The sequence below is a fragment of the Bacillus sp. SN32 genome (assembly GCF_002837495.1).
GTDB classification, from domain to species: domain Bacteria; phylum Bacillota; class Bacilli; order Bacillales; family Bacillaceae; genus Bacillus; species Bacillus subtilis.
The window spans coordinates 978,936-1,020,527 of sequence record NZ_PJCT01000002.1; the positions used below are offsets into that span (position 1 = coordinate 978,936).

A 41,592-nucleotide genomic window follows, 5' to 3' on the forward strand; every position below is an offset into this window, starting at 1 on the left:
TCAAAATTTTAATGCCTGAGAACCAGAATTCAGATTCCGCAAAGGCTTTTGTGGTGATCGCATTTAAAATAAACATCAGTGCCGCAAAGACCAGACACCAGATCCACACGTCTATATGCGGAAACCAGCGTTGCATCAGCTGCCCCGCTGATAAGAATTCAATGGCGCATGTAACCGCCCAGCCGAGCCAGTACAGCCAGCCGAACGCAAACCCGAAGGCCGGGCTGATAAATTTTGTCGCATAGGTCTGGAAGGACCCTGACACAGGAAAGGCGACTGCCAGCTCTCCTAAGCAGAGCATGGTCAAAAACATGATAAAGCCGCCCACTAAATAGGACAGAACCGCGCCGAGCGGTCCCGCTTGGTTAATGGTAAACCCGGTTCCAAGGAAGAAACCGGTTCCGATCACTCCGCCCAATGAAATCATGAACAAATGGCGTGATTTCATTGTCCGCTGGAGCTGATTTCCGTTATCTTGGTTTGTATTCACTTTCTGCACCCCTTCAGCAACTTGTATTGGATCTAAGCTGGAACATCTGCATGGTGCTATCCCAGTTTGCTGTCCAAAGAGTCTCTATCTATTTAATATAAAATTCACTTCTTCTCATAAAGATACATTATACTAAAATACTGTAGCTGAGCAAATAGGGAGTGCTGATTTTTCTGTTGTAAATTTATACAAACGAAGTGAATATCCCGCCATGGTGCGGATTTATGCGTTTTGCAGCACGTGCTTAATTTTCTCTATTGCCCAATCCAAATCCTCTTTGGAAATGATTAATGGCGGTGCAAAACGAATGACTGTATCATGCGTTTCCTTGCATAAAAGCCCTTCTTCCTTTAAACGCTCACAATACGGACGTGCCGCTTCTGTCAATTCCACACCGATAAACAGCCCTCTGCCGCGGACTTCTTTAATAACCGGGTTGTCAATGCTCTCAAGCTCGCTTTTAAAGTATTCTCCAAGCTCAAGAGAACGATCCGCCAGTTTTTCATCCTCCAGCACTTCTAATGAAGCGATAGACACTGCACATGCAAGCGGGTTTCCGCCAAATGTTGAGCCGTGTGAGCCCGGGTTAAACACGCCTAGGATCTCGCGGTCCGCCGCAATGCATGAGATCGGGAACACACCGCCGCCAAGCGCTTTGCCCAAAATATACATATCAGGGACAATGCCGTCCCAGTCACAGGCAAACGTCTTGCCTGTACGTCCGAGACCCGTTTGAATTTCATCCGCAATAAACAAGACATTCTCTTCCTTACAAATCGCCGCCGCTTCCTGTAAAAATCCTTCAGGCGGAATCACAATGCCCGCTTCGCCTTGAATCGGTTCAAACAAGAATGCCGCTGTATTCGGCGTAATGGCCTGTCGAAGCGCTTCCACATCGCCGTAAGGAATGAGTTTGATTCCCGGAAGCATCGGGCCGAATCCTCGTTTATATTCCTCTTCAGAAGAAAGAGATACCGCCAGCATCGTGCGGCCGTGGAAGTTCCCGACACATGCGATAATTTCCGCTTGATTGTCAGCTACTCCCTTCACTTCATACGCCCAGCGTCTCGCCGCTTTCACCGCGGATTCAACCGCTTCGGCTCCTGTATTCATCGGCAGAATCATCTCTTTGCCTGTCAGTTTAGCTGTTTTTTCGTAAAACGGCCCAAGCTGATCGTTATGAAACGCGCGTGACGTGAGGGTGATTTTATCAGCCTGATCCTTTAATGCCTGAATGATTTTCGGGTGTCTGTGCCCCTGGTTTACCGCAGAATAAGCACTCAGCATATCCATATATTCATTGCCTTCCGGGTCCTTTACCCAAGCACCCAGCGCTTCAGATATAACAATCGGGAGCGGATGATAATTGTTGGCTCCGTAATGAGACGTCTGATCAATAATTTCTTTGGATTTAGATAAAGCTGGCATATTTGAATTCCCCCTTGTTTTCTGTTTCAACATGTTATCCTGCTTTCCCTTTATATAAATGCAAGTTCTGTGCCAAATCAAGAATTCGTGTGTTTTCTACAATTTTCGAGGACAAGGTGCAAAAACATTCTGATATTTCGAGCAAAAATTTCAGCAAGTGCAAAATTCTTTTGCATATCCTCTCCATTTTTTTATAAAATAGAAGCAATATTAAGAAAACTGAGGGAGGTTCATACAGTGGTCAAAGACAGCGAATTCCTCACATTGGTTTTTCAGAGCATTTTAGATGAAATCGATGTTGGCCTGCACGTGGTAGACGAGCATGGAAACACAATCGTATATAACAATAAAATGATGCAGATTGAAGATATGGAGAAGCATGACGTCTTGAATAAAAACCTGATGGATGTGTTTATGTTTTCGAAACAGCAGGACAGCACACTGGTACAGGCTCTTCAGGAAGGCAAGACGATTAAAAACGTCAAACAGAGCTATTTCAATAATAAAGGCCAGGAAATCACGACGATCAATCATACATATCCCATCGTCCAAGACGGCAAAATCAGGGGCGCCGTTGAAATTGCCAAGGATGTGACAAAGCTTGAACGGCTGATCAGGGAGAATATGAACAAAAAAGGCAGCACAACCTATACGTTTGACAGTATTCTCGGCACCAGTCCGGCCATTCAAGACGTCATCGAAAACGCCAAGCGGGCAACCCGTACGTCATCATCTGTCCTTCTCGCAGGCGAAACCGGCACGGGAAAAGAACTGTTCGCGCAAAGTATCCATAATGGAAGCGATCGTTCTGGCGGCCCGTTTATTTCGCAAAACTGTGCGGCACTGCCAGACAGCCTTGTGGAAAGCATTTTGTTTGGGACGAAAAAAGGCGCGTTTACCGGCGCTGTCGACCAGCCCGGCCTGTTTGAACAAGCCCACGGCGGCACGCTGCTGTTAGATGAAATCAACTCGCTGAATCTCAGCCTTCAGGCGAAGCTGCTGCGCGCCCTTCAAGAACGGAAAATCAGGCGCATCGGTTCGACAAAGGATACACCGATTGACGTACGTATTATTGCCACGATGAATGAAGACCCAATTGATGCAATTGCAGGCGAACGAATGCGGAAGGACTTGTATTACAGGCTGAGTGTCGTCACACTGATCATCCCGCCGCTTCGGGAACGAAAAGAAGACATTTTGCTTCTCGCGTCGGAGTTCATCCAGAAAAACAACCATCTATTCCAAATGAATGTTGAACACATCAGCGATGACGTGAAGCAATTTTTCCTTTCTTATGACTGGCCGGGAAATATTCGCGAGCTTGAGCATATGATCGAAGGCGCAATGAATTTCATGACGGACGAGCAAACGATTACGGCTTCCCATCTGCCCTATCAATACCGAATGAAAATCAAGCCGGCTGACATCCCAGAGCCTGAAACACCAAGACACCAGCCGGCCGCAGACTTAAAAGAAAAAATGGAAAGCTTCGAAAAATATGTGATAGAGAACGTGTTAAGAAAACACGGCCATAACATCTCGAAAGCTGCTCAGGAGCTTGGCATCAGCAGACAAAGCCTCCAATATCGGCTGAAGAAATTTTCTCACTCGTCTAACGAATAATCCGGAGCAGGAAGCCTGATCAGAAAAACAGTGCCTCTGCCGATTTCACTTTTCACTTCAATCATCCCATTGTGATTGTCGATAATCGATTTCGTTATGGCAAGGCCTAATCCCGAACCTCCATATTTCCGGGAGCGGGATGGGTCTGCCCTGTAAAACCGGTCAAATAAATGCGGCAAATGTTCCGGCGCGATGCCTGTGCCATTGTCTGCTATCATCAGCATCACGCCGGAACTGCCTTTTTGCAGAGAAATGGTGATGGCACCGGTTCTCTCATTTGTATACTGCACCGCGTTATAAACCAAATTCAGAATGACCTGTTTCATCTTATCCCGGTCAAACACCGCTTTAGCGTCATCCTCAAGCAGCAGCTGCAGCCTTCTTTCTTTCGCAAGCAGACTGAGCTGCGGCTCCATCTCCCTTATGAGCGCATCGAGATTTCCTCTCTTCATTTCAAAGCTCGGCACCCGATCAATTTTTGCTAAAAACAACAGATCCTCAATCAGCCGAGTGGCTCTCTTCGACTCTTCATACATACTATTCAGCGCCCTATCTCTCTGCTCCGGCTGAAGCGCGGCGCCACGCAGCAGCACTTCGATAAAGCCGTGTATGGACGTTAAAGGCGTTCTCAATTCATGTGAAGCGTCTGATACAAATTGCCGGATGCGCTCCTTCGCTTCTTTTTCTGCTTTAAATGACGTTTCAATCCGCTCCAGCATGCGATTAAACGAAATAGCGAGCGTGTCGATTTCCATTTGTTTTCGATATACAGGAAGCCTTTTATTCAAATTTCCTGCATTGATTTCTCCCATCATATGTACCATTTGTGATAACGGTTTAAGCGTATGTCTGACCACAGGCAAGAACGTGAAAAGCCCGAGCAGGAGCGCAACCAGCGAGAGCGTGGAATAAATGCTGATTTGCCGGAGCAGTACGTCCTTCAGTGGTTCTGTTAAAGTACTCATTTGGATCACGCCTGCTTCTTTTCCATCAATAGTAATAGCCTGAAACACAATCAGCACTTCCTCGCCGGATTCATTTTTCGTGATTTTGTAATGCAAGGCCATCGTATCTTTTAATGCCTCATCATATACACTTTTTTTCACTTTTGGCGGTGCTCCCGCATATGGATCGGTCGACAATACCGTACTGTCTTTTGTTTTCTTATCGATAAAAACAATGGTCACGCCCGGATAGATAAAGGCGGGACGGACAGCACCATCTGACTTTTCCGAACTGTCGGGATGGCTTTTGTATGTTTTAATGTTATTCCAGATGGTTGGCTCCGTCGAGTTGATATAACTTTGAATGCTGACAGCTCGGTTTTCATATAAGAGGCGTTTACCAAACACATATTGCATAGCGCCGACAAACACCAATAGAAGAACGAGAATGCATAATGAGCGGAATAAAAGCTGAAAGCGCAGTGTTTTGAATCGTTTTTTCATTCAATATCCACCCGATAGCCCGCACCCCGAACCGTTCGGATCACTTCATGCTTTTTGTCATTCAATTTTTCCCGCAAGGAACGAATGTACACTTCAACAATATTCTCTTCTCCATAAAAATCATACCCCCATACTTTATCCAGAATCCTTGCTTTACTGAGCACAAGGCCGTGATTCAGCACCAAAAACTTTAAAAGCTCGTATTCTGTTGCTGAAAGCTTGAGCACCTCTTCCTGATAGCGGATTTCTCTGCGCCGATCATCAATTCGAAACGGACCGAGCGCGAATTCTTCAAACAGGTTGGGAAAGTGATCCCGAATTCTCGCATAGATTCGCGCCAGCAGCTCTTCAAAGCTGAAGGGTTTGATCATATAATCATCAGCGCCCTCTGTCAGCGCTTTTACCCGAACCCCCACCTCATCCTTGGCCGTAAGCATAATAACGGCGGTATGGCCGGTTTTTTTCATCATCCTCGATACTTCCAGTCCATCCATTCCGGGCATCATCACATCCAAGATGGCCACATGCGGCTGAAATGTCTTTACGGTGTTCATCGCTGTCATTCCGTCAGCTGCTGTCTTCACTTCAAAGCCTTCATTTTCAAGACCCATTGTCAAAAAATCTAATATCGCCGGTTCATCGTCCACGAGCAAAATCTTGATGCCTTTCATCCTATTCATGCTGTGCTCTCTCCTTAGTTGGCATAAACCTCTGATTAGTTTTTTCCCTTCCCCTCCTATTATTCGTTTTTAACTGAAAACAAACTGAATCTTCCCTAAAAATCAGCTGAATTCAGCAAGTTTTCAGCCAGCCCTCATTTGATTTTCAGCTTCGGCCTATACAATTGCCTTAGTTGGTACAGCCAACAATGAAATAAAGGAGGAATCTCACATGAATATCACTAAAGTTTTATCAGGAGCTGCACTGGGAACGATTATTTCAATCAGTTCTTTCACTTCTGCTCACGCCGCTGTCATTCAAAAGGATGATACATCAACGAAGGTTGAGACGAAGCAACAGGCTTCCATCACAATAGCAAAGGCAAAACAGGTTGCTTTGAACAAATGCAAAGGTACTGTTCAAACGGCCCAAATGAAGAAAGTGAATGGCACATACGTATATGTTGTGAAAGTTCTCGGTGAGGACGGCAAACAGCATACGATGAACGTCAACTGCAACAGCGGCAAAGTTGTGAAACATGATGTTCAAAAGAAACAAAGCTATATCAGCAAAACAAAAGCCCAATCGATCGCTTTGAAAAACTGCAAAGGTGCGGTTCAATCTTCTGAGCTGAAGCAAGAAAACGGTGTTTACGCTTACGTCGTGAAAGTAGTGGGTGAAGACGGAAGCCTTCACACGCTCCATATCAATGGAGAAAACGGCAAAGTCGCAAAACACGAGCAAAAGAAACAAGCACATCTTTCTAAAACAAAAGCGCATCAAATCGCACTCAACAAATGCAAAGGCGCAGTTCAATCTTCTGAACTGAAGAAAGAAAACGGCGCATACATCTACGTTGTCAAAGTGCTTGGCGAAGATGGAAAAACTCATAAAATTCATGTCAACTGTGACAGCGGTAAAATCGTAAAACAAGAAGTGCAAAAGAAAAACGCAGCCGTTACAAAAACAAAAGCACATCAAATTGCACTAAATAAATGTAAAGGCACAGTGAAATCTACTGATTTGAAGAAAGAGAACGGCACATTCGTTTACGTGTTTAAAATCACTGCCCAAAACCACACTGAACATACAGTGAAAGTGAACGCTGAAAACGGAAGCATTTGCAAATAAAATAACTGCTTGCCAGCAGTAAAATAACTGAAATTCAACGTATAACACCAGTCTTGTTTTAACACAAAGTTCTAAGTTCATGTCTACCTTTTTCTAAATACTCTTTTAAACTGAACGTGTGTGACCCGCGTTCAGTTCTTTTTCTAAGGAGGACCTACAAATGAATATGAAAATATGTTCTGCAGCTGCTTTAGGCGCGGTCATTTCAATCAGTTCTTTATCATCCGCACACGCGGCTGTTCTGCATAAAGAAGACACTGCTAAAGTTCAAACCCAACAGCAGGCTTCTATTACGCTCTCTAAAGCAAAAACTGTCGCTATAAAGAACTGCAAAGGCGCAGTTCAATCAGCACAAATGAAGAAAGCAGATGGCGTTTATGTCTATGTCATTAAAGTGCTTGGTGAGGATGGCAAAATTCACACCTTTAACATTAACTGCAGCAGCGGAAAAATCGTCAAGCATCACGTTGAACATAAACAAGCCGCGATCACAAAAGCAAAAGCACAAAGCATTGCGTTGAACAAATGCAAAGGCACCGTCACATCTTCTGCATTGAAGAAAGAAAATGGCACCTATGTGTACATCATCACCATCACAGCCAGCAATCACACGGTACAAACCATTAAAGTCCATGCAGAGAACGGAAGTATTTACAGCTAACTGCTATTTGCTGTTTCACGTGTAACATCCATCTTGTATTTTTCTTCATATTCGATATATCCTTTTCAACTGAACGGGCGTGACCCCCGTTCAGTTTTTTTGCATATCAAAACAGCCTGGCAAACGATGCCAGACTGTTTTGATTAACTTCCTAATTGGTCTGCGGACGACAGCTTGATGTCAACAGATTTTTCTTTTCCGCCGCGGTAAAACTTCACCTTCACCCGGTCACCGACTTTTTTCTGATAAAGCCGTTTTCGCAGGTCAACAATATCATTTACTTTGTATCCGTCAAATTCCGTGATGACATCGAGTTCCTTCAGTCCCGCTTTTCCGGCAGGTGAAAAGGCGTCTACACCCATCACAACCGCTCCATTGGTGACGTTCTTAGGAAGCTTTAATGTTTCATCCCAATGATAGCTTGCAATGTCGCTTAGGGATTTCATCTCAATGCCAAGGAACGGGCGTTTGACCTTTCCGTATCTCTCTAAATCCTCTATCACAGGGATCACGAGCTTAGACGGAATGGACAGGCCAATCCCTTCAACCGCTGACTCGGCAATTTTCATTGAATTGATGCCAATGACCTTCCCATCCATATTTAACAAAGCGCCGCCGCTGTTCCCAGGGTTAATGGCCGCATCTGTTTGCAGGACTTCTGCGTTCCAGTCAGGCTGTCCATCACCGTTTGAATCTACTGGGATCGCCCTCTCCGTACCCGAGATGACGCCTTGTGTGACAGAGCCAGCAAACTCAAGGCCTAACGGGTTCCCGATCGCAATAACCGGCTCCCCAGACTTCACTTTATCTGAATTTCCGAAATCGGCGACTGCTTTAATTTTATCGCTTTTCACCCGTAAAACGGCCAGATCCATCAGCTGGTCGCTGCCGACAAGATCAGCTGATACACGCGATCCGTCTTTCAAGCTGATTTCAATTTGGGAAGCGCCTTCGATGACATGATGGTTGGTCACGACATAAGCGGAATGGTCATTTTTCTTATAGATGACGCCAGAGCCGCTCCCAGCCTCGCCGCTCTCTCCCCGTATATCTGATTTTTGGATGTTCACAACACCGACAACGGCGGGCGACACATTGCTGACAATCTTGGTGACCGTATTGTTGACACTGACATTCACCGTCCTGATTGATTCCCGGCCGTTATTGTTCTGCTGCTGATCTAAAGCGCCCGTATCTAGCCCTTCATTTGAAAGGTACGGCATGATAAACGCCATTAATACGGCACCGACAATCACACCAATCAGGCTTGAAAGAAAATATCCTTTTTTGCTTCTCTTTGGCTGTTCAGGAGTAGTATGTTCTTCCTCACGTTCGTAATCCACCATATTCCATCCTTTCCAAGAACGTTAATATGGTTATATTGTGGGTTAGAAGCTCCTAGAATAGTCATGATTTACATAGAAAAATTATACAGCGCAAAGCGGAGTGGCCTTCTTCGGATCAGTGTCGTATAAGTCAAATGTCTCACCCGTCACAAATCCTTTAGAAGCCAATGTCTGCTGCACGGACATTCTTGCCAGCTCCTTCATGTTGTTGTCCTGGCTCAAATGCGCCAGGTAAATACGAGACGTCTCATCGCCAATGACATCCGTCATCGCCAAGGCAGCATCTTCATTTGAAACGTGCCCGACGTCACTTAAAATCCGCCGCTTAATGCTCCATGGGTATCTTCCCATTTGCAGCATACCGACATCGTGATTGCTTTCAAACACAAACACATTCGCTGAACGGATAATGCCTTTCATTCGGTCGCTGACATATCCCGTATCTGTCATTAACGCGAGCTTTCGGCCGTTATAATGGAACACATAAAACATCGGTTCGGCCGCATCGTGGGAGACGCCAAACGATTCAACATCAAGTCCGCCGAACGACTTTACCGTCTCCATCGGAAATACAAACTTTTGATCGGTGTCAATTTTGCCGATTTGATTCTCCATCGCTTTCCAAGTCTTCTCGTTCGCATAGATCGGAAGCTTGTACTTTCTGGCGACGACACCAAGGCCCTTAATATGGTCACTATGCTCATGCGTCACAAAAATGCCGTCTACATCATCCAGCTTACGCCCGATCTGCGCCATCAGCCCATCCATGGCTTTCCCGCTCAAACCGGCGTCCACTAAAAATGCGTGATCCTCTGTTTCGAGGTAAAACGCATTTCCCGTACTCCCGCTCGCAAGTACGCTAAATTGCAAGCTCATGTTTGTCTCACTCCATTATTTTCATTGATCTGTATCTAAAATCGTACTCTCCAAAGCATTCACAGTAAAATACTCTTGTACTGTCTTTTTCTCACCGTTCACTTTTTTCTCATACTCGACCGTAATTCTCCATACCGGCGCCAGCACCTGCGTACTTGTCAGCGGATATTGTGCTACATAGCCGAATTTACAGCTCTTCACAGTGCTGTATTCTTTTAATTGATTTTGATAGTACAATAGCTCAACCGCATCCATTTCAGTAATTAAGCTTTCTTTCTGAATTTGCTTGAAGGTCTCAAGCGTAGTCTGGTCGTATGACACAACCTCGTTTTTACCGTTTAAGTGCAGCACCACTTGCCCGATCATATTAGAGGGGTTGTCGGTCTTTTGGTAAATATAATGACCTTCGTACGTTTGGAAGAAAATAATTTCTTTCTTCGATTTATCAACCTTCCAAAGCTTATATTTTTCGCCATCTTGAATTTTCGAAGAAACAAGTGCCTGAGCATCGTCCTCGATATCCTTCTTTGATAGGGCGATTGGATTTGCAAACTTCATTTTCAGGCTCGTTACTTTATGATCATCACTAGGCATGTCCATCAAAGGCTTTTGATCCTTCAGCGCCTCAATTTCCTCCTTGGAGAAAGACTTTTGATTTGCCGTGATCCGATAGCCTTCTGTCGCTTCCTTATTCAAGCCTTCATACGTGATATGATCGGCTTTCATGTCATGCTCGACATCATTTTTAATGACTTCATATTCTTTGCCGGTAGCCTGCCATTTTTGAAAAAACTGATAGCCTAAGAAAATATCTAAAATGAGGAAGGCAACGATGAAGATTGATTTTGTCTTATTCCACTCCACTGTTAGCCCCCTCCTTCCTCAATAAGTCCTTTGTAATCGGCACAATTTTTCCATTTACTTTCATCGCCCAAACCGGTTCCAGTTCAACGAGAGGATCATCGTTGGTTGATGTTGATACCAATTGATAAGCAAGGAAGATCTGATCAATTTTGTCCGTATCATAAGCGGTTTGTTTCGAAAGCAGCATCTTCACTTCGCTGCCGCTCATGAGCTCTGTTTCACTTGTTTTAATCGGATTCGTTCCGAGACTGTAATTCGGCCGCTTATAGCTGAGAATATCATCATTCGCCCATTGCACCGTAATCGCCGATGTCGCTCCGAAAGGTTTGGCGGTGCTGTTAATGACCGGGATCTGATCCATAAAGATATAGAAGCTCAGCTGCTGGCTGTCATTGATATTGAAAAATTGATAGTGATCCGTCCAGCTTCCGGTATCCTCAAGGTATTTTTGGCTCTTTTTGATTAACTCACCTGTTTGATAGGATGTGCTCTGCACCAAATTGCGCTGCTGGAATTGCACCTGTCGCTGGCTTAGATTCACATCTAAACGGCTGATCCCATCTGTCAGCACATTTCTGTTGTTGTAATTCGAATCTTCTCTTACAATGCTCGGATCACTAAACAAAGCCTGCTTAAAGGTATTTGTTTTAATCGATTCTGTGACAAATTCTTTTTTGTCCATCGTAAGCGGTTTGTTCGGCAGCAAGAACTCTTTCTTTGAGCCAATGGAGAACAAACTGAACGCCGGCATATTTGATTGCCTGTTTTTCAAGTCGTTCATAATGTTCCGGTAGTTTGCCGACTCAACCGTCACTTCAAGAATGAGCTGTTTGCTGTAAGACACCAAATAGATTTTCTTGTTCGCTTTTGTTTCATTGAACGGGATCAGAATATGGTCAAACGAACTGTATTCAAACGACTGATTAGACCATTTAAACAGCGTTTGGAAAATATCAATCGGAATCGTATCGCTGAATTGCAAGTCAAGCTTGGCTTCAGAACCGCCTATTCCATAAAACCAGCTCTTGAATCCAGACTTGTCATACTGATCCGAAATATCTTTAATTCCTTTTACATCCCAATGCGGCAAGTCAGACCAGATTTCTTCATAGAGGGCATTGTCATCCACTTTGTAATGAGCGCCGTCATCATGGATAAACATGTCCCTCGGCCTTACCGTTTCAGACAGCTTTTGGGTGGTTTTTTCGATTTTGTGTTTCTCACGCACAGTAGACTCTGTTGAGGATGAGCCTTCAGAAAAGTTTGGCTGGAACGTCCATATCCCCCATGTAAAAACAAGACTGATGACGACGAGTACCGTAAGTAATATCGTTTTTATATTTTCACGCTTCATCCCAATCATCCTCTTGTTCCTCTTTATATGGAAGAGTAAATGTAATCGTCGTGCCTTTTCCTTCTATGCTGTCCGCCCAAATATCTCCGCCGTGCGCCTGTACCATTTCCTTGGCAATCGCCAATCCCAGACCGGTGCCGCCAAGCTTTCTCGTTCTCGCTTTATCCACCCTGTAGAAGCGGTCAAAGACTTTTTCGACATCTTTTTTCGGAATGCCAATCCCTTCATCCTTCACGCTGATATAGAGAAGTTCTTCCTCTTCATTGACATCAATCGAGAACGTGACATGTCCGCCTTCCGGTGAATATTTTAAAGCGTTAGAAATAATATTATCGAGCACCTGCGTAATTTTATCCTGGTCGATCTCGACGTACAGATCTCTGTCCGGCAGATTGCGGATAAACTCCACATGCTGCTCTTTTGTCATTTCAAAACGGTCAATAATAAGCGACATAAACCGGACAATCTGAATCCATTCCCGGTTAAATTGATAATCCTTGCTGTCAAATTTCGACAGCTGAAGCAGATCATTGACAAGCCGGATCATACGCTCTGTTTCATTTTGCGTCACCATTAAGAAGCGCGGAGCAATGTCTTTATTTTCCCACGCGCCTTCAGCTAACGCTTCTAAATAGCTGCGCATTGTCGTAAGCGGCGTCCGCAGCTCATGTGATACATTCGCAACGAATTCTCTGCGTTCCTGATCCATTTTCTCTTGTTCGGTTACATCGTAAATGACAGCGATTAAACCATCAATTTTGCCGTGTTCCCTTTGAATCACAGAGAAATTCACGCGAAGCACCGTTAATTCATCATCGCGCTCAATTTCAAGCAGCATAGAATCCTGCTGCTCCACTAAATCTTCAAAAGTATAATTCTCTTGAAGCCCCAGCAAACTCGTAATCGGCATTTCTAAGGCTGTTTCACGTGAAACGTTCAACAGCTCCAGCGCCGGGCTGTTTAAGAGAATAATCGCTCCGTTTCGGTTTGTGGCGATAACGCCGTCTGTCATATAGGCAATGACAGAGGCTAGCTTTCTGCGTTCTCCTTCAGTCATCGCCTGGGCATCTTCAAGCTCTCTCGTTAAGTGGTTAAACGTTGTGGCTAGCTGCCCAATTTCATCATGCCCGTACTTTTTAACCTTCCTCGAGAAATTCCCTTTCGCAAGCTCCATCGCCTGCTTTCGCATATCTGAAAGCGGGTGGGTAATGGTTCTTGCCAGAAAAATACCGAGAAGAGCCGTCAAAACAAGTGCCAAACCTGTGCCGGACGCCAGTATCGTGTTGATCGTCTTCATTTGATTAAAGACATCTTCCATACTCGCGACAACATAGATCGCGCCCACAACCTCTTGGTTTTCAGTCATGACGGGCTTCGCGGAAATAAGAACTCTGATTTTGCTTTTCGGGTCATAATATTTTCTTAAATACGACTGTTTGGTAGAAAAAATTCTTTTGAAAATCAGATCGGTCGTTTGTTTCCCTGCCACTTCCTCACCATACGGCTTTGAAGAACCGACCACTTCATAGCTTTTATCTACAAAGCTAATTTCCCGAACCTCATCACTTTTCGTGAAGTCATTCAAAATACGGCTGACGTCATCCTTTATGACGGTGCTGTCGTTATCGCTCTTATATTCTTGTTCGATATAATAAGAAAGGTTGTCGATTCGCTGATTCAGCGATTGTTCATAAGAGCTGATCAGCGACTTCTCTACCTGATTGACAAAATACACACCAATGATTTGCATGGCAATGATAATCAAAAGCACATAAATCAAGGTAATCTTAAATTGGATCGACCGAAAAAAACCAACCTTATTCATATGGGCATTAGTCCTGTTCTGGGTTTCTCAAGTAATAACCTACACCGCGGCGTGTGACGATCCAATTTGGATGGCTCGGGTTGTCCTCGATTTTTTCACGAAGCCGGCGGACTGTTACGTCAACCGTTCTGACATCGCCGAAGTAATCATAGCCCCAAACGGTTTGAAGCAAATGTTCACGGGTCATCACTTGTCCGATATGTTTTGCTAAATAATGAAGCAATTCGAACTCACGATGAGTCAATTCGATTGTTTCGTCTCGTTTTGATACAACGTACGCGTCAGGGAAGATGACGAGAGAGCCGATATGAATCTCGTTAGAGGAAGGCTCTTCCTCCGCAGGCGCTGTTGTCAGCTGGCGGCGCAGGTTCGCTTTTACACGTGCCAAGAGCTCGCGTGTGCTGAATGGTTTTGTGACATAATCATCAGCACCGATTTCAAGCCCGATAACCTTGTCAATTTCTGAATCCTTAGCCGTCAGCATAATGATTGGCATATCGTATTTCTTTCTGACTTCACGGCATACTTCAACGCCGTCTTTATTCGGGAGCATAATATCTAAAAGAATTAAATCAGGCTGAAGCTCTTCTACCATTTCAACGGCTTCGTTTCCGTCGTGGGCACAGTGCACTTCATAGCCTTCTTTTCTTAAGTTAAATTCCAATATATCTGCAATCGGTTTTTCATCATCTACTACAAGGATCTTTTTATCCATCATTTTGATTTTCCTCCTGCCGAATGACTTCATTTCATCTATATAACATTCGTTTCATCACTTATGGCCCATGTAAAGAATGGGTCCTTGTCTATTATAACGGTTTAAGGTCAAAAGATAAAAAAAATAAAGGTTTAGAAAAAAAACACATGTTTCACCTTTATCGCCAGTTGTTTATCTATTGTCATGCTGGTCAACTTTTTTTAAAAAAGATAACTTTATTGAAACCTCCCCTCACCGGAGTGCGTCTTTATCAATGACGTCTTCTTCTTTGAACCGGCCGCAGGGCCGGTTCTCCCTTTTTCTTCTATTATAACACTCCTCATGTTTGCCTTTTTCCTAAAAGAAAAAACGCACCTACGATTGCAGATGCGTTTGGTAAGTGGCTCGGGACGGAATCGAACCGCCGACACACGGATTTTCAGTCCGTTGCTCTACCAACTGAGCTACCGAGCCAAATGTTTTATTTTTCTCTACTAAGTAAAGTAAAATGGCGGTCCGGACGGGACTCGAACCCGCGACCTCCTGCGTGACAGGCAGGCATTCTAACCAACTGAACTACCGGACCTTACAGTAATTGCCCGGAGAGCTGTCGTGTCAGCTCTCACAGACAAATAAGGAATTTAGCAATAACGCTAAAGTAAATCAATGACCCGTACGGGATTCGAACCCGTGTTACCGCCGTGAAAGGGCGGTGTCTTAACCGCTTGACCAACGGGCCTTCACGAAATGGTGAGCCATGAAGGACTCGAACCTTCGACCCTCTGATTAAAAGTCAGATGCTCTACCAACTGAGCTAATGGCTCTTAAAGATGTCGGAATTTCTATAGAGCAAACGACTTAAATCTAGTTCTCATCTTGTACTCTATTGAAGCAGTTTCCGTAACAACGAGATTTATAATATCACGAACAAATAGAAGTGGCAATAACTTTTTTGGTTTTTTTTCATATTTTTTTCTCAGACCAACTTATATGCGGCTTTCAAACAAAAAACAAGCCCCTGATATAGGGGCTTGTTGGCATATTCTATTTAGTTCGCACGGTACACACTGCGAAGGACATTTGTTTGTGAGCGGTCTGGACCGACAGAGAAAATAGAAAGCGGAATGCCTGTCAGCTGAGACACACGCTCAAGATAATGGCGCGCATTTTCCGGAAGCTCGCTCAAGCTCTTCGCACCTGTAATATCCTCAGTCCAGCCTGGCATTTCTTCATATACCGGCTCACATTCAGCAAGTGCCTTAAGACTTGCTGGGAATTCTTCAATGATTTCGCCTTTGTAGCGGTATGCCACACAGATTTTCAACGTTTCAATTCCTGTTAGGACGTCAATTGAGTTCAGAGAAAGATCTGTAATTCCGCTCACACGGCGGGCGTGGCGGACAACAACGCTGTCAAACCAGCCGACACGGCGCGGGCGGCCTGTTGTTGTTCCATATTCGCGTCCGACTTCACGGATTTGATCGCCGATTTCATCTTTCAGCTCAGTCGGGAAAGGACCGTCGCCGACACGAGTCGTATATGCTTTTGATACACCGACAACGTGCTTGATTTTGGTCGGGCCGACACCAGAACCGATCGTGACACCGCCGGCAACCGGGTTAGATGACGTAACAAACGGGTATGTTCCTTGGTCGATATCGAGCATAACCCCTTGTGCGCCTTCAAATAATACACGGCGCCCTTCATCAAGAGCATCGTTTAAGACAACAGATGTATCGCAAACATATTTTTTAATCTGCTGGCCGTACTCATAATATTCGTCTAAGATATCCTCAAGTTTAAACCCTTCTGTCTCGTACATTTTCTCGAGAAGACGGTTTTTTTCTTCAAGATTGCGCTCAAGCTTTTCCGCAAACGCGTCACGGTCTAACAGATCCGCGATGCGAATTCCGATGCGGGCTGCTTTATCCATGTAAGCAGGGCCGATTCCTTTTTTCGTTGTGCCGATCTTGTTAGCCCCTTTACGCTCTTCTTCCACTTCATCCAATTTCAAATGATACGGCAGAATGACGTGAGCTCTGTTGCTGATTCTCAGGTTATCTGTACTGACGTTGCGCTCATGAAGATACGCAAGCTCTGTGACTAATGCTTTCGGATCTACAACCATTCCGTTTCCGATTACACACGTTTTATCCTTATAGAAAATTCCAGACGGGATTAAGTGAAGCTTATATGTGATTCCGTCAAACTTGATTGTATGCCCTGCGTTATTTCCGCCTTGATAACGGGCGATCACTTCTGCATTTTCTGATAGGAAATCTGTAATTTTACCTTTTCCTTCATCGCCCCATTGCGTACCTACTACAACTACTGAAGACATGTCCGTGCACCTCCGTTAACCTTTCAAAACGATTCTATTCAAACAAATCAAGTTTATCAGTGAAGAAACAGAAAGTCAATTGTAAATCCGAACATTAAATTATTGTAAATCTATATTCGTTCGCTTTCATTCGTTTTATAAGCGTTTTCTCACGGTTTTGTCATAAAAAGCTTGCGAAACTTTCATCCTTTAGCATAAGAAAGAATCACTTGCCTGATATCCCTTTTGAATTCATAAAAACGACCCGCCAGCCGTCCGGGTCCTCTATCGTCACTCCCCCATTGCTCCAGTACGGGTTCTCTGATTCGACCTCTTGATAGCCCATGTGCTTTAGCTTTGAAGTGATCGCTGCCAGTTCATCTGCATTCGGCACATAAAAAACAAGAAGGCTGTCGGGATGGGGAACGGGGGCAGTGCTTCCACCTTCATACTGGGTGAATTCCAAATGATAATCGGCATGAGGAAGGCCGAACATGACACCGTCATACCCGTTATGCTGTGAAAATTCTCCTATTCGTTTCAAACACAGTCCCTCTTCGTAAAAACGAATAATCTCATCAAGCTGGCCCGTAGGACGCGCAATTCGGATTTGTGCTGCTTGAAAAGACGAAAAACGTTTTCCCATATTGTTACCATCTCCTTTTTGCACCATTTTATTAAAACGCTTTCAAATTTTCATCCGCTGAGCGAACGGTATTTCTTCCATCTTTCGAATGAAAAAAAAACCCCAAGAGCAGCTCTTGGGGCTTATGCGCCGGGCGGAACGCCTGCGTCATCAAAACGCCGTTCCAGGTTGACGAATTTGTTGTATTCTTTTACGAACGCAAGAGACACGGTTCCTACCGGGCCGTTACGCTGTTTGGCGATAATAATTTCGATAATATTTTTATTCTCGGTTTCTTTGTCATAGTAGTCATCACGATAGAGGAACGCGACAATATCCGCGTCCTGCTCGATACTTCCTGATTCCCGGATATCAGACATCATCGGACGTTTATCCTGACGCTGCTCAACACCCCTGGAAAGCTGAGAAAGCGCGATAACAGGGACTTGCAGCTCCCTCGCAATCGACTTCAGTTCACGGGAAATTTCAGATACTTCCTGCTGACGGTTGTCCTTTGAACGACCGCTTCCCTGAATCAATTGCAGGTAATCGATCAAAATCATGCCCAGCCCGCTTTCCTGCTTCAAGCGGCGGCACTTGGCACGGATTTCACTCACTCGAATACCCGGTGTATCGTCGATGTAAATCCCGCTGTTCGATAGGCTTCCCATTGCCATCGTCAGCTTGCCCCAATCCTCTTCGGTCAGGTTACCTGTACGGAGATTCTGGGCATTGATATTTCCCTCGGCACAGAGCATACGCATAACGAGCTGCTCTGCACCCATCTCAAGACTGAAAATTGCTACGCTCTCATCGGTCTTTGTCGCCACGTTTTGTGCGATGTTCAGGGCAAAGGCTGTTTTCCCTACTGACGGACGGGCAGCCACAATGATCAAGTCGTTGCGCTGGAAACCCGCAGTCATCCGGTCAAGCTCCGTAAACCCTGTTGGAATCCCCGTGATATCACCTTTTCGATTGTGAAGCTGTTCGATATTATCATAGGTCTGGACAAGGACGTCCTTAATATTTTGGAAGGCACTCGTGTTTTTGCGCTGTGCCACTTCCATAATCGTTTTTTCCGCTTCACTGAGTAAATCCTCGACCTCATCCTCACGGGTATACCCGTCTTGAGCAATCGTTGTCGCAGTTCTGATTAATCGGCGAAGAATCGATTTTTCCTCAACGATTTTCGCGTAATATTCTATGTTAGCCGCTGTCGGCACCGAGTTTGCGATATCTGTCAAATATGAAATGCCGCCTACTTCTTCCAGCAGGTCTGTGTTCGCAAGCTCTGATGTTACTGTCACCAGATCAACCGGTTCACCTCGGTCACCGAGCACCAGCATCGCATTATAGATTTTTTGGTGGGACATTCTATAGAAATCATCTGGAATCAATACTTCTGAAGCCAGTGTTAAAGCAGACGGCTGTAAAAAAATAGCGCCTAACACGGCTTGTTCGGCTTCTATATTTTGCGGAGGAAGCCGGTCATTCAGAAGGTCTGTCATGCTAAGCACCGTCCTCTCATTAAAAAATCTCCAACCTCCATTCTACCATTTCTACAGAAAAAAAATAGAAAAATTGTCTGTTTCCTGTTTTTTTCAGTTAGCAGATTGGATCGTTTCGGACAGTAACAAGGCGGGAAAAATGCAATAAAACATGAGGGAGGAATGAAAGATGATAAAGAAATATGCGATTACACCTAATGTTGATGCGGACGGCTGGTTTATTGAGGTGGAGAATGTAGCGCCGACAGCTTTGTATACGTCTAAAGACGCCGCTATTGAAAAAGCCAAACAGGTGGCTAAGGAAAACAGTCCGTCTAAGCTTGTAATTTATGACCAGTTTAAAAATGTGGAAGAAGAACACTCATTTTAATGAATGAAAGCCTTCGCTGCAGCGAGGGTTTTTTAGCGGTTATCGGTTTATTTCATCCATTGGATGCCTATGTGCATCATCAAATCTGCCGCTTTTTGATACAGATCCCACTCCCCGATCGAAGCAAATTTCCCCATCAGCTCCTGAAGCTTTAGCCTCACTGCTATATATTCTTCGAAAGTGACAGCTTTTTCAGTGTCTATTTGGTGTTCCTTCAGCATTTGTTTTAATAAGGATAACGGTGCGTGCATAAGAACCCTCCTTACCTCTTTTATAACGGTCATTTTCCGATTGCTCTATTCCTTTGTGACATCTTCTTACATTTCACATCTGATTCTTGTACAATGGACAGAAGAGAGGAGGGATCTTTTGTGAGACCTTTGCAAATTTCTGCTGAAACTGCACAAAAGCTTGCAGAGTCCTTGAATCTGCCGCTTGAACAGATCATGCATATGCCTCAGCATATTCTGCTTGCCAAAATGGCTGAACTGCAAAAAGAGGACAAATCATAGCGTTCATTCACATACTTGCTTACCTGTTTCGGGATAATATCATGTATATGTTAGAAAAGAGGAGTAACTGCTTTGCCACATCCACATAATAAAAAAATCCAATCATTTTGGCTGATCACCGGCATTATCTTTATCGCCTTTAACTTACGGCCCGCGATCACTTCAGTCGGTCCGGTCATTAGCTCTATCCGGGCAGAGCTGCACATGTCCAATGGGGCAGCCGGTTTTTTGACCGCACTGCCGCTGCTTTCGTTTGCAGTTCTTTCTCCGCTTGCACCTAAGCTTGGACAGCGCCTCGGAAATGAGCGAACTTTATGGCTAGGTCTCGTGATACTGCTGATCGGTGTTTTGACTCGTTCTACCGGCTATACTGCCGCTTTGTTTTTCGGAACGGCACTTATCGGAGTCGGGATTGCGATTGGTAACGTACTTTTGCCAAGCTTAATCAAACATAAATACCCTGAAAAGCCAGGGATCATGATCAGCCTGTATACGACATCAATGAATATATTCGCAGCTTTAGCATCGGGTGTCAGCGTGCCTTTAGCGACCCAGATGGATGGCGGATGGAAACAGGCCTTTCTCTTATGGGGCGGGCTGGCTTTACTTGCATTGCTAATCTGGATACCTCAGCTGCGCCACCGGGATACGGCAAACCAGACAATGAAGCTGCAATCCAGTTCCATTTGGGCTTCCAAAATGGCATGGTATGTCACCATCTTTATGGGCCTGCAATCGTTTTTATTTTACAGCAGCATCGCTTGGTTTCCTGAAATTCTCCGTTCACATGGGATTGATACGGCAACAGCCGGATGGATGGTATCACTCATGCAATTTGCGAGTCTGCCTTCCACTTTTCTGACACCAGTTTTAGCTGACCGTGTGAAACAGCAGCGCGGTATCGTTGCGGCGCTGGCCTCAGTTTATCTGATCGGCCTCTGCGGATTATTAGCGGGCGGAAGCCATACATTGCTTGCCATCTGGATGATCATTATCGGTATCGGGCAAGGCTCCAGCATTAGTCTGGCGCTCACTTTGATTGGTCTCCGCAGTGAAAATGCCCAACAGGCCGCTGCGCTGTCAGGCATGTCTCAGTCATTCGGCTACCTGCTGGCAGCAGTCGGGCCAATCTTTGTCGGCTATCTCTTTGACCAGACGCATTCTTGGACGATGCCGATCGTGCTTCTCATTGCTGCCCTGATCGTAATGGGAGCAGCCGGACAGGGAGCCGGACGAGATCGATACATTTTCCAGTCAGAAAAACAAAGAAATTCAGCATAAAAGCGGGGAAAATATCTCCGCTTTTTTCTTTGAATATTTATGGTTTATTCATAAGTTTTTCATATTTGTTTTTTACAATGAGACACCATAAAGAGGTGAAAAACGATGAAAACCAAACGATTCGACGCAGCCCTTATTCTTATTTTGCTGGCAGCAGCTTTTTTGAATACGTATCACATTTGGCAGGAGGATACAGCGAACCAGTACTATTTGGCGGCTGTAAAAAGCATGACGCAAAGCTTCCATAATTTCTTTTATGCGTCATTTGACCCTTCTGGATTTGTGACAGTAGATAAGCCTCCTGTCGTGTTATGGATTCAAACGATTTTCGCACTGATTTTCGGTGTTCACACGTGGAGTGTCATCATTCCCCAGGCTCTTGCCGGAGTTGGATCTGTCTTCCTTCTCTACAGAATGATCAAGCCGACTTTTGGAATTGGAGCGGCCCGCATTTCCGCACTTGTTATGGCACTGACCCCTATCGCAGTAGCTGTCAGCCGGACAAACAATATTGACAGCATGCTTGTCTTTACCATATTGCTCGGTTCAGCTTGCCTGCTTCGGGCAGTAAAACAAGGCAAGCTGGTTTGGCTGCTGACGGCATTTGCCCTAATTGGGCTCGCCTTTAATATGAAGATGATGCAAGCGTTTATGGTATTGCCTGCATTTGTGTTATTCTACCTGGTTGCATCCCGGGTTTCCCTCAAGAAAAAAATAGGTTCTCTGCTTCTGTCTCTTGTCCTTCTGACAGGCCTTTCACTCTCATGGGCGATTGCAGTGGATTCAGCCTCTTCCTCAAGCCGGCCTTATGTAGGAAGCAGCCAGACCAACTCAGTGCTAGAACTGGCCTTTGGCTACAACGGCACAGAGCGTCTGCTTGGGCAAACTACGGGCCTGGCAAAGGGTGATATGAATGCTGCTGGCGGAGGGAAGATGCAGAATCAAGACAACATGCAAGCGCCAAATGGCAACGGTTCATCTTTTTCTCAGAACGGAAATCAATCATTCGGAAACCATTCACATGCGCCTCAGCCGCCTAACGGACAAACCGGCGCTCTCAATGGAGGCGGAGGCACACCTCCCACAGGTGGCAACGGACCTGGAAATGGAGGGCCTGGCGGTGGAGGCGGAAAAAGCGTGAATATGTTCGGCACCGGTGATCCTGGACCGCTTCGTCTTTTCCAATCAGCACTCTCCGGCCAAATCAGCTGGATGCTTCCATTCTCATTGATCGGATTACTGGGCGCAATCGTCAGCTGGTACCGTGATCGCCGCGGACATGCTGCTGAAATGAAAGAAACGCTATTCTGGGCGGCTTGGCTTGTTCCCGTGGCTGGTTTCTTCAGCATCGCAGGATTCTTCCACCAGTATTATTTGATTATGCTGGCACCGCCGATTGCCGCCCTTTCTGGTATCGGATGGTATACGATGCACCGCTTATACAAAAATAATAAAGACTGGTCCAGCTATCTTCTGCCGGCAGCCGTTCTGATCACAGCCGCGTTCCAGGTGTATATTCTGAGTGATTATACAAGCCAAATCGGCAGTGTATGGATGTATGTCCTGGGGCTCTTAGGACTGGGCATCACCCTTGCACTTCTGATGCTTAAACGCAGCCGTACGTTCAGTAAGCAGCTGACCATCATCAGCTTGTGCGTTCTGCTTCTCACACCTGTTTACTGGTCAGCAACGCCGCTTCTATACGGAGGCAACAGCGTCCTTCCTGAATCCGGCCCGCAGCTCAAAGGCTCAGCAAACGGCGGGAACATGTTCTCTTCAGAGGTCGACAGCGGGCTCTTGTCCTATCTGAGAAAACACAATACCGGCGAAGAATATTTATTTGCTACTTTGACAACCGTAACAGCTGCGCCATACATCATTAACGAAAATGAATCTGTTATGGCAATGGGCGGATTTAACGGCACGGATCCCATTCTGACTGTGTCGGAACTGAAAAAACTGATCAAAGAAGGCAAAGTGAAATACTTCCTTCTGTCAGAAAACAACTCAGGCAACAGCGAACTTGTTTCCTGGATTAAGAAAAACGGAAAAGAAATAACATCTGACGAGTACAGCGGTTCCTCCAGCAGCACGAACAGCGTGCAGGGAATGCGAGGAGGACCTGGCGGAGAAAGCCAGCAAACTCTTTATCTCGTGGAATAAAAAAAGAGGCTTGGATGAATCCAAGCCTCTTTTCTATTAAGCTTCTTCTTTTACATGTACCTTTAACACAGCCTGCACTTCCGGATGCAGCTTCACAGGCACGTTCGTATATCCTAATGCACGAATGCCGTCCGGCAGTTCAAGCTTCCGCTTATCTACTTTAATGTTATGGTCTTTTTGGAGCTGTTCAGTGATTTGCTTGCTTGTCACTGAACCAAATAAACGGCCGCCCTCACCTGATTTTGCGCTAAGCTCAACAGTCAGTTTTTCTAATGTCTCTTTCAAGCTCTTAGCCTGCTCAAGCTCAGCAATGGCTTCTTTTTTCTCTTTCTGCTTTTGTCCGTTTAGCGCGCTGATGTTTGAAGCGTTCGCTTCAACCGCGAGGCCTTTTTTAATTAGAAAGTTATGCGCATAACCGTCTGCTACGTTTTTGACTTCGCCTTTTTTTCCTTTTCCTTTTACATCTTGTAAGAAAATAACCTTCATCTCTGTACGCCTCCCTCAAAATACTCATCTATGGCGTGCTTCAGCCGTTCCAGCGCTTCAGAAACTGAAATGCCGGACAACTGAGTCGCCGCATTTGTTAAATGCCCTCCGCCTTCCAGGGCCTCCATGATGATCTGAACATTTACCTCGCCAAGCGACCGCGCACTGATACAAACCGTTTGTTCATCCCGTCTCGCCACCGCAAATGAAGCCTCAACCTCACTCATCGACAGCAGCGAATCGGCAGCCTGCGCAATCAGCACTTGATCGAAGTATTCCTCTTCATTTTCAGGAAGAGAAGCAATCGCAATGTTATCTTTATAGAGGACCGTATGCTGGATCAGCTTCGCCCGTTTAATATAGGAATCAACGGTTTCTTTCAGGAACTTCTGCACCAGCACCGTGTCGGCTCCTTTTGCCCTTAAATAAGAAGCCGCATCAAAAGTCCGCGAGCCCGTGCGGAGAGAAAAGCTCTTTGTATCCACTATTATACCAGCTAATAGGGCTGTTGCTTCAATCATATTGATTTTTAAACGCTTCGGCTGATATTCAAGCAGCTCTGTCACCAATTCCGCTGTGGAAGAAGCGTATGGTTCCATATAAACAAGCAGCGGATCTCTGATAAACTCCTCACCTCTTCGGTGATGGTCGATGACCACGATATGTTCAATTTTATTGACCAGCCGTTCCTCCATGACGAGTGACGGCTTATGTGTATCAACGATCACAAGCAGTGTGTCATCATTGGAAATTTCCATTGCTTCTTCAGGCGTAATAAATCTTGACCACAGTTCTTCATATTTTTTGATTTCCCCAATCAAACGCTGCACACTTGATCCGATTTGGTTTGGGTCAATCACGATAAAGCCATCTTTGTTATTTGCCTGAGCCACCTTTAAAATCCCGATCGCTGCGCCGATAGAATCCATGTCGGGGAATTTATGCCCCATGATAATCACATTGCTGCTTTCGGTGACGATTTCCTTTAAGGCGTGAGAAATCACGCGTGCCCGCACCCTTGTTCGTTTCTCCATTGGGTTTGTTTTACCGCCGTAAAACTTCACCTTGCCGTTTGGCAGCTTAATGGCTACCTGGTCTCCGCCGCGTCCCAGTGCTAAGTCCAAGCTGGATTGCGCCAAATCGCCAAGTTCTTTCAGGGAAGAGACTGAAGCCCCGACACCGACGCTTAACGTCAGCGCTACACCGTCAAACGAGGTTTTTTCCCGCACTTCATCAAGAATCGAAAACTTCGAATTTTCGAGTTCAGTTAAGATGTGTTCATTAAGTACAGCGATAAAGCGCTCTGAAGACGTCCTTTTCAAGAAGATCCCGTACTCCTGCGCCCAAGCGTTCAGCAAAGATGTCACCTGGCTGTTCATCGTGCTTCTCGTCTGGTCATCCAATCCTTGTGTCACATCATCATAGTTATCAAGGAAAATATATGCCAGGACGGTTCTTTCGTTTTCATATAGCTTTTCAATCTGAATTTGTTCTGTTACATCAAAGAAATATAAGAGACGCTCATCCCGTTTGATGACAACCCTAAACTTGCGGTCATTCAATGTAACCGTTTCCGATTCCACCTCTTGTTTGATAAGCGGCACTACCGATTCACAAGTATCGTAAAGTGATCTCCCCACTAAAGTGCTTTCATTAAAGCAAGAGGAAAGAAACGGATTTGCCCATTCTATATAATATTGGTCATTAAAAAGCATGATTCCAATCGGCATTTCCATCAATGCCTCTTCACCGACTTTTTTCAACCTGTAGGACAACGTAGAAATATAAGCATCAATCTCTTGTCGAATAAGAGAATCAGCACGCTTAATAAAAAACAAAATAACTGCCAGCAGCAGCACTTCGACGGTTCCTAATATCCAGTTAAAATAAAAGCTGATGAGGATTGTAATAATTGACAGAGCAATCAATGCATAGATGGGATACCGAAACAGCGGTTTTTCATAAAAGCTTGGCATTTCTATCACTCCCCACCATGTGAGTAAAACTCATGTTCACTTCACCTTATTCCTTATATGAAAGCCCATATCTAAAACGCCTAAAATGCGAATGGCTGCCATGAAGACCGGATGCACAAACCCAAGTATGACAGCAATCACAGCCGCAGCCTTTGGATATTGTTTCTTATGGCAATAGAAAAAGATAAATGATAAACCTTGGATGAAAATCAGAAACCCGAGTATAAACTCCCCATTTAAAGCGATAGAGTACAGCATTTGGCCTTTTTCTAAAGGCAAAAATGAAAGCATGACAATAATCAAATACAGTACTACAACACTTTGCGGAAACTTCAACTCTCTAAAAGGCTTTAGATTAGGAATATCGGGGGAGAATCGCCTTAAGAGCGGCTTAGCGATAAGGTAACTGAGGAAAGAAAAAATAACTCCTACCATCACAATAGCTGTTGGAAAAAGATATTGAACGATACCCAATTGTTCTTCCATCAGTTTTAATTGCTTCTCAAACTGTCCAGCATTGCCCGACTGCTTCGCTACAGTTTCTACCATATCAAGAGATTGCCGGTATTGTGTCATCGCCTCATCAATGATATTGATACCCAAAAACTGAATGCTTATCACAAAATAGAAGACAATACTAAGCATATAAATAAGAGCGCCCGAAATAATGGCGTGCCCGGGCTCTTTTCTTTTGAAAAAATGTCCCATGGCAATGCCGGCGCAAGCTGACATAAAAGCTACAATAAGCCCGTTAAAGGACCCGACAATAAAAACAACCGGAAGACTGACAGCGCCCATCCATATCCCTAGCTTCAATCCATGTCTGATCGTATACAAGATCATTGGCAGCGGCAGTGCAAATAACAGAATTGTTCCAATCACAGGAACATAAACGACCAGAAGCGTGATGATCGCAAACAGACTGATTAAAATAGCTCCTTCCATTAAAGCTCTCGTTTGTTTCACTTAGTCACCTCGTATCATCCTGAACATACGAATAGAAAAGAGCAGCATAAACGACTGCTCTTTTTCATCGCTGCAACATACGTTGCACCGAATGTTTTTATATCATCTCTAAATTTTACTTTTATATTTTAACATAAGTCCAAATCGCAAGTAAAATGACGCTAATGTTTCATGTGAAACATGAAAAATGAAAAGACATTCTTTGAAAAGAATGCCCATCACAATTAATGTTTATCATCCATAAAGCCAGAAGATTCCTTGTTTTTCTTTTTCGTTTTTCTGACATACATAAAAATTAAGATCACCAGTAAAAGGGTTGTTGCTTGCAGAACGCCGCTGCTAAACAAGAAAAAGTTCTTTATCATGTCCCACATTGTGTTTCACCTCTTTGTGCATGTTCTCAACCCGTATCCTATATAAGGTGAATTTCCCTTTTTAAAAACTTCAAAACATCATGAACAACATTGAGCGTTGGGCATATGCTGATATGGAATCTGATCGATAAAGGAGAATTTTCACATGGATGAACGCAGAACATTGGCTTGGCATGAAACATTAGAAATGCACGAGCTGGTTGCTTTTCAATCAAACGGACTCATTAAACTGAAGAAAATGATAAGAGAAGTAAAAGACCCTCAGCTCAGACAGCTTTATAACGTGTCTATTCAGGGTGTTGAGCAAAATTTAAGAGAGCTTCTTCCGTTCTTTCCACAGGCTCCGCACAGAGAGGATGAGGAAGAAGAACGCGCAGATAACCCATTTTACAGCGGTGACCTGCTCGGTTTTGCCAAAACATCTGTCCGCAGCTATGCCATCGCAATTACAGAAACAGCAACACCTCAATTAAGAAACGTACTGGTCAAACAGCTGAATGCTGCCATCCAGCTGCACGCCCAAGTTTATCGATACATGTATCAGCATGGATATTATCCGTCTTACAACCTTTCTGAACTGTTGAAAAACGATGTCAGAAACGCCAACAGAGCCATTTCAATGAAATAAAACAAGCAGCAAAGGAGTTTTCCCTTTGCTGCTATTTCTGCTGATCCTTCAGTAAGCCGTTCGAACGATAAGATTCCAGCACGTCTCTGTTGGATTCTCCCCATTCTTTCATTTGCAAAACAATCGGTTCAAGCGTTCGCCCGAATTCCGTCAGAGAGTACTCAACCTTGGGCGGCACCTGTTGATAAACCTCACGATGCACGATGCCGTCCGCTTCCAGCTCCCTCAGCTGAAGAGTAAGCATTCTTTGAGTAATACTCGGGCAGATTCGCCGAAACTCATTAAATCGTTTCTTGCCATCTATCATGTGATAAAAAAGAATTCCTTTCCACTTTCCGCCAATGACATCTAGAGTAAATTCAACTGGACAGCCTTCTTTGTTCGGGTATATATTCTTTTTTCCACTCATTCTTGACCCTCCAATAGTACCTTTTTTGATACTACATTACATTTTGCAACTAAGCTACCCAGTATTTTACACACCTTTTCTCCTTAGCTCAAAGAAAATGCTTCTTATTCACATCAATTTTTAAGGGTTTGCATGATTACACCTGCAGCCAGACGTGTTAAACTATATAAAGATTACACTACTTAAAAAAAGGATAGGAGCTATCATGGAAAAGATACTTATTTTCGGACACCAAAACCCAGACACAGATACGATTTGTTCTGCGATTGCTTATGCTGATTTGAAAAACAAACTCGGCTTCAATGCTGAGCCTGTCCGTCTCGGACAAGTCAACGGCGAAACACAATACGCGCTTGACTATTTCAAACAAGAAAGCCCGCGCCTTGTTGAAACAGCTGCAAACGAAGTAAACGGCGTTATCCTGGTTGACCATAACGAACGCCAGCAAAGCATCAAAGACATTGAAGAGGTTCAGGTTTTAGAGGTTATCGACCATCACCGCATCGCTAACTTTGAAACAGCTGAGCCGCTTTACTATCGTGCTGAGCCTGTAGGCTGTACGGCTACCATCTTAAACAAAATGTACAAAGAGAATAACGTGAAAATCGAGAAAGAAATTGCCGGCCTTATGCTGTCTGCGATCATTTCTGATTCCCTGTTATTTAAATCTCCAACTTGCACAGACCATGACGTAGCGGCAGCAAAAGAGCTTGCGGAGATCGCTGGCGTAGATGCTGAAGAATACGGCTTGAACATGCTGAAAGCAGGCGCTGATCTAAGCAAAAAAACAGTGGAAGAGCTCATTTCTCTTGATGCGAAAGAATTTACACTCGGCAGCAAAAAAGTCGAAATCGCACAAGTAAACACAGTGGACATTGAAGATGTGAAAAAACGCCAAGCTGAATTAGAAGCTGTGATCTCAAAAGTTGTGGCTGAGAAGAATCTTGATCTGTTCCTTCTCGTTATCACTGATATCTTAGAAAATGATTCACTTGCTCTTGCAATCGGTAACGAAGCAGCGAAAGTGGAAAAAGCGTTCAACGTTACTTTAGAAAACAACACAGCCCTCTTAAAAGGCGTTGTTTCCCGTAAAAAACAAGTCGTTCCTGTCTTAACAGACGCAATGGCTGAATAAGCAAAAAGCATCCCGCGTCGGGATGCTTTTTCTTATTCACCCAGCTTCTCAATTTGTCCCATCACATCAGTAATTTGCTTTGCGTTTTGGACCAGGTCTGACTGCTCCAATTCTTTAAGCGATACCTTGCCTTCCTCGGCTTGTTTTAACACCTCTTCAGCGCTTTTCTGCAAGGTTTCGTTATGCTCCTGAATGGTTTGATGAATCTCCGCTGCGGCATCAGGCGGCGTTAATTCATTAAAATCAGCGGCATCCTTCTGAATCGACTCAAGCTGCGCTTCAAGTTTTTCTTTCGCCTCGGTGTCATTTACAGCTTTCTCAGCCAATTCAGGCGCTTCCTCTGCAAATGTCTTCACCTTCTCCACATACCCCGCTGCTTCACTCGTATAGTTCAATCCGTCGTTCACCTGATCAAGCATGCCGCATCCGCCTGCACTCAAAAGTCCCACTCCGGCAAGTACTGTCAAAATGATCTTCATCTTCAGCCCCCTCATCGTTTCTTTTTCATTTTTTCTTTTAAGATCGGAATCAATTTCTCTTTCGCTAACGGCAGCCCTTTCCTCACCAATTCACGCTTCAGCCACTTTTTCAGCTTAGACATTCTGATGCTCCTCTCCCTTTTTGATAAAAATGAAAAAACTCCACCAATTTGGTGAAGTTCCTGAAACAAAAAGACCTTCACCAAATCAGATTTGGCAAAGGTCTCGCTAACAATGAGATTGCCAGCAAAGCCGAGGACACCTTGTCCCGTAATGACGACTTTACTGTGAAAGCTACTCCCCTTTGGAGTGTTCATTTATATTACTTTCATTTTAAAGCACCAATCTGTTCCAGTCAAATTCCTGCCGTTTATATAAAAGCGCGCTGTGGTATTTAAAATTTGAATGGTTTTTCCATCAGGAGATCATGCTATGACAGAGGAGGTTTTCATCATGAGTCAAGAGCGCGTGAAACGGCCTGGGCATACCAGATGGTACATATCTTCGTTACTTAGCGGCATTATTATTCTTAATTATTTTGACCGAGTGGCCATCTCGGTAGCGGCCCCTGCGATACAAGATTCGTTTCACCTTACTGCAACTGAACTCGGCATCGTGTTTTCCATTTACACCTATTCCTATACACTGATGCAGCTGCCTGTCGGAAGTTTGCTGGACCGTTTTGGGGTCGCATGGGTCACGAGGGTTGGAATGACAATATGGAGCTTTTTAACGATCCTTCTTGCTTTTTTGCAAGGAAAATTGCTGTTGTATCTGTTCCGGTTTCTCATTGGGCTGACGAGCGCCTCTGCGTTCCCTGCTGCCTCTAAAGCAACCGCTCTCTGGTTTCCTCCAAGTGAGCGGGGATTGGCAAACTCACTGTTCGATTCGGCCGCCAAATTTTCAAACGTGATCGGCGCGCCATTGGTCGCGTTTCTTGTCACAACATTTGACTGGCGTGTCGCTTTTTTGACGATTGGATGCATCAATGTGCTGTTTACGATTTTTTTCTGGCAGTATTATGAACAGCCTGAACGGCACAAACGCATTTCTAAAAGTGAACTAAACTATATTCAAAAACACAATGCCATTACAACAGAGCAAATCCCTTACAAAACGGGCCCGCTTTTAAAAAAGCTTTTCACCAATCGGAAAGTATGGGGCTTAATGATCGGATTTACAGGGTACGGGTATACATTCAACCTGCTGCTCACCTGGCTTCCGACTTTCTTTAAACATACATACGGTATGGATCTCATGTCGTCCGGTTTATTTACGGCAGTGCCGTGGCTGATCTCAACCATTTCCGGAATTGTGGTCGGCGGCTGGCTCGTCGATTATTTTATTAAGAAAGGCTATCCTAACACCAAGGTGTACCGAACCGTAATCATAGTCGGAATGAGCTTTGGCTTTTTCTTTTTAGGCTCCATTCTGACGAACAATATTACCGTAGCCATTATTTGCATTTCCATCGGACTCGCCGGAATTTCAGCAACCGCTCCGGTCGGCTGGTCCATCTCCGCAGAACTCGCGCCGATCGGTTCCGTATCCATGCTGAGCTCCATGGTGAATCTCGCAAACAACCTGTTCGGAGGCATTATTGCTGCGTCACTGACAGGGTATTTGTTTGATGTGACAGGCTCCTTTACCCTCAGCTTTCTGGTAGCTGGTTTTGTGCTGTTGCTGGGATTGGTTTTTTATGTGTTTGTATTAGGGGATGTAAAACGAATTAAACTGGAATGAAGAGTGCTTGCTGAAAAGCACTCTTTTCTTTGAATCCGCCTGGTGTTATTTTCTTTCTCCCAACATTCACTAGGCTGTTCTCGGACGAAAACACCACCATTTTATCCTTGACTCCAACCAAAGGTAAGGCCTCATAGTGAAAGAAGAAAGGAGGAGTCAGATGGTGAAATTAACAGTAAAAGAACTATCCAATATTGCGAATGTCACAATCAAAACGCTTTATCATTACCACAAAATCGGCTTGCTAACCCCAAAGGAAATAAGCGAAGCCGGATATCGGTACTATGGTGCTGACGAACTAAAAAGACTGCAGGAAATCCTTTTTTACAAAGAATTAGATATTCCTTTGTCAGAAATCAAAACATTATTAAATGAGGATGCTGAAAGAACAAGTACATTAGAAAAACAAAAAAAGCTGTTTGAAAAGAAAATTGAAAAGTATCAGCGTCTCATTCAAACAGTCAACACATCTTTAGAATACACGAGAAAAGGTGAAAACATGGATCATAAGGTAATGTTTAAAGGATTTGAAAGCGCTGAAGAATGGAAACAATCTTTAGCAGAACAAAATGGGTATTTAAAAGAGCGTTACGATTTTGAATTGGATACACATACAATCAATGTCGATGAAATGAACAAAATGGCAATAGAGGCTAAACATTTTCTTGATAGGATGGCTGATTTTTTAAGAAATGGTGTAACGTATCATGACCCTTCCGTGCAAGAGCATGTCATGAATCATCTTAAGTTCCTAAATCAGAACGGGCATCCGACAAGTAAAGAAGACTACGTAAAACAAACACGTTTTTTTATGCAAGATGATTTCCATAGAGGAATGTTAGAAGAGCAGCAAACTGGTTTATCTTATTATTTGGTTGTCGTTGCAGAACACCTGTAGTGTTTTGTCACCCTTTATAGGGTGACAGCCATCAGGATTACGAGACAGCACCGCCAACAATCGAAACATTCTGCCGGTCAACGGCAAAACGCCGTCCGTTCCATTTCAATACGGTTTGAACATATCCCAATGAGTCGGCGTTATACCTTCCCGCTATCCGCTGGTACGCCAATAATTCGTATACGCCGTCTCTGTCAAAATCAACCGGATACAAGCCCGATAAAGGATTCACCCATCCTTCTATCGGCATTTTTAACACACCTTGGCTGTTATAAATCTCATTCAAATATTCCCTGCCCTTGTAAGTAAGGTCGAGGATATACGTTTCGTTTTGCTGATGACTGATGACGCTCGCTTTATATTGATTTTGATACCTCACACTGTACTTTAATTCATCATTCAATACATCTGAATTGAAAATTCGCCGGAACTGCCTGTTTAGATAGGCAAACACATATGCATAAATAGCACCGCCACTTCCCCCTGTATCCATTACCACTGCCACATCCTCAATCTTGTCGCCTGTCATATCCCCCAGAAAAAGTGACGGATTGTATCCCATATTGTTTTGAAGCTGAATCTGCTGCTCCTGATGGGTTCTGCCATCACGGATCACCAATGTGATATCTCTCCATAACGGGCTGCCGGGCATTTGATTTCCAGTTAGAAAGACCTCGTCAATAACGCCGTCTCCCGTTACATCGCCGTGAGTAGATGCAATGATTGCACGTGAGGAGACAGGCTGCCGAAATACGTATGGATGTTGAACAAGTCCTTTGCCTTCATAAAACCAATAAGGAGTATAAGGAGCCATTCTGATGTCATACACATTCAATTGTGTCACCTTCCCTAATCAGCTGAATGAATCATTATATGCAGGAATGGCACATCAAAGACATATCTTACACACCAATTAAATCCGTACCATATGAATTATCAATTACACAAAGCCACTCGTCTTGCGCATTCTTCTTAAATACATAGGTCGCCCTTCTTTCCATCGCATACTCGGAGTCCTTTTTATCCGAATCAAGCAGTGTCTGAGAAAGAACGAGTACCGTGTCACCTGCTTCCAACAGGATCATTTTCCCTTGTGTCGGGACAATATGATGATTGAAATAGTTCGCAATCGTGATAAATGCTTTTTTGATTTCTTCCTTGCCTCGTGCGATCATGCCCGGCTTCACAACTAAAACGGCATCTTCCGAATAATAAATCATCAGTGTATCAAAATCTTCATTTTGGATTGCCAAATCACACGCAGAGATGATGTCTTTCAATTGCTGTTCCAAATGAATTCCCCCAATCATCATGATTGGATATATTATACATCGCTAGACCACTGAAACCGTGAAAACAAAATGAAAAGTATCCTTTTTTCCTATATAATCAAATAGATATATTTAACAAAGTACCCAAGTGAAGGGGTGAATATTATTGTCTGCGGAAGTAACGTTACATGACAATATACATCATGATTTAAGTGCGGATTGCCAGCACTGTTTTGGCCTGTGCTGTGTCGCCTTGCCTTATGCGAAGTCGGCAGATTTTGCTTTTGATAAAGACGGGGGCACGCCTTGCCGCAACTTACAATCAAACTATCAATGTTCTATACATAAAGATCTCAGAGAAAAAGGATTTCGAGGCTGCTCTGCATATGAATGCTTTGGCGCCGGCCAAAAAGTATCCCAAATCACTTATGAGGGAAAGGATTGGCGAAACAGCCCCGAAACGGCCAACCAGATGTTTGATGTTTTTCCTATCATGCAGCAGCTGCACGAAATGCTCTGGTATTTACATGAAGCTCTTTCTATAGATATAGCCAAGCCGATTCATGCTGAACTGAGAACCAGTTTCGAAAAAATAGAAAGGCTCACCAGACTCAGCAAAGAACGCTTGCTGACACTGCAGGTGGACGAGCATCGAGCTGAGGTCAATGAATGGCTGTTAAAAACAAGTGAACTGGTGCGAGCCCAAGCCCGCCATCCAAAACTCCCGAAAAAGGTCAGCCGGGGAAGTGTCCTGATCGGCGCGAAACTGAAAGGGCTTGATCTGCGAGGAGCAAATCTAAGAGGGGCGCTGCTCATAGCCGCCGATCTGAGAAATGCCGATTTGAGAATGACAGACTTTATCGGTGCAGATATGAGAGACGCCGATCTCAGCGGCGCCGACCTGACCGGGAGCATCTTTCTGACACAGGCACAGGTGAACGCCGCCAACGGCGATTCGAACACAAAGCTGCCGCTGTCTTTACGAATCCCTGCCCATTGGAAATAAAAAAGGACCCGCTAACGGTCCTTTTTTACTGATCAATTCAATCCTTTTTCGTTCCTTTTATCCGGCACTTTCGCACTTCTTGCCAAGTATCCCGACAGCCATAACGCAACCAGCAGCATGAAGGTGATCATACCGACAACGCCCAGCCAGTGAAAACCAGACCAGAATAGCCCTCCGATTGTTCCGAAAACACTTGAACCGGCGTAATAAAAGAACAAATACAGCGATGAAGCCTGTGCTTTGTTGTGAAGGGCTCTCCTGCCCACCCAGCTGCTGGCAACTGAATGCCCTCCGAAAAAACCGAATGTAAAGAGGGCAATCCCCAGAATTTTCACTGCCAGCATATTGTTTATCGTAAATAACGCACCTGCAATGACGATGAAAATATTCATCACCAATATTTTCGGATAGCCATACCGATCAACCATTCTTCCAATGAAAGACGAGCTGAAAATGCCTACAATCATCACAATAAAGATCCAGCTGGAAAATGCTTTATTAAGCGAATACGGCGGGCCCAACAGCACATACACAATGTAATTAAACAAGGCAACATTGCTTCCAAGCAGCAAAAAACCAATGAGAAACAAGCTGAATAGTTTACGGTCCCTCAAGTGGCCGATCAGAGACATTCCCAATTTCCCGAGCTTCAATTTTCTTGGCGTAAAATGCCTGGATTGCGGCAAATTTATAAAAAATATAACACTAGCAATCAAACTAATGACACCAATTGATCCCATCGCCATATGCCAATTCAAGTACTCGCTCAGGAGCCCGGAAACGATCCTTCCGAAAACGGCGCCGATTGCATTTCCGCTGATATACAGCCCCATCGCCGACCCAAGACTTCCGGGTTCAATTTCTTCCCCGAGATAAGCCATCGCAATCGACGGAAGGCCTGCGAGCGAAACGCCTTGAATGGTTCTCAATACGAGCAGCGTATGAAAGTTCGGACTAAAGGCCGATGCCAGACAGAGAACCGATGCGGCCAGCATGGAAATACCCATAATCGGCTTGCGCCCCCACACCTCGGATAATGAACCAAAGACAAGCATGCTCACAGCTAACAGCATTGTGGTAACAGATAAAGAAAGACTCGCCGCAGTAGGCGTTACATGAAATTCCCGCGTGAATTCCTCCATGAGCGGCTGTACGCAATATAGAATCGCAAATGTATTGAAACCCGCAGCGAAGAAAGCAAACGTAATTTTTCGAAAAACCGGTGTGCCTTTTTGAATGTATGTCATCGGGACTTTATCGGTCCCTCATCATGTTGTGGAGTACTGCCATTCATAAACAATCATCCTTTATTTCTTCCGAATTCAAACATCCTCGAGTCTGTTTATATTACTATCTTAGCACCGTTGATATATGTTGTATAATGCATATAAAATATCCTTTTCATGCTTATATGTAATAAGGAGGGATGATAATTGGAATGGGAACAACTTGAATATTTTCAAACACTGGCCCGGATGCAGCACGTCACGAAAGCCGCAAAAAGCCTCTCCATCACACAGCCTGCGCTTTCACGCTCTATCGCCAGGCTGGAAAATCATTTGGGCGTGCCGCTATTTGACAGGCAAGGACGATCCATTAGCTTAAATCAATACGGACACATTTTTTTGCGGCGGGTTCAGGCGATGATGAAGGAGTACACCGAAGGAAAAGAAGAAATCCAAGCCTTATTAAAGCCAGACCAAGGCGTAGTCTCTCTCGGTTTTTTACATACATTAGGCACCACGCTCGTGCCCGATCTCATCGGCTCCTTTCAGCAGGAATACTCCAACATTTCCTTCCAGCTGAAGCAAAACCACTCTTATTGGCTGCTTGAACGATTAAAATCCGGGGATCTGGACCTCTGTCTCCTCACTTCGATTAAGCCTGAAAATCCGATCCAATGGATCAAGCTGTGGAGTGAAGAACTCTTTGTATTTGTGCCAAATGATCACCCATTAGCCAGTCGCGAAAGCATTACCCTGAATGAGATTGCCGGGGAGCGTTTTATTTTATTGAAAAAGGGCTATGCGCTTCGGATGACGGTCGATGAGCTGTTTGAGAAGGCTGATATACAGCCGAACATTATGTTTGAAGGAGAAGAAGCAGCTACTGCCGCAGGTTTTGTGGCAGCCGGACTGGGCATATCTATTCTCCCAGACCTGAAAGGCTTAGACCAAAGCAAAATCACCAAAATCCGCGTCAGCTGGCCGGAATGTCAGCGTGTCATAGGAATTGCCTGGATAAAAGGCAGGTTTTTATCACCGGTTGCTGAGACCTTTAAACAATATGTGATCAGCCATTTTTCTGAGTAGGGAGGATTCAAGCATGAATGTCAAAAAAATCACGTCAGAACAGGATTTACATACAGCTTTTGAAATCAGAAAGGCAGTATTTGTAGAGGAACAAGGCTGTCCCATTTCGGATGAATTCGATGAGTTTGATACACTCCACGGTGATTGCCAGCACATCCTGGCTTATCATCAGAATGTACCTGTTGGCACTGCACGTGTCCGTATCGTTGGCCACACGGGGAAACTGGAACGAATCTGCATTCTGAAGTCTTACCGCAAATTCGGTTTGGGAAAAGTGATCGTCGGTGCATTAGAACGTATTGTAAAAGAACAAGGCATTTCTGCCTTCAAACTGCACGGCCAGACACAGGCGGCAGGCTTTTATGAAAAGCTCGGCTATCAGACTGCATCAGAAGAATTTATGCTGGACGGCATTCCGCATGTGCTGATGACAAAACAAGACGATTCTGCGCTATAGATTGTTCATAAATTTGTCACTTATGAGCATGAACAGTTCATTGGTATACTAATCACCGATTATGAAGAGAAGGAATGATTGTATGCCAGCAAATAAAAAAGAGAGTCTTATATTTGGCGTGATGATGTGTTTTGGAATGGTCTGCGTCATGTCGATTTACAATGCCATCATCAACGAAGCCATTCAGGATTTTTCACTGATGACCGTTTTTGAAATGGTCATCGGTTTTATGGTCGCCCTCCTGTTAGATTTACTGTTAGTGGGCCCCCTCGCCAAGAAGATTGCATTCCGCATGCCGTTCGACAAGACTAAAAAAATTTATGTCATCCTTGCCATGTCAACTTGTATGGTGATTGGCATGGTACTTTGTATGTCTGTGTTCGGTTTAGTGACAGCGGTTCTAGCAAATGGGCTGAACGGGGACAGCCTCTTCAGTGCTTATCTTATGATTGTGTTGAAAAATTTCATCCTGGCCTATCCGTTGCAATTACTGATTATGGGCCCATTAGTCAGAGGAGTTTTCATGAAATTTGTAAAACCAAAGCTCACAGCCGCAATTTAAATAGAATAGGAGTGAGCCTGACACTCACTCCTTTTGCTCATGAATCGAATGTAAAACAAGCTCCGCAAAAGCCTCTGCGGCAGGCAGCTGCCATTTTTTCTTTTTGGGTGTGAGTAAATCGGATCGAGGGCTTCACCATGCTGGAGATTTTTCAGCTTATGTTTTTCACTTCCATTAATCCCTATACCTTACCACATAGTTTTTATACAATTCTTCGTTATAAAGTATTTCTTCGCCATGTGAAGAGCAAATGAGCGTTGGTTTGATTTGATCTATGATTGAGCCGCTATCGATGTTCTCATTTATATCAACACTGAATCTTCTTATAGGTGGGTGTAAATCCCCCTTACTTGTGATAAAAAGGTCGCCCGTTAATAACGTACGATCGATTTTATGATAATACACGACATGCCCAGGAGAATGGCCAGGTGTTAAATAGTATTTCAGAGGCAGGTGAGCAAGCGTTTGCTCCGTCAGCGGCTGGACAATATGGGCTACCCCTGTGTTCTCCACTTCATTTTTGTTCGGATAAGGCGCTTCTCCATTGATATATATAAGTTCTTTCTGGTGCGCAAAAATCGGAATATCAAATCTCTCTAACCATTTTGATGCACCCCCGATATGATCACTGTGGCCATGGGTAAGCAAAATGGCTTTTGGATTGCCGATCGCTAACGCTGCCCTAATTTGAGCATCAGCAAAACGTTCTATTCCCGTATCAACAATATAAACATCATCACCATCTTTGATAAACCAAGTATGAACCGGAATACGAAGAGGCACATCAAGCTCAAATTCACATTGATAGACATGTTCTGATAGTTGTCTCAAGTTCACGCAAACCATCTCCTTTGGAAATTTTTTGATAGTTTTAAAGAAAACAGAAGTGAACGGACCATTTTCCAGGCAGATTATCTTGAAAATGGTCCCACACTCCAGCAGACTGGTATTCTTGAGAAGGAGACGCCGATTTTCGTCAGCATCAGCTCAACTTGTAAACGTTGTCCATTAATAATCCCTTTTGTTCCCCTTCTTCACATATTCCCAATCACGTTCTATATTCTTCCTCACTCTATGAAGGAGTGCAGAAATTGTTTCCTTTTCCTCTGAAGTAAAACCGGACAAGGCCACTTCCGTGGAATGTTCTCCTTCTCTTCTTAACAATGGATATACCTTTTTCCCTTTCTCAGTCGGGAACAGTTTTTTTATTTTTTTATTTTGCTCATCTGGCAGTTTTTGAATAAATCCCTGCATTTCCAGCTTCTTAATGGCCCGCGCGGCCGTTGTCCGGTCCACCTTTATCATTTCCGCCAATTTTTCTTGAATAATTCCCGGATTTTCGTATATACGTACGAGATAGAGATACTGCCCTCTTGTTAAGTCCAAATCTTTAAATTCGATGTTGCTTATGGAATCCAACGCTCTTGCTATCATGCCGATCTCACGCAAAATATCATTCATTCCTAAAACCCCTCACGTATTTTTGTTGCAATTACAACAAAAATGTTTTAACCTTACTATTATAAGACCACATGCGTGCTGTACAGTCCAGACTAATATCAGAAAAGGATTGATTCATAATGAATATAAAAAGAATAACAACTGAAGCTGATTTACATGAAGCTTTGAATATTAGAAAGACGGTTTTCATTGAGGAGCAACATGTATCGGAATCCGAAGAGTTCGATGAATTTGATACGCTCCAGGAACAATGCCAGCATGTCTTGGTATATCATGAGAATCAGCCTGTCGGCACGGGCCGTGTGCGCATCGTTGACCATACAGCAAAGCTGGAAAGAATCTGCATCCTAAAACCTTACCGTAAGTATGGATTGGGAAAAGTCATCGTAAGCGGGTTAGAAGAAATCATAAAAGAAAAAGGACTGACTGCATGTAAGCTGCATGGTCAAACACAAGCAGCAGGCTTTTATCAAAAACTGGGCTACCAGATTTCTTCACAGGAATTTATGGAAGACGGCATCCCTCACGTCCTGATGACAAAAGACATATCGCGGATTTAACATGAAATATATTTTTTACGGATTAGGCATACTCATATTAAGTTTGGGCATTTCCTTAACCATACAATCAGGACTGGGCACATCACCCTTCGATGCCCTTTTGGTGGGTCTGTCAAAAGAAGTCGGACTTACCGTAGGAAGCTGGGAGGTCCTTATTTCTGTGATCCTCTTAATCTGCAACGCTATATTAACGAGAAAAAAACCTATTTTGCTGGGCTTGATTACAGCATTCATTACTGGAATAGGCATTGATCTTTGGTTGTTTGTTGTAAAAAACACCCTCTATCTAAACGCGTTGTTAAGCAAACTGATTTGTTTCGGAATTGGTTTGGTGCTCATCGGTCTTGGAACAGCCATCTATCTTCAGACGAAATTCGCATCAACACCCATCGATCATTTAACACTTATTATCCGAGATCTCTCCAAAAGAACAATCTTGTTTTCAAGAACATTGGTATACGCTCTTTTCTTAGTATTTGCCATTATCTTTAAAGGCCCTATCGGCATCGGAACCCTTTTAACCGTCTGTTTAGGAGGAATGCTCCTTCACGTTTTTATGCCTTTAGTTAAAAGACGCTTCTTATCCTGCAAAATGTAAATTGATTGTTAAATACCAATGTTTAAAAAAAGAAGAGGTTAAAAGACCTCTTCTTTTCTTGCTGTTTTACATATGAAATCACTCAACAACTTCACCCAAATACAAAAAAACAACTGACTTTTAAAAATAGCTAAGCTTTTTTCGTTCAACTATTTTTTAGGTTTTTCATTCTTTCTTTGATCTCTATCTTCATTATCAATGCCACCTGAAATAGCATCTATAAAATTATCAATGGCCTTACCGATTTTTCTTATTATTCCATTACTATTACTCATATTTTCACTAGTGTTTTTCTGATTTGAATGAGAGTATTTAATAAAACTTCCAAATAAAGCACCTACAAATCCAATCCAGTTTGGAATTCCTTCTAACCCTCTTGGCTCAAAGTATAACCAATTGGTTCCGAATACCACAAGACTAATGAGTATAAGTGTCGTTCCAATTATATTTTTAATCATTCTTAGTATCTACCTCCCGAAATACAGATATATCAATTACGTCTTGAGTATTCAAATGTTTCATTATTTTTTGTGCCAGTTTACATATTGTTTTTTGTGGTAAGCTAACAAAATAACTTTACTTTATACATAAAGAAGGTGATCCCACGCCAAATAAAAGTAAACCCAATAGATTAATCGCTGAGAAGTCTCCATATTTACTCCAACACGCCCACAACCCTGTGGACTGGTTCCCGTGGGGAGAAGAAGCATTTGAAAAAGCAAAACGCGAAAACAAGCCGGTTCTGGTCAGCATCGGTTATTCGACTTGCCATTGGTGGCAATACATATTTTATTTTTAAAAAGTTACCACTCCCGACTAAAAAAGTAACGTGGATATCGAGTAATTCATAATTTCATTGTTAAAAAGATTAATTCCCCTTATATGGACAAATGTCGTGTTACATTTTTTCCTTCTCCACATATCTTTAAGTAAGTAGTCAACTTATTCAGGAGGAGATATTAAGTGGAAGAAATGGGCATGGAGCCATCTCAACTTTGCAGGGAATTTGCAAGGATTCTCAATTCAACACCTAGTGTCGTAAATGGTGTATGTACGGCTACAAGATTTCGAAACAACATTCATCCAGTA

At 43.9% G+C, this 41,592-nt stretch carries 45 protein-coding genes, 4 tRNA genes and 3 pseudogenes (1 of these 52 cut by a window edge); 19 read left to right on the top strand and 33 right to left on the bottom strand.

What is annotated here, in order from left to right; genetic code table 11:
• Positions 1-490, bottom strand: the start of a protein-coding gene (locus CW370_RS13295; protein WP_101169721.1) for an amino acid permease. The gene continues 914 nt to the left of window position 1, outside the view; the window shows 490 of its 1,404 coding nt (coding positions 1-490); it begins with the start codon at positions 488-490; its stop codon lies beyond the left edge, outside the window.
• 222 nt (positions 491-712) lie between these two features.
• Entirely contained in the window at positions 713-1,918 is a 1,206-nt protein-coding gene (gene rocD, locus CW370_RS13300) for an ornithine aminotransferase (protein WP_033882758.1), read from the bottom strand.
• Positions 1,919-2,155: 237 nt separating this feature from the next.
• On the opposite strand from rocD, the gene rocR reads away from it, so the two are divergent.
• Positions 2,156-3,541, top strand: a complete 1,386-nt coding sequence (rocR, locus tag CW370_RS13305) for an arginine utilization regulatory protein RocR (RefSeq protein WP_003244510.1) — start codon at positions 2,156-2,158, stop codon at positions 3,539-3,541.
• On the opposite strand, the gene CW370_RS13310 is transcribed toward rocR, so the two are convergent.
• Both CW370_RS13310 and CW370_RS13315 read right to left on the bottom strand, forming a co-directional pair.
• Complete coding sequence (locus CW370_RS13310) at positions 3,523-4,989, bottom strand: sensor histidine kinase (RefSeq protein ID WP_101169722.1); 1,467 nt, start codon at positions 4,987-4,989, stop codon at positions 3,523-3,525. The two genes, rocR and CW370_RS13310, sit on opposite strands and share 19 nt — an antisense overlap.
• Complete coding sequence (locus tag CW370_RS13315; protein WP_024573086.1) at positions 4,986-5,669, bottom strand: response regulator transcription factor; 684 nt, start codon at positions 5,667-5,669, stop codon at positions 4,986-4,988. The genes CW370_RS13310 and CW370_RS13315 overlap by 4 nt, the downstream gene beginning before the upstream one ends.
• A 211-nt stretch (positions 5,670-5,880) precedes the next feature.
• Between CW370_RS13315 and CW370_RS13320 the strand changes: the two genes are divergently transcribed.
• Both CW370_RS13320 and CW370_RS13325 read left to right on the top strand, forming a co-directional pair.
• A complete protein-coding gene (locus tag CW370_RS13320) occupies positions 5,881-6,780 on the top strand; it encodes a PepSY domain-containing protein (protein ID WP_101169723.1) in 900 nt (299 codons plus the stop codon).
• Positions 6,781-6,940: 160 nt separating this feature from the next.
• On the top strand, positions 6,941-7,441 hold the full coding sequence (locus tag CW370_RS13325) for a PepSY domain-containing protein (protein ID WP_101169724.1): 501 nt from the start codon (positions 6,941-6,943) through the stop codon (positions 7,439-7,441).
• Here CW370_RS13325 and CW370_RS21280 read toward each other — a convergent pair.
• From CW370_RS21280 to dnaB, 14 genes and pseudogenes are all read right to left on the bottom strand, one after another.
• Positions 7,438-7,564 (bottom strand): annotated as a pseudogene (locus CW370_RS21280) (hypothetical protein). The gene CW370_RS13325 and the pseudogene CW370_RS21280 overlap by 4 nt on opposite strands.
• Before the next feature lie 20 nt (positions 7,565-7,584).
• Positions 7,585-8,787, bottom strand: coding sequence for a serine protease HtrC (gene htrC / locus CW370_RS13330; RefSeq protein ID WP_015250812.1), 1,203 nt, complete (start codon positions 8,785-8,787; stop codon positions 7,585-7,587).
• A gap of 81 nt (positions 8,788-8,868) precedes the next feature.
• Positions 8,869-9,663: an MBL fold metallo-hydrolase gene (locus CW370_RS13335; protein ID WP_003226939.1), complete on the bottom strand. Its 795-nt coding sequence runs from the start codon at positions 9,661-9,663 to the stop codon at positions 8,869-8,871.
• Positions 9,664-9,684: 21 nt separating this feature from the next.
• On the bottom strand, positions 9,685-10,527 hold the full coding sequence (walI, locus tag CW370_RS13340) for a WalRK two-component regulatory system regulator WalI (protein WP_003244037.1): 843 nt from the start codon (positions 10,525-10,527) through the stop codon (positions 9,685-9,687).
• The gene (walH, locus tag CW370_RS13345) at positions 10,514-11,881 is read right to left on the bottom strand and encodes a WalRK two-component regulatory system regulator WalH (RefSeq protein WP_015250810.1); all 1,368 of its coding nucleotides are present in this window, start codon (positions 11,879-11,881) and stop codon (positions 10,514-10,516) included. The genes walI and walH overlap by 14 nt, the downstream gene beginning before the upstream one ends.
• Entirely contained in the window at positions 11,871-13,706 is a 1,836-nt protein-coding gene (walK, locus tag CW370_RS13350; RefSeq protein ID WP_009968432.1) for a cell wall metabolism sensor histidine kinase WalK, read from the bottom strand. Before walK ends, walH begins: the two co-directional genes overlap by 11 nt.
• A gap of 7 nt (positions 13,707-13,713) precedes the next feature.
• Positions 13,714-14,421: a cell wall metabolism DNA-binding response regulator WalR gene (gene walR / locus CW370_RS13355; protein WP_003244363.1), complete on the bottom strand. Its 708-nt coding sequence runs from the start codon at positions 14,419-14,421 to the stop codon at positions 13,714-13,716.
• A 383-nt stretch (positions 14,422-14,804) separates the two neighbouring features.
• Positions 14,805-14,877 (bottom strand) — tRNA-Phe (locus CW370_RS13360).
• A gap of 35 nt (positions 14,878-14,912) precedes the next feature.
• Positions 14,913-14,989: transfer RNA gene (locus CW370_RS13365), tRNA-Asp, on the bottom strand.
• A gap of 81 nt (positions 14,990-15,070) precedes the next feature.
• A tRNA-Glu gene (locus CW370_RS13370) sits at positions 15,071-15,142 on the bottom strand.
• Between the two features lie 9 nt (positions 15,143-15,151).
• Positions 15,152-15,227 (bottom strand) — tRNA-Lys (locus CW370_RS13375).
• 224 nt (positions 15,228-15,451) lie between these two features.
• Positions 15,452-16,744: an adenylosuccinate synthase gene (purA, locus tag CW370_RS13380; RefSeq protein ID WP_003226929.1), complete on the bottom strand. Its 1,293-nt coding sequence runs from the start codon at positions 16,742-16,744 to the stop codon at positions 15,452-15,454.
• Between the two features lie 205 nt (positions 16,745-16,949).
• Positions 16,950-17,369, bottom strand: a complete 420-nt coding sequence (locus CW370_RS13385) for a VOC family protein (protein WP_029726112.1) — start codon at positions 17,367-17,369, stop codon at positions 16,950-16,952.
• Positions 17,370-17,491: 122 nt separating this feature from the next.
• Positions 17,492-18,856, bottom strand: a complete 1,365-nt coding sequence (gene dnaB, locus CW370_RS13390) for a replicative DNA helicase (RefSeq protein ID WP_003226923.1) — start codon at positions 18,854-18,856, stop codon at positions 17,492-17,494.
• 169 nt (positions 18,857-19,025) lie between these two features.
• Here dnaB and CW370_RS13395 point away from each other — a divergent pair, with 169 nt between their 5' ends.
• Positions 19,026-19,226 (top strand): DUF2188 domain-containing protein, encoded by a 201-nt coding sequence (locus CW370_RS13395; RefSeq protein ID WP_003226922.1) that lies wholly within the window; start codon positions 19,026-19,028, stop codon positions 19,224-19,226.
• A gap of 47 nt (positions 19,227-19,273) precedes the next feature.
• Here the strand turns inward: CW370_RS13395 and CW370_RS13400 are convergent, their stop codons facing one another.
• Positions 19,274-19,477: a hypothetical protein gene (locus CW370_RS13400; RefSeq protein ID WP_015250806.1), complete on the bottom strand. Its 204-nt coding sequence runs from the start codon at positions 19,475-19,477 to the stop codon at positions 19,274-19,276.
• A 120-nt stretch (positions 19,478-19,597) separates the two neighbouring features.
• On the opposite strand from CW370_RS13400, the gene CW370_RS13405 reads away from it, so the two are divergent.
• The 3 genes from CW370_RS13405 (at position 19,598) to CW370_RS13415 (ending at position 23,182) form a co-directional block, all read left to right on the top strand.
• Positions 19,598-19,738 carry a YycC family protein gene (locus tag CW370_RS13405; RefSeq protein ID WP_003242786.1) on the top strand — a complete coding sequence of 47 codons (141 nt, stop codon included), beginning with the start codon at positions 19,598-19,600 and terminating at the stop codon, positions 19,736-19,738.
• Between the two features lie 72 nt (positions 19,739-19,810).
• A complete protein-coding gene (locus CW370_RS13410) occupies positions 19,811-21,019 on the top strand; it encodes a CynX/NimT family MFS transporter (protein ID WP_024572082.1) in 1,209 nt (402 codons plus the stop codon).
• 105 nt (positions 21,020-21,124) lie between these two features.
• Positions 21,125-23,182 (top strand): glycosyltransferase family 39 protein, encoded by a 2,058-nt coding sequence (locus CW370_RS13415; RefSeq protein ID WP_101169725.1) that lies wholly within the window; start codon positions 21,125-21,127, stop codon positions 23,180-23,182.
• A gap of 36 nt (positions 23,183-23,218) precedes the next feature.
• Here the strand turns inward: CW370_RS13415 and rplI are convergent, their stop codons facing one another.
• The 4 genes from rplI to CW370_RS13435 all read right to left on the bottom strand — a co-directional run bounded on the left by rplI (position 23,219) and on the right by CW370_RS13435 (position 26,984).
• Complete coding sequence (gene rplI, locus CW370_RS13420) at positions 23,219-23,668, bottom strand: 50S ribosomal protein L9 (protein ID WP_003226915.1); 450 nt, start codon at positions 23,666-23,668, stop codon at positions 23,219-23,221.
• Complete coding sequence (gene gdpP / locus CW370_RS13425; RefSeq protein ID WP_003242517.1) at positions 23,665-25,644, bottom strand: cyclic-di-AMP phosphodiesterase GdpP; 1,980 nt, start codon at positions 25,642-25,644, stop codon at positions 23,665-23,667. The genes rplI and gdpP overlap by 4 nt, the downstream gene beginning before the upstream one ends.
• A gap of 36 nt (positions 25,645-25,680) precedes the next feature.
• On the bottom strand, positions 25,681-26,610 hold the full coding sequence (locus tag CW370_RS13430; RefSeq protein WP_003226911.1) for a YybS family protein: 930 nt from the start codon (positions 26,608-26,610) through the stop codon (positions 25,681-25,683).
• Positions 26,611-26,834: 224 nt separating this feature from the next.
• Positions 26,835-26,984: a hypothetical protein gene (locus CW370_RS13435; protein WP_003226909.1), complete on the bottom strand. Its 150-nt coding sequence runs from the start codon at positions 26,982-26,984 to the stop codon at positions 26,835-26,837.
• 145 nt (positions 26,985-27,129) lie between these two features.
• Here CW370_RS13435 and cotF point away from each other — a divergent pair, with 145 nt between their 5' ends.
• Entirely contained in the window at positions 27,130-27,612 is a 483-nt protein-coding gene (gene cotF / locus CW370_RS13440; protein WP_003243364.1) for a spore coat protein CotF, read from the top strand.
• Positions 27,613-27,643: 31 nt separating this feature from the next.
• On the opposite strand, the gene hypR is transcribed toward cotF, so the two are convergent.
• Positions 27,644-28,021, bottom strand: coding sequence for a transcriptional regulator HypR (gene hypR / locus CW370_RS13445; protein WP_014478546.1), 378 nt, complete (start codon positions 28,019-28,021; stop codon positions 27,644-27,646).
• Positions 28,022-28,226: 205 nt separating this feature from the next.
• Between hypR and CW370_RS13450 the strand changes: the two genes are divergently transcribed.
• A complete protein-coding gene (locus tag CW370_RS13450) occupies positions 28,227-29,156 on the top strand; it encodes a manganese-dependent inorganic pyrophosphatase (protein ID WP_024571458.1) in 930 nt (309 codons plus the stop codon).
• Between the two features lie 32 nt (positions 29,157-29,188).
• Here the strand turns inward: CW370_RS13450 and CW370_RS13455 are convergent, their stop codons facing one another.
• Both CW370_RS13455 and CW370_RS21770 read right to left on the bottom strand, forming a co-directional pair.
• Complete coding sequence (locus CW370_RS13455) at positions 29,189-29,635, bottom strand: DUF6376 family protein (RefSeq protein WP_029878352.1); 447 nt, start codon at positions 29,633-29,635, stop codon at positions 29,189-29,191.
• A gap of 11 nt (positions 29,636-29,646) precedes the next feature.
• Entirely contained in the window at positions 29,647-29,952 is a 306-nt protein-coding gene (locus CW370_RS21770) for a hypothetical protein (RefSeq protein ID WP_014481486.1), read from the bottom strand.
• Positions 29,953-30,067: 115 nt separating this feature from the next.
• On the opposite strand from CW370_RS21770, the gene CW370_RS13465 reads away from it, so the two are divergent.
• Together CW370_RS13465 and CW370_RS13470 are read left to right on the top strand one after the other, a co-directional pair.
• Positions 30,068-31,378 carry an MFS transporter gene (locus tag CW370_RS13465; protein WP_024571460.1) on the top strand — a complete coding sequence of 437 codons (1,311 nt, stop codon included), beginning with the start codon at positions 30,068-30,070 and terminating at the stop codon, positions 31,376-31,378.
• Positions 31,379-31,538: 160 nt separating this feature from the next.
• Positions 31,539-32,276 carry a MerR family transcriptional regulator gene (locus CW370_RS13470; RefSeq protein ID WP_024571461.1) on the top strand — a complete coding sequence of 246 codons (738 nt, stop codon included), beginning with the start codon at positions 31,539-31,541 and terminating at the stop codon, positions 32,274-32,276.
• A 37-nt stretch (positions 32,277-32,313) separates the two neighbouring features.
• Here the strand turns inward: CW370_RS13470 and CW370_RS13475 are convergent, their stop codons facing one another.
• Together CW370_RS13475 and CW370_RS13480 are read right to left on the bottom strand one after the other, a co-directional pair.
• Complete coding sequence (locus CW370_RS13475) at positions 32,314-33,111, bottom strand: hypothetical protein (protein WP_024571462.1); 798 nt, start codon at positions 33,109-33,111, stop codon at positions 32,314-32,316.
• 67 nt (positions 33,112-33,178) lie between these two features.
• Positions 33,179-33,568, bottom strand: coding sequence for a YybH family protein (locus CW370_RS13480; protein ID WP_024571463.1), 390 nt, complete (start codon positions 33,566-33,568; stop codon positions 33,179-33,181).
• 145 nt (positions 33,569-33,713) lie between these two features.
• On the opposite strand from CW370_RS13480, the gene CW370_RS13485 reads away from it, so the two are divergent.
• The gene (locus tag CW370_RS13485) at positions 33,714-34,553 is read left to right on the top strand and encodes a pentapeptide repeat-containing protein (RefSeq protein ID WP_003226887.1); all 840 of its coding nucleotides are present in this window, start codon (positions 33,714-33,716) and stop codon (positions 34,551-34,553) included.
• Between the two features lie 32 nt (positions 34,554-34,585).
• Here the strand turns inward: CW370_RS13485 and CW370_RS13490 are convergent, their stop codons facing one another.
• Positions 34,586-35,800, bottom strand: coding sequence for an MFS transporter (locus tag CW370_RS13490; protein ID WP_024571464.1), 1,215 nt, complete (start codon positions 35,798-35,800; stop codon positions 34,586-34,588).
• Between the two features lie 186 nt (positions 35,801-35,986).
• Between CW370_RS13490 and CW370_RS13495 the strand changes: the two genes are divergently transcribed.
• From CW370_RS13495 to CW370_RS13505, 3 genes are all read left to right on the top strand, one after another.
• Positions 35,987-36,865, top strand: a complete 879-nt coding sequence (locus CW370_RS13495) for a LysR family transcriptional regulator (RefSeq protein WP_024571465.1) — start codon at positions 35,987-35,989, stop codon at positions 36,863-36,865.
• 13 nt (positions 36,866-36,878) lie between these two features.
• Positions 36,879-37,322, top strand: a complete 444-nt coding sequence (locus tag CW370_RS13500) for a GNAT family N-acetyltransferase (protein ID WP_029946036.1) — start codon at positions 36,879-36,881, stop codon at positions 37,320-37,322.
• 82 nt (positions 37,323-37,404) lie between these two features.
• Entirely contained in the window at positions 37,405-37,884 is a 480-nt protein-coding gene (locus CW370_RS13505; protein ID WP_101169726.1) for a DUF2798 domain-containing protein, read from the top strand.
• Positions 37,885-37,908: 24 nt separating this feature from the next.
• Here the strand turns inward: CW370_RS13505 and CW370_RS21580 are convergent.
• The 3 genes and pseudogenes from CW370_RS21580 to CW370_RS13520 all read right to left on the bottom strand — a co-directional run.
• Positions 37,909-38,051 (bottom strand): annotated as a pseudogene (locus tag CW370_RS21580) (LysR family transcriptional regulator); the annotation flags it as partial.
• Between the two features lie 7 nt (positions 38,052-38,058).
• Complete coding sequence (locus tag CW370_RS13515; RefSeq protein ID WP_101169727.1) at positions 38,059-38,721, bottom strand: MBL fold metallo-hydrolase; 663 nt, start codon at positions 38,719-38,721, stop codon at positions 38,059-38,061.
• 171 nt (positions 38,722-38,892) lie between these two features.
• Positions 38,893-39,345 carry a MarR family transcriptional regulator gene (locus CW370_RS13520; protein WP_003226875.1) on the bottom strand — a complete coding sequence of 151 codons (453 nt, stop codon included), beginning with the start codon at positions 39,343-39,345 and terminating at the stop codon, positions 38,893-38,895.
• 119 nt (positions 39,346-39,464) lie between these two features.
• On the opposite strand from CW370_RS13520, the gene CW370_RS13525 reads away from it, so the two are divergent.
• Positions 39,465-39,905, top strand: a complete 441-nt coding sequence (locus CW370_RS13525; protein ID WP_024573074.1) for a GNAT family N-acetyltransferase — start codon at positions 39,465-39,467, stop codon at positions 39,903-39,905.
• A 1-nt stretch (position 39,906) separates the two neighbouring features.
• A complete protein-coding gene (locus tag CW370_RS13530; RefSeq protein ID WP_101169728.1) occupies positions 39,907-40,503 on the top strand; it encodes a YczE/YyaS/YitT family protein in 597 nt (198 codons plus the stop codon).
• Between the two features lie 149 nt (positions 40,504-40,652).
• On the opposite strand, the gene CW370_RS13535 is transcribed toward CW370_RS13530, so the two are convergent.
• The gene (locus tag CW370_RS13535; protein WP_101169729.1) at positions 40,653-40,961 is read right to left on the bottom strand and encodes a hypothetical protein; all 309 of its coding nucleotides are present in this window, start codon (positions 40,959-40,961) and stop codon (positions 40,653-40,655) included.
• Positions 40,962-41,086: 125 nt separating this feature from the next.
• Between CW370_RS13535 and CW370_RS13540 the strand changes: the two genes are divergently transcribed.
• Together CW370_RS13540 and CW370_RS21825 are read left to right on the top strand one after the other, a co-directional pair.
• On the top strand, positions 41,087-41,302 hold the full coding sequence (locus CW370_RS13540) for a DUF255 domain-containing protein (RefSeq protein ID WP_101169730.1): 216 nt from the start codon (positions 41,087-41,089) through the stop codon (positions 41,300-41,302).
• A gap of 164 nt (positions 41,303-41,466) precedes the next feature.
• Positions 41,467-41,592, top strand: a pseudogene (locus CW370_RS21825) (DUF1259 domain-containing protein); the annotation flags it as partial.

Excerpts from the sequence above, each read along its gene's own strand:
- rocD (WP_033882758.1), bottom strand. The coding sequence starts at position 1,918 with ATGCCAGCTTTATCTAAATCCAAAGAAATTATTGATCAGACGTCTCAT.
- CW370_RS13310 (WP_101169722.1), bottom strand. The coding sequence starts at position 4,989 with ATGAAAAAACGATTCAAAACACTGCGCTTTCAGCTTTTATTCCGCTCA.
- CW370_RS13315 (WP_024573086.1), bottom strand. The coding sequence starts at position 5,669 with ATGAATAGGATGAAAGGCATCAAGATTTTGCTCGTGGACGATGAACCG.
- CW370_RS13320 (WP_101169723.1), top strand. The coding sequence starts at position 5,881 with ATGAATATCACTAAAGTTTTATCAGGAGCTGCACTGGGAACGATTATT.
- CW370_RS13325 (WP_101169724.1), top strand. The coding sequence starts at position 6,941 with ATGAATATGAAAATATGTTCTGCAGCTGCTTTAGGCGCGGTCATTTCA.
- htrC (WP_015250812.1), bottom strand. The coding sequence starts at position 8,787 with ATGGTGGATTACGAACGTGAGGAAGAACATACTACTCCTGAACAGCCA.
- CW370_RS13335 (WP_003226939.1), bottom strand. The coding sequence starts at position 9,663 with ATGAGCTTGCAATTTAGCGTACTTGCGAGCGGGAGTACGGGAAATGCG.
- walH (WP_015250810.1), bottom strand. The coding sequence starts at position 11,881 with ATGAAGCGTGAAAATATAAAAACGATATTACTTACGGTACTCGTCGTC.
- walK (WP_009968432.1), bottom strand. The coding sequence starts at position 13,706 with ATGAATAAGGTTGGTTTTTTTCGGTCGATCCAATTTAAGATTACCTTG.
- walR (WP_003244363.1), bottom strand. The coding sequence starts at position 14,421 with ATGGATAAAAAGATCCTTGTAGTAGATGATGAAAAACCGATTGCAGAT.
- purA (WP_003226929.1), bottom strand. The coding sequence starts at position 16,744 with ATGTCTTCAGTAGTTGTAGTAGGTACGCAATGGGGCGATGAAGGAAAA.
- CW370_RS13385 (WP_029726112.1), bottom strand. The coding sequence starts at position 17,369 with ATGGGAAAACGTTTTTCGTCTTTTCAAGCAGCACAAATCCGAATTGCG.
- dnaB (WP_003226923.1), bottom strand. The coding sequence starts at position 18,856 with ATGACAGACCTTCTGAATGACCGGCTTCCTCCGCAAAATATAGAAGCC.
- CW370_RS13395 (WP_003226922.1), top strand. The coding sequence starts at position 19,026 with ATGATAAAGAAATATGCGATTACACCTAATGTTGATGCGGACGGCTGG.
- CW370_RS13400 (WP_015250806.1), bottom strand. The coding sequence starts at position 19,477 with ATGCACGCACCGTTATCCTTATTAAAACAAATGCTGAAGGAACACCAA.
- CW370_RS13415 (WP_101169725.1), top strand. The coding sequence starts at position 21,125 with ATGAAAACCAAACGATTCGACGCAGCCCTTATTCTTATTTTGCTGGCA.
- rplI (WP_003226915.1), bottom strand. The coding sequence starts at position 23,668 with ATGAAGGTTATTTTCTTACAAGATGTAAAAGGAAAAGGAAAAAAAGGC.
- gdpP (WP_003242517.1), bottom strand. The coding sequence starts at position 25,644 with ATGCCAAGCTTTTATGAAAAACCGCTGTTTCGGTATCCCATCTATGCA.
- CW370_RS13435 (WP_003226909.1), bottom strand. The coding sequence starts at position 26,984 with ATGTGGGACATGATAAAGAACTTTTTCTTGTTTAGCAGCGGCGTTCTG.
- cotF (WP_003243364.1), top strand. The coding sequence starts at position 27,130 with ATGGATGAACGCAGAACATTGGCTTGGCATGAAACATTAGAAATGCAC.
- hypR (WP_014478546.1), bottom strand. The coding sequence starts at position 28,021 with ATGAGTGGAAAAAAGAATATATACCCGAACAAAGAAGGCTGTCCAGTT.
- CW370_RS13450 (WP_024571458.1), top strand. The coding sequence starts at position 28,227 with ATGGAAAAGATACTTATTTTCGGACACCAAAACCCAGACACAGATACG.
- CW370_RS13455 (WP_029878352.1), bottom strand. The coding sequence starts at position 29,635 with ATGAAGATCATTTTGACAGTACTTGCCGGAGTGGGACTTTTGAGTGCA.
- CW370_RS21770 (WP_014481486.1), bottom strand. The coding sequence starts at position 29,952 with ATGAACACTCCAAAGGGGAGTAGCTTTCACAGTAAAGTCGTCATTACG.
- CW370_RS13465 (WP_024571460.1), top strand. The coding sequence starts at position 30,068 with ATGACAGAGGAGGTTTTCATCATGAGTCAAGAGCGCGTGAAACGGCCT.
- CW370_RS13470 (WP_024571461.1), top strand. The coding sequence starts at position 31,539 with ATGGTGAAATTAACAGTAAAAGAACTATCCAATATTGCGAATGTCACA.
- CW370_RS13490 (WP_024571464.1), bottom strand. The coding sequence starts at position 35,800 with ATGACATACATTCAAAAAGGCACACCGGTTTTTCGAAAAATTACGTTT.
- CW370_RS13500 (WP_029946036.1), top strand. The coding sequence starts at position 36,879 with ATGAATGTCAAAAAAATCACGTCAGAACAGGATTTACATACAGCTTTT.
- CW370_RS13505 (WP_101169726.1), top strand. The coding sequence starts at position 37,405 with ATGCCAGCAAATAAAAAAGAGAGTCTTATATTTGGCGTGATGATGTGT.
- CW370_RS13520 (WP_003226875.1), bottom strand. The coding sequence starts at position 39,345 with ATGAATGATATTTTGCGTGAGATCGGCATGATAGCAAGAGCGTTGGAT.
- CW370_RS13525 (WP_024573074.1), top strand. The coding sequence starts at position 39,465 with ATGAATATAAAAAGAATAACAACTGAAGCTGATTTACATGAAGCTTTG.
- CW370_RS13530 (WP_101169728.1), top strand. The coding sequence starts at position 39,907 with ATGAAATATATTTTTTACGGATTAGGCATACTCATATTAAGTTTGGGC.
- CW370_RS13535 (WP_101169729.1), bottom strand. The coding sequence starts at position 40,961 with ATGATTAAAAATATAATTGGAACGACACTTATACTCATTAGTCTTGTG.